The following is a 55,203-nucleotide window of genomic DNA, read 5'->3' on the forward strand; positions in this document are numbered from 1 at the left end:
ATCGGGCCCAACGGCGCCGGCAAGACGACGCTGCTGCAGGTGGCCTCCGCGCGGATGCACCCCACCACCGGGGTGGCCGGAATCCTCGGTGAGGTCCTGGGGACGGTCGACGTCTTCGAGCTGCGGCCCCGGATCGGCCTGTCCAGCGCGGCGCTGGCCGACCGGATCCCCGGTGAGGAGAAGGTGGCCGACGTGGTGCTGACGGCCTCCTACGCCGTGACCGGGCGCTGGCGCGAGGACTACGCCGACCTCGACCTGCAGCGGGCGGGGGACCTGCTGGAGGCGATGGGGGTCGCGCACCTGGCGTCGCGGCACTACGGCACGCTCAGCGAGGGGGAGCGCAAGCGGGTGCAGATCGCCCGGGCCCTGATGACCGACCCGGAACTCATGCTGCTGGACGAGCCCGCCGCCGGCCTGGACCTGCGGGGCAGGGAGGACCTGGTGGGGCGGCTGCAGGTGCTGGCCGAGGATGTCACCGCCCCGGCGATGGTCCTGGTCACCCACCACGTCGAGGAGATCCCGCCGGGATTCACCGACATCCTGATGCTGCGCGAGGGCCGGGTCGTGGCGGCCGGTCCGATCGAGGTGACCCTGACCGCGGAGAACCTTTCGGAGACCTTCGGCCTGCCCCTGGTGGTGGACCGGCACGGCCCGCGCTGGGCGGCGCGGGCCGGTTCCCCCTCGTGACCTGGGTCGAGGCGCTCACCATCGCCCTGGCCGGGATGGCGGCGGGCACGATCAACACCATCGTCGGGTCCGGGACCCTGATCACCTTCCCCACCCTGGTGTTCTTCGGCCACCCCCCGGTGTCCGCCAACATCTCCAACAGCCTGGGTCTGGTCGCCGGCGGGATGTCCGGGGCGTGGGGCTACCGCACCGAGCTCGGGAGATCCCGGCAGATGCTGACCCGGCTGGCCCCCGCCTCGTTCGCCGGGGCGATCATCGGCGCCCTGCTGCTCCTGGTGCTGCCGGAGTCGGCGTTCGAGACGATCGTTCCGGTCCTGATCGCCCTGGCGCTGTTGCTCGTGGTCGCCGGCCCCCGGCTGAACCGCTGGGCGGCCGGGCAGCACGCCCACACGATGACCCGGGGTCGCTGGATCGCGCTGCTGGTCGGGATCCTCGTCGCCGGGATGTACGGCGGGTACTTCGGCGCAGCCCAGGGGGTGTTGCTGATCGGGCTGATGAGCGTGCTGCTGCCGCTCGGGATCCAGGAGTTGAACGGCATCAAGAACGTGCTGGGCCTGATCGTCAACCTGGTGGCGGCCCTGACCTTCCTGGTGGTGCAGCCCGCGCAGATCGACTGGCGCATCGTCGGTCTCGTCGCCATCGGCTCGCTGGCCGGTGGGTTCATCGGCGCCCGGGTCGGCCGGGCCATGCCTCCCTGGTTGTTGCGCAGCGTCATCGTGGTGATCGGCACCGTCGCGATCGTGGTGCTCCTCACATGACGCGCCGCCCGACCGCGAGCCCGCGGCCCGAGGTCCTGCCCCCGGGTGTCACCTGGATCGAGGACCCCGCCGACCCGCGCGTCGCGGACTACTTCTCGCTCACCGATGTGGCGCTGCGCCGGGTGATCGAGCCGGAGCGGGGGCTCTACCTGGCCGAGTCCGAGAAGGTCATCCGCAGGGCGCTGGTCGCGGGGCACCGGCCCCGGTCGCTGCTCATGGCGCCCCGCTGGCTCACCGACCTCGGCGACCTCGTCGCGCGGGCGGCGGGTGACGGCATACCGGTGTATGCCGCGACCGCGCCGGTGATCGAGTCGATGACCGGGTTCCACCTGCACCGGGGGGCCCTGGCCGCGATGCAGCGTCCCGTCCTGCCGGAGCCGCGCGAGTTGCTCGCCGGCGCCCGACGCGTGGCCGTGCTCGAGGACATCGTGGACCACACCAACGTCGGGGCGGTGTTCCGGTCCGCGGCGGCGCTCGGGGTGGACGCGGTCCTGGTGACGCCGCGGTGCGCCGACCCGCTCTACCGGCGCTCGGTGCGCGTGTCGATGGGCACCGTCTTCCAGGTGCCCTGGACCAGGATCGACCCGTGGCCGTCCGGGATCGACGTGCTGCGTGCGGCCGGGTTCACCGTCGCGGCGTTCGCGCTGGGGCAGGACTCGGTGTCGTTGGACGACCTGGCCGCAGACCCACCGGAGCGGCTCGCGCTGGTCCTGGGGACGGAGGGGGACGGTCTGGGTGCCCGCACCATCGCCGGGGCGGACCTGACCGTGCGGATCCCGATGGCCGGCGAGGTGGACTCGCTGAATGTCGCCGCGGCGTCGGCCGTGGCCTTCTGGGCGCTGCGCTGACCGCCTGTGCCGGGCGCTGCGATGATGCTGGGGTGACTGACGGACGGCGACCGGGCGAGAGCCAGGGTCCGGACGCGCGGGAGCGGCTGGCCGGCAGCTTCACCGTCGGGGCCGACCGCTATGCCCGGCTCCGCCCGGGCTACCCCGAGGAGGCGGCCAGCTTCATGGTGGGGGAGCCGCCACGGGACGTCGTGGACGTCGGGGCCGGCTCGGGGAAGTTCACCGCCGTCCTGGCCGGGCTGGGACACCGGGTCACCGCCGTCGAGCCCTCGGAGGCCATGCGCGCCCAGTTGCGGGCGGCGCTGCCCGGGGTGCCGGTGCAGGACGGCACCGGCGAGGCGACCGGGCTGCCGGACGCCTGCGCCGACGTGATCACCTTCGCCCAGTCCTGGCACTGGGTGGACGTCGCCGCGGCCTCGGCCGAGGTGGCCCGGGTGCTGCGGCCGGGGGGCGCACTGGGGCTGGTCTGGAACGTCTTCGACGTCAGCGTGCCCTGGCTGGACCGCTTCGAGGAGGCGATGCACACCACCCCGATGGCGTGGCCGCGGGGCAGGGATGCCGAGGACCAGGCCAGCCTGGTGGGACCGGTCGGCGGGTTCGGCCCCGCCCGACGGCATACGGTCTCCTGGACCGACCGGATGCTGCTGGGTGACCTGGTCGACCTGGTGACGACCCGCTCCTACTACCTCGCCTCACCGGCGCACGAGCAGCGGGCCGTGGCCGCGCACGTGCGGCGCACCCTCGTGGAGGACCACCCGGGAGTGGGCGTCGAGGAGGCCGTTGACGTGGCATACCGGACGGTCTGCGTGCGCTACGACCTCGGGTAGCCCCCGGGTCGTCGGGTCCCCCAGCTCCCGGGTCAGCCGGCGAGCAACCGGACGGCCAGTACCACCATGACCACGGCCACGAGCCCGTCGACGACGCGCCACGTCGTGGGCGAGGAGAGGGGCCGCGGCGAGGCCCCTGCGCGCCCAGCCCCAGGGCGGGGAACCAGACCAGGCTCGCGGCCATGGCTCCCGCGGCGAACCACCAGCGGGCGTCGCCCTGGGCCGAGGCCAGGGTGCCCACCATGAGGACCGTGTCGAGGTAGACGTGCGGGTTGAGGAAGGTGAGGGCCAGCGCCGTGGCCAGCACCGAGTTCCGTGAGGTCGGGCGGTCGGGGGTCAGTGCGGTGGGCCGCATCGCGGACCGGGCCGAGCGGGCCGCGAACCACAGCAGGTAGGCCGCTCCCGCCCAGGTGACCACGGTGAGCACCCGCGGGTGGGAGGCCACCAGTGCCCCGACCCCGGCGGTCCCCAGGGCGATGAGCAGGAAGTCGGCCACCGCGCACACCGCGATGACGACGCCGACGTGCTCGCGGCGCAGCCCCTGGCGGAGGACGAAGGCGTTCTGGGCGCCGATGGCGACGATGAGGGACAGACCGGTGACGAAGCCGGTCGCGACCACGGGAATCACACCATCGACGCTAGGCCGGACGCGGGCTGAAGGGAAGCGAATGATTCTTGAGGTATGCGTAGCATTGCTTCATGCACCACGAACAGCTCCGGGCCCTCCTCGCCGTCGTCGAGGAGGGCACCTTCGAGGCCGCCGCCCGCCGGTTGCACGTGACGCCGTCGGCCGTGAGCCAGCGCATCCGGGCCCTGGAGTCCGCGACCGGGCGGGTGCTGGTCCAGCGGGGCACGCCCTGCCGGGCCACCGGCGACGGGACGGTCCTGCTGCGTGCCGCCCGCCAGGTGCAGCTGGTCGAGCAGGAGGTCGCCTCCGCCCTCGGGGGCCCGGACCAGGGGCGGGCCGTCCTGCCGGTCGCGGTCAACGCCGACTCCCTGGCCACCTGGTTCCGACCCGTGCTCGCCACGGTGGCCGGCTGGGACGACGCCGTCCTACGGCTGCGCGTGGAGGACCAGCAGCTCACGGACGCGCTCCTGGCCCAGGGTGAGGTGATGGCGGCCGATCACCTCGGACCCGCGGCCGGTCTCGGGGTGCGGCGTGCGCCGCCTCGGCGCGATGCGGTACCTCCCCGTGGCGGTGCCCGGGCTGGTCGAGCGGTACACCCGGGACGGCGCGGTGGACCTGGCGACCATGCCGGTCGTGGACTTCAACGCCAAGGACGCGCTGCAACAGGACCTGTTGACTGCGCGCGGCGGGCTGCAGCCGCCGGTGCACGAGGTGCCCTCGTCCGAGGCGTTCGTCGCGGCCGTGCTGGCGGGACTGGGGTGGGGCATGGTGCCCGAGCACCAGCTCGGCGGGGCGCTCGAGGACGGACGCCTGGTGCGCGTCGCCGACGGCCACCGGGACGTGCCGCTCTACTGGCAGCGCTGGCGCCTGGCCTCCGAGCACCTGGACCGGCTCAGCGAGACTGTGGCCGGAGCCGCGGCCGGGTTGCGGCCCGTCAGCGGCCCAGGCCGTCGATGACCTCGACGGTCGGCAGCGTCGCCACGAACGCGCCGGGCAGGCGCAGCTTGGACCGCCTCAGGCCCGACCCGATCACCACGTGCGGGGCCTGGACGACCCGGGCGTCCACGAGCACCGGCCAGTCCGCGGGCAGCCCGACGGGGGTGATCCCGCCGTACTCCATGCCCGACTCCTCGACCGCCCGCTCCATCGGCATGAAGCTGGCCTTGCGCACGTCCAGCGACTTGCGGACCGTGGTGTTGACATCCGCCCGGGTGTGCGCCAGCACCAGCGCCGCCGCCACCTTCTCGTTCTCCCCGCGGCGGCCGAGCACGACGATGCAGTTGGCCGACTCCTCCAGGGTGATGTCGGTGGCGTCCACGAGGGCCTGGGTGTCGGCGAGGTCCGGGTCGATCTCGGTGACCTCGATGTCGTCACGGACGGGCGAGGTCAGCAGTGCGGCGCGCACCGGCTCGGCGAGCAGGTCGGGGCGCTGCGTGATCGGGTGCCAGGTGAGGGCGAGCGGTGCAGTCATGTCACCAGGATGCGCACCAGGTGCTCGAGCGTCGCAGCCGGGTCCGTGGTGACCCCGCCGTGCACCGGCCCGGGTTGGATGATCGTGCTGCGCGGCGCGCTCAGCCAGCCGAACCGCGGGCCCAGCCGGTCCAGCCGCGGCGTGGAGGGGGAGTGCTCACCGGCAGCGACCCCGCACACGGCCCGGAGCGCGTCGCGGACCGCGGCGACGTCCAGGTCCGGCGCCAGCGCCCGCGCGCGGTCCTCGTCCAGGTGGAACCGCCCGGCCAGGTAGTCGGCCTGCTGGCTGTAGAGCACGACCCCGACGTTGACGAACTCCTCGCGCTCCACGCGGGGGACCAGCCGGAGCACGACGTACTGGTAGGGGTAGGCGGTCACGCGGCACCCCCGGGGAGCCAGGCCTGCGGGTTGCCGGCGCGGGCGAGCAGATGATCGATGTATGCCGTGCGCACGGCGGGTGCGTCCGGCAGTTGCTCGGTGGTCTCCAGCCATTCGTCCGGGACGAGCGCGAGGACTTCCGCGAGGAGGGCCGGGTCGATGCGGGTGGACATCTCCTCATGAACACCGGCGAGGTCGACACCATCAGCGACGGCACGCAGGACGTGATCCTGCGCCCCGAAGGGCTGATTGGCGAAGCGGTCGGCGTCGGGGGCCTTGCTCGGCCAGGAGTGGTGGAAGTACAGGGCGGCCCCGTGGTCGATGAGCCAGGTCTGTCGGTGCCAGGTGAGCAGGTTGGGGTTCGACCAAGTGCGGTCCACGTTCGCCGTATAGGCGTCGAGCCACAGGATGCGCGCGGCCAACTCCGGGTCCGGCGGCCGCGACCCGTCGTAGCCGAGCGACCCGGGGAGCAGGTCGATGCCCAGGTTGCTGCCCGGAGAGGCGTTGAGCAAATCCTGGACCTCCTCGTCGGCCTCGTAGCGGGCGATCGCCTCCGGCAGGCTCAGCGTCACCATCCGCGGCACGGGCAGACCCAGCCGGCGTGCCAGCTCGCCGACGATCACCTCGGCGACCAGCACCTTCAGGCCCTGTCCTGCGCCGCGGAACTTCACGACATACGTCCCGAGGTCCTCGCCCTCCACGACGCCCGGCATCGAGCCGCCCTCGCGCAGCGGGACGACGTAGCGGACGGCGGTCACATGATCGAGCACCCGCAGCACACTAGTCGGGTCTGCCACCGGGGTTCCCGGACGGGGCGGTCGGTGTGCTGTGGAACAGTGGCCGCATGCCCCGTGTCCGCCCCCAGGCCAGCATCCTGCACCTGGACCTGGACGCCTTCTTCGCGGCGGTGGAGCAGCGGGACAAGCCCTCGCTGCGCGGCAAGCCGGTTGTGGTCGGGGGCATCGGGGGCCGGGGCGTGGTGTCGACCGCCTCCTACGAGGCGCGGGCCTTCGGTGCCCGGTCGGCGATGCCCACGGCGGAGGCCCGGCGCCGGTGTCCGCCGGGCACGGCCTTCCTGGGGGGACGGTTCGAGGCCTACCGGCAGAGCTCGCGGGTCGTGATGGACCTGTTGCGGGAGGTCTCGCCGGTGCTGGAGCAGGTGTCGGTGGACGAGGCGTTCCTGGACCTGTCCGCCGCCGAGGGCGTGGACTTCTCGCAGGACGGGTTGACCGCCCTGGGTCGCGACCTGATGGCGCAGATCACCCGGGAGACCGGTGGGTTGACCGCCTCGGTCGGCATCGCCACCTCCAAGATGATGGCCAAGCTGGGCAGCGAGCTGCGCAAGCCGGCCGGTCTGACCGTGATCGCGCCGGGCACCGAGGAGGACGTGCTACACCCGCTGAGCGTGCGGTCGGTGCCGGGTGTGGGTCCGGCGACCGCAGCCCGGCTGCACGCGTTCGGGGTGGAGACGGTGGGTGATCTGGCGCGGGTCTCCCGGGCCGACCTCGTCGCGATCTTCGGCGAGGCACACGGCGGGGGGCTGCACGAGCTAGCCCGGGCCAGGGACGAGCGGGAGGTCACCGTGGACCGGGAGACCAAGAGCGTGTCGGTGGAGGAGACCTTCGAGCACGACATCGCCGACCGCGCCGGCCTGGACACCGAGCTGGAGGCCCTGGTGCGCCGGCTCACCGCGCGACTCGGGGCCGCCGCCTACTTCGGGCGCACCATCACCGTGAAGGCCCGGCAGCACGACTTCACCACGATGACGCGGTCGGGCACGCTGCCGCACGCCACCGGTGAGGCCGGGGTCATCCTGCGGGAGGCCCGCCGGCTGCTCGGCACGGTCGACATCAGCTCGGGCCTGCGGCTGCTGGGTGTTGGGGTCTCCGGGCTGACCACGCACGCCCAGGACGAACTGCTGGGCGCCGACCTGTTGGGTGCGCCTACGGGACCGGTCGTCGCCTACCCCGACAGCGGCGGACCCATGGTCACTCCGGAGGTGGACGATCAGGCCGGGGGACTGCAGCGGGTGGCGGTGTTTGACCAGCGCGGGTCGACCTGGGCGACGGGCCAGGACGTGGCCCACGAGGAGTTCGGCCCGGGATGGGTCTGGGGGGCGGGACGGGGCCGGGTCAGCGTGCGGTTCGAGGGTCCGCTGACCCCGCCGGGACGGGTGCGGACCTTCTCCGCCGACGACCCGGCACTGGGGCGCGGCGAGCCTCCCGACTGGCGCCCCTCGACTGCGAAGGACGGCTCGTAGCGTGCTAATCTTTCCCGTCGTTGCCCATCGAGCACAGCCCGGTGGCGCACACCCTCGTCCGGGTGGCGGAATGGCAGACGCGCTAGCTTGAGGTGCTAGTGCCCTTAACGGGCGTGGGGGTTCAAGTCCCCCTCCGGACACCGAGCAGTACCGCAGGTCAGACGGTATGGCGGCACCGAGTGATACCGGTCAGGTAGCACCAGATAGGCCGTCGAATCAGCTTCATCAGCACGAGAACGACGGCCGCTGGGACGTCCTATCGCATCCAGCGGCGGCACGGAGAGCGACAACATGTTCGCAGCTTCGGCTCTACCGAAGCGGGAGATTCCTGGCTGCAACGCCTGCAGTACCGGGGTCACGAAGAGGCCCTGACACTGCTCGATCAACCGCCATCGTGTCGGGGTACTCCCTGACATTCCTGCAGCGGACGCGGACCGGGGCGCGTACGCCTCGGTGGTGGAACTGGACTTGCGCCTCGCGCTCACTTCCTGACAACACGAGAGTGCCCCCGCCCTCGCGAAGGAGGACGGGGCGAGTGTCGGTGACGTCAAGTACCGTCCGGGACGTGATCCGTAAACTCCCCAAGGTGCTGAACCAGAAGTCGGCCATCCGGCTCTTGGAACAGCACGGTTGGGTTCAGACGTTGGGTGGTAAGCACAACGTGAAGATGACGAAGTCAGGTGAGCGACCCATCACGCTGCCCATGCACAAGGGACGCGACTACTCGCCCAGCCTGACAAGTGCCATACTCAAGCAGGCGGGCCTCTCCGGCCCCAGGACCAAGTGAGGTGTGACTGTGCAGCAACGCATGGAGTTCACCGTCCGCGTCCACTTCCAGGATGACGGCAGCCTGTGGGCTGAGGTGGACGAGCTGCCGGGGTGCTTCGCCTCCGGGGATACCGAAGATGAGCTGGTGGAGGCACTCACGGAGGCCGTGACGATGGTCTTGGTCTCCGATGACGAGCGCGGCCCGGTGCACGTGGAGTCCCTTACCCTCGTCACCGAAGAGCGACGACTCGTCGTCTGCTGAACAACGAACTATGGCCCCCACCTTCCGCGTGAGAGTGGGGGCCATAGTTGTGCGCCCGGTCTGAACGCGAGCCGGAGTCAGGTCCGTGGGTAGACGATCCAGCGTCGAACGCTCGCTCTCTCGCGTGGTGACGAACAGTCGTGACCTGAGACCCGGGGGGCTACTTTGATCCGGGGACGACGAGTTGCCCCTCGGCCAGCGACTCCTGAGCCACGTTCTCCTCGATGGTGGTGGCCAGCGGCTTCTCGTGCACCAGCAGGAGCACCAGGGCAGCCACGACGGCCAGTGGCACCATGAAGAGGAAGATCGGGATCAGGGCGTCGTGGTAGGACTCCACGACCACGGCCCGGAGCTCGTCCGGCAGGTGGTTGACCAGGTCGGGGGTGAGCGAGTGCGAGCCGTCCGCCGGGCCGGTGCCCATCGGGATCCGTCCGGTGATCAGGTCGGTGAGGCGCGCGGTGAACAGGCTGCCGACCACGGCCGTGCCCAGCGTGGCCCCGACCTGACGGAAGTAGTTGGTCGCCGCGGTGGCGGTGCCCACCAGGGCCGCCGGGAAGGTGTTCTGCACGATCAGGGTGAGGATCTGCATACTCGATCCGAGACCCAGGCCCATGACGGCCATGTAGGCGCAGACCACCCAGGTGGGGGAGTCGTACTGCAGCGTGGAGAGCAGGAACAACCCGACCCCGAGGACGATCGACCCCAGGATCGGCAGCGCCTTGTAGCGCCCGGTGGCCGTGACCATCCGACCCGTCACTACCGAGGTGAGCAGCAACGACCCCATCATCGGCACCATCAGCAGGCCGACCACGGTGGCGCTCAGGCCGGTGGTCATCTGCAGGTAGGTGGGCAGGTAGCTGATCGCCCCGAACATGGCGACCCCGGTGAGCAGCGCCGCGACCGTGGTGACCGTGAAGTTGCGCTGGGCGAACAGGAAGAGCGGGATGATCGGCTCGCTCGCGCGGGACTCCGCCCAGACGAACAGCGCCGTGGCGACGACGGCCGTGGCGCCGAGGCCCAGGATGACGGGGGAGCCCCAGGCGTACTCGCCGCCGCCCCAGGTCGTCACCAGCACGAGGGACGTGGTGGCCAGGGCCATCAGGGTCATGCCCAGGTAGTCCATCGGGGGCCGGGTGGGGAGCTTGCGGGGCGCGGGAAGGAACGCGACCGTCGCGACGGCCGCGAGTATGCCGAGGGGCAGGCTGATCCAGAACACCCACCGCCAGCCGGGGCCCTCGGTGAACCAGCCGCCCAGGAGCGGGCCGGCGACGGACGCGAAGGCGAAGACCCCGCCCATGATGCCCATGTACCTGCCGCGCTGGCGGGCCGGGATGACGTCGGCGATCGCCGCCTGGGAAAGGATCATCAGGCCTCCGCCACCCACGCCCTGGATGACCCGGGCCACGATGAGGTCGGTCATGTCCCCGGCGAGGGCGGCGGCCACGGATCCGGCGACGAAGATGATGATGGCGGCAAGCAGCACTGGCTTGCGGCCGAGCAGGTCGGACACCTTGCCGTAGATCGGCATCATGATGGTCGAGGCCAGGATGAAGCCGGTGATTACCCAGAGCATCTGGTCGACGCCGTGCAGCTCGCCGACGATCGTGGGCAGCGCGGTGGACAGCACCGTCTGGTTCAGCGAGGCGAGCAGCATGGTCACCATCAGCCCGGCGAAGAGCAGGGTGATGCTGCGGTCCAGCGGCTGGTCCGGCGCGCTGGGGGAGGAGGGGGATGTGGTGCGGGGGGTCATAGCGTGGACGCGACTACCTCTCGGAAGGTCTGGATGCCCTGGCGGACCGTGTCGGGATCGTCGCTCGAGACGCCCCCAGGGTCGTTGACGTGGATGAACCGCACGATCGCGCCGGCGAGGTAGAAGAGGGCGTGGACCTTCTCGGGTCGGCCGACCAGCTCGTGCAGGTCTGCGGGGACGTCCCTGTCGCCCACGGTGGACTCGGTGATGGCGTGGTGCACCATCCGTTCGGCATCGCCGATGCGGGTCATGATGCGGGCGCGCAGCTCGGGATGGGCCTGGACCAGTTGCTTGCGCCGCGGCTTGGAGGATCCTGGCGTGATCGTCGAGCGCAGGACCGCACCGAGCAGGAGCACCACCCGGGTCAGCACGTCACCGGCCGACTCGTCGTACAGGATCGCCCGGGTCTCCTCCGAGAGCTGCGGCTCCCGGACGCCCAGGACCGCGTCCTCCTTGCCGGCGAAGTAGTTGAAGAACGTGCGCTGGGAGATCCCGGCCCGTTCGGCGATCTGCTCGACGGTCACCTGCTGCAGCCCGTGGGCGAGCGTCAGGTCGGCGGCGGCGTCGTGGATCTCCCGGCTGGTGGCCAGACGCTTGCGCTCTCGGAGAGTGGGGGCTGGGGGTTGCACAAGTGCAGTCTATGCAGAACTGCAGGATTGCACAAATGCAATAATCAGCGGCGGGACGTCAGCCACGCGCCGAGGCCCGCGGCGACCACGCCGATGCCCTCGGCCACGGCGCTCACCGTCTTCTGCGGGTGCCACTGGGGGTCGTACATGGAGGGGATCGGGCCGAGCGCGGGCACGTTGACGAGGCTGTAGAGGATCACGGCCCCGAAGGCAGACAGGGCCACTACACCGGCCACCAGGTAGGCGGCGGTCGAGGGCCGGAGCACCAGGTAGAGGATCGCCAGGAGGGCCGCGATCGCCTGCAACCGGAACAGCCACCCGCCGCCGATGCCGCCGGGGGCGGCCAACTGCATGGTGGAGGCCAGCTTCAGGTGGACGACGGCGTCGACCGCCAGTGCCGCGGCGACGACACAGCGCAGGGCCGGCTCAAGCCTCACTCCACCACCAGGGTGTCGACCATGTTGGGGTGCGGGATGCAGAAGAAGGAGTACTCCCCGGCCTCCGCCGGAGCAGTGAACGACCCCTCCTCGCCCGGGCCGAGGTTCAGGTCGAACAGCCCCTCCTCGTCGGAGGTCACGGTGTGCCCCACCGAGTCCTCGTTCACAACGGTGACCTCCGAGCCCGGCTCGACGGGCCCCTCGACCTCGTAGCCGAAGTCCACGATCGTGATGACGGCCGCGGCGCCGTCCCCACCGCCGCCGGCTCCCTCCTCCTGTGGCTCGTCGTCCGCCCCCGCATCCGGTGAGCAGGGCGGCCGCCAGGGCCAGGGACGCGGTCAACCGGAAGGGCCTCATGGGAGTTCTACGGAGCAGGTGCCGATCCGGATTGCCGGAGGCCCCGATTGTCACCCTCGCCCCGCCCGGCGAGGATGACCCCATGAGCCAACTGCCGACATACGAGGACGTGCGCGAGGCGGCCCAGCACCTGGCCGGCGTGGCACACCGCACCCCCGTGCTGCGGTCGCGCCGGCTCGATGAGGCGGTCGGTGCGCAGGTCTACCTCAAGGCCGAGAACCTGCAACGGATGGGCGCCTTCAAGTTCCGCGGGGCGTTCCACGCGCTGAGCCGGTTGGACTCCGCACGTCGCGCCGCGGGCGTCATCGCCTTCTCCTCCGGCAACCACGCCCAGGCGGTCGCGCTGGCTGCCCGCGAGCTGGGGATCGACGCCACCATCGTGATGCCGCACGACGCCCCGGCCAGCAAGGTCGCCGCCACGCAGGGATACGGCGCCACGGTGGTGCGCTACGACCGGTATGCCGAGGACCGGGAGGAGATCGCCCGCGCGCTCGCGCGGGAGTCCGGTGGCACGGTGCTGCCGCCCTACGACCACCCGGACATCATCGCTGGGCAGGGCACCGCGGCGGCCGAGCTGCTCGAGGAGGTGCCGGACCTGGATGTGCTGGCGGTGCCCCTGGGCGGGGGCGGCCTGCTCTCCGGGACCCTGCTGGCGGCCGCCGAGCTCGCGCCCGGGTGCGCCGTGTACGGCGTCGAGCCCGCAGCCGGGGACGACGGGGCGAGGTCACTGCGGGAGGGCCGCATCGTGCACATCGAGACGCCGCGCACCATCGCCGACGGCGCCCAGACCCAGCACCTGGGCGAGCTCACCTTCCCGATCATCCGGCGCCACGTCGCCGGGATCGTCACCGCCACCGACGACCAGCTCGTGGACACCATGCGGCTCCTGGCCAGCACCCTCAAGACGGTGGTCGAGCCGACCGGCGCGCTGGGGCTCGCGGCGGTGCGGGCGGGCGCGGTCCCGGTGCGCGGTCGGATCGGGGTGGTCCTCAGCGGAGGAAACGTGGATCTGGAGCGGTATGCCGAGCTGTTGGGGGCCTGAGCGGGCGCGCCACCGTGGGGCTAACCTGCTGGTATGAGCGACGCCGACCCCACCCACGTGCCCTCCCCGCAGGACGAGGTCGTCCGGATCTGCCAGGAGCTGATCCGCATCGACAGCAGCAACTACGGCGACGGCACCGGGCCGGGGGAGCGGGCCGCGGCCGAGTACGTGATGGGGCTGCTGACCGAGGTGGGGTTGGACCCCCAGCTCACCGAGTCCGACCCGGGCCGGGCCAGCGTCGTGGTCCGCACCGAGGGGCGTGACCCCGGCCGCCCCGGCCTGGTGCTGCACGGTCACCTCGACGTGGTGCCGGCGCAGGCCGAGGACTGGTCCGTCGACCCGTTCGCCGCCGAGATCCGGGACGGGCTGATCTGGGGGCGCGGCGCGGTCGACATGAAGGACATGGACGCGATGCTCCTGGCCAACCTGCGGCACCTGGCGCGGACCGGCCAGAAGCCGCCCCGCGACATCGTGTGGGCCTTCTTCGCCGACGAGGAGGCCGGTGGCGTCAAGGGGGCCGGGCACGTCGTCGCCGAGCACCCGGAGTGGTTTGAGGGGTGCACCGAGGCGATCAGCGAGGTCGGCGGCTTCTCGATCACCCTGGAGGAGGAGGCCACCGGCGCGCCTACCCGGGCCTACCTGCTGCAGACCGCGGAGAAGGGCATCGCCTGGTTGCGCCTGCACGCCCACGGGCGGGCCGGCCACGGCTCGGTCCCCAACCCCGAGAACGCTGTGGTGCGGCTCGCCGAGGCGATCGCCCGGATCAACGCCCATGTGTGGCCGCGTTCCTACGTCGCCTCCGTCAGGGAACTGTTCGACGGCGTCGCCGGCATCACCGGTCGGTCCTGGGCGGAGGACGACGTCGCCCCCGTGCTGGAGTGCCTCGGCGGGGCCCGCCGGTTCGTCGAGGGCACCCTGCAGGACACCTCGAACTTCACCATGCTGACCTCGGGCTACAAGCACAACGTCATCCCGCAGACGGCGACGGCCGCGCTGGACTGCCGCTTCCTCCCCGGCCACGAGGACGAGCTGATGGACACCGTCCGTGAGCTGGCCGGCGAGCACGTCGAGGTCGAGATCGTGCACAAGGACGTCGCGCTGGAGGCGCCCAGCGAGGGCGAGCTGGTGGACTCAATGAAGCGGGCACTGCTCAAGGAGGACCCCGGTGCCCGGGTGCTGCCCTACTGCCTCTCCGGCGGCACCGACAACAAGCACCTGTCCCGACTGGGCATCACCGGCTACGGCTTCGCGCCACTGCAGCTGCCGCCGGACCTGGACTTCGTGGGCATGTTCCACGGGGTGGACGAACGGGTCCCGGTCGAGGCCGTCGAGTTCGGGGCCCGGGTGCTGCAGCGCCTCATCGAGGACTGCTGAGCACGCTCAGGCAGTGCGCCGGACCCGGATGATCTTGCGACGCAACCAGGCCTTGCGGACCCCGCCCCAGTAGAGGCGGACCCGGTGCAGCTCCCAGTTGCCGTACTCGGCCTTCTCGGCCAGCACCTGGCGCACCTCGGCGCGGGTCTGGTCGCGCCCGAAGGTGAGCTCCTGGAACTCGTACTCGATCATTGCCCTGATCTTGCGACGGCACCGGGCGGGTTGTCCACCAGCCGGGCCGTGGCACGGCCGAAATCCGTGTGCCCAGGCCCCATCTGACGCTACGGTCATGGCATGACATCCGACCCGCGCGCTGCGCTGTCTGCCCTCGTGGCGGCCCTGGAGACACATCTTGAGCTCTCGGCGGTGCGCCGCGGGGACGACGACCCAGCGGTGCAGGCGGCCTACCAGAAGGTCGCCGACGCGTTCGAGGCCTACGACGACGCGCTGCTGGACGCCTACGGGGAGGTCACCCCGCTCGACATCTACACCGACGACGACGAGGACGACGACGACCTCGTCGACGAGACCGAGTTCGACGACGTCCCCGACGATGATGATGACGACGAAGGCGACGAAGACGAAGACGACGGCTTCGACGACGACGAGGACGATGAGTTCGACGACGCGCCGACCTACGTCGGGCTGGACGACGACGAGTACGACGTCGACGAAGATGGCGACGACGCAGATGACGACGATGACGACGACAGCGATGACGACGACAGCGATGACGATGCTGACGACGACGACGAGCAGGAGCGTGGCTGAGACGTGGAACTGGGACTGAGCTGCGGCTATTGGGGCGTGGGCAACGACGCGGACAACCTGGCCCTGGCGCTGCGGGCCGACGAGCTCGGCTACTCGGTGGTGTGGGCCGCGGAGGCCTACGGCTACGACGCGCCGAGCGTGCTGTCCTGGGTCGGTGCCCGGACCTCGCGGATCGGCCTCGGCGCGGGGGTCATGCAGATCCCCGGTCGCACTCCGGCCGCCACAGCCATGACGGCCGCCACCCTCGACGGGCTCTCCGGCGGCAGGTTCCGCCTCGGCCTGGGCGTCAGCGGGCCCCAGGTCTCCGAGGGCTGGCACGGGGTGCGGTTCGCCAAACCCCTTGCACGCACCCGTGAGTACGTCGAGATCGTCCGCGCCGCCCTCGCCCGCGAGACCGTCGCGCACGACGGCGAGTTCTTCACACTGCCGCTGCCCGACGGCCCCGGCAAGGCCCTGAAGCTGGCCGCCAAACCCACCGGCACGCGGGTGCCCATCTACCTGGCGGCCGTCGGCCCCAAGAACCTCGAGCTGGCCGGTGAGATTGCCGACGGCTGGCTGGGTGTCTTCTTCTCCCCGGACTTCGCCGCCGAACAGTTGGCCGCGATCGAGCGCGGTCGGCAGCGTGCCGCCAATCCCGACAAGGCGTTCCAGGTCGACCCGACCGTGCCCGTGGTCGTCGGGGACGACGTCGCCCGGTGCGCCGACCAGGTCCGGCCCTACGCCGCGCTATATGTCGGAGGGATGGGGTCCCGCACGCAGAACTTCTACAACCAACTGGCGTCTCGGATGGGCTATGAGGACGCGGCTGCGTCCGTGCAGGAGCTCTACCTCTCCGGCCGGCTGCGGGAAGCGGCCGGCACGGTGCCGCAGGAGTTCATCGACGAAACGAGCCTGCTCGGCCCGCAGGAGCGCATCGCCGAGCGGATGACCCGCTTCGCCGACGCCGGGGTGACCACTCTGTCGGTCGCCCCCACCGGGCCGGACCTGCCGTCCCGGATCCATGCCCTCGAGGTCGCCGCACTGGCGGCGGAGCAGGCCGGTCTGCTCCGATGACGTTCGTGGTGCTGGTCCGGCACGGACGCACCCGGGCTAACGTCGAGGGCATCCTCGCCGGGTGGACCCCCGGCGTCGCGCTGGACGAGCGAGGCGCAGAACAGGCGGCACAGCTCGGTCGACGCCTGGCAGCGGCCCCCGTGGCCGCCGTGGTGTCCAGCCCCCTCCAGCGGTGCCGGGAGACCGCGGAGGCGATCCTGTCAGCCCGGGCCGATTCCGGTGACGGGGTGGCCAGCGGCGCGGCACTGCATACCGACGACCGCCTGGGCGAGGCTCACTATGGCGCGTGGACCGGCCGAGCCCTCAAGGATCTCGCCCGTGAGCCACTGTGGCGGGCCGTCCAGGACCGCCCCAGCACGGTGGTGTTCCCCGCGGACCCGACCCATCCGCACGAGTCGCTGCAGCAGATGCAGCAACGGGCTCGGGACGCCCTCGCCGCCTGGCAGGCCCGGGTGGCCACTGAGCACGGAGCGCACGCCGTGTGGGTCGCGGTCAGCCACGGCGACGTCATCAAGGCCCTGCTTGCCGACGCGCTGGGCACCCCCCTGGACCGCTTCCAGCGGATCGTGATCGATCCCGGCTCGCTCAGCATCGTGCAGCAGACCCGACGGCATCCCGTTGTGCTGCGGGTGAACGACACGGGCAGCGACCCGATCACCTTCCCACCCCGCCCGTCTGAGCCGGTGGGCGCGGACGGTGATGCCCCGGTCGGGGGCGGGGCGGGGAACGTCTAGGGTGCTGGCATGCCGGTGAACGAGTACGACCTGCCGGACCGGTTCATCGCCGACACGGTGGGACCGCCCGGCGAGCGAACCTTCTTCCTCCAGGTCTCCCAGGGGGCGCGGGTCACGTCGGTATCCCTGGAGAAACAACAGGTCAGCGTCCTGGGCGAGCGACTGGTCGAACTCCTGGAGCAGGTCGCCGACGAGCTCGACCCCGCCGCGACCGACGCGCTCCCGGACAACGCGCCGATGGACACCCCCATCGAGGACGACTTCCGGGTGCAGAGCCTGAGCCTGGCCTGGGACCCCGCCCGCAAGGTCGTGGTGATCGAGGCCCTGGAGCAGGCGGTCCCGGAGGAGCTGCAACAGTTGCAGGCGCTCGGCGAGGCCCTGGGGGAGGAGCTCCCCGAGGACCTGGCCGAGCAGTTGGAGGACACCGACGACGACGGTGACGGTCAGGTGCTGCGCGTGGTCCTGGCCCCCGCGCAGGCCCGCGGCTTCGCCGAGCGGTGTGCGCGCGCCGTCGAGGGTGGCCGGCCCAACTGTCCGTTCTGCGGCAACCCGTTGGACCCGTCCGGACACATCTGCCCGAGGGCCAACGGCTACAAGCGGTGAGCGACGGCCCGCAGCGGGAGGAACTCCTCCGGACGGCGCCCCTGGAGGTCGAGGGTGTGCTTCGCGACGCGTCCAATCTGACCCTGAAGGTGCGGCTCGGCACGTCCGGCGACCCTGACGCCCAGGTCGGGGCCGCGGTCTACAAGCCGGTCCGCGGAGAGCGCCCGCTGCACGACTTCCCCAGTGGCACGCTCGCGGGTCGGGAGGTGTCGGCATACCTCATCTCCGCCGCAGGCGGCTGGGACCTGGTGCCTCCCACCGTGCTGCGCGACGGGCCACTGGGATCCGGCTCCCTCCAGTGGTGGATCGACCAGCCCGCCGAGCTGCTCACCCGGCCCGGAGGCGGGCTTTTGGAGGTCGTCACCCCGGACGGCCTGGAGCCCGGGTGGTTGCCGGTGTTGCAGGCCGAGAGCCCTGAGGGCGAGCCGCTGCTGGTGGTGCACGCCGACGACCCCGGCCTGGCCTCGCTCGCCGTGCTGGACGTCGTCCTCAACAACGCCGACCGCAAGGGTGCCCACCTGCTCCGCGACGGTGACGGGCGACTGTGGGGCGTGGACCACGGGGTGAGCCTGCACGTGGAGGATAAACTGCGGACCGTGTTGTGGGGCTGGGCGGGCGACCCGCTGCCGGACCGCGACGTGGCCGCGTTGGGGCGGCTGCTCAACCGGCTCGATGACCCTGGGTGGCGGACCCGGCTGTGCACCGTGATCAGCGAGGCCGAGGTAGGGGCCGTCCGGGAGCGCGCCGCGGCGCTGCTCGAGACGGGGACCTTCCCCACCCCTCCCGTCGACCGATACCCGCTCCCGTGGCCCCTGTGGTGAGGTGGTTAGGCTCCGCCTGTGAAGTCCTGGACCTCCCCGACCCTGCCCCGTCTGCCCGGACACGGCGGCCCGCTGCGCGTCCACGACACGGCCAGCGCCGGGCGCGTCACCGTGCACCCCGACGACGGGGAGGCGCGGATCTATGTCTGCGGGATCACGCCGTATGACGCGACGCACCTCGGCCACGCCGCCACCTACGTGACGTTTGACCTGGTCAACCGGGTGTGGCGGGATGCCGGGCTGGCGGTGACCTACGTGCAGAACGTCACGGACGTCGACGAACCGCTGCTGGAGCGGGCTACTCGGGACGGCGTGGACTGGCAGGACCTGGCCGCCCAGGAGATCGACCTGTTCCGCGAGGACATGGAGGCGTTGCGGGTCCTGGCGCCACAGCAGTACGTGGGCGCGGTCGAGGGCATCCCCGACGACGTGTCCGCGGTGACCCAGCTGCTCGAGGCGGGAACGGCATACCGCGTCCCGGTGCCCGAGAGGGAGGGGACCGGCGCGGACGTTTACCTCGATCTGGCGACCCAGCCGACCTTCGGGTCCGTGTCGGGGTGGACCCGCGAGCAGATGCTGGAGGTGTTCGGCGAGCGGGGCGGGGATCCCGACCGGGAGGGCAAGCGGGACGCTCTTGACCCGCTGCTGTGGCGGGCGGCCCGGGAGGGGGAACCGAGCTGGCCCGGTGGGGAGCTGGGCGACGGGCGGCCCGGCTGGCACATCGAGTGCTCGACCATTGCGCTGCGCCACCTGGGGATGTCCTTCGACGTCCAGGGTGGTGGCACCGACCTGGTGTTCCCGCACCACGAGATGAGCGCCGTGCAGGCGACCGCGGTCACGGGTCGGCGGCCCTTCGCGACGACCTATGTGCACCAGGCGATGGTGGGCCTGGACGGCGAGAAGATGAGCAAGTCCAAGGGCAACCTGGTGCTGGTGTCGCGGCTGCGGGCCTCCGGAGAGGATCCGATGGCGATCCGGCTCGTGCTCCTGGCACAGCACTATCGGCAGGACTGGGAGTACGTCCCCGCGCTCTTGGACGCCGCCCGGGAGCGGTTGGGGCTGTGGCGGCGGGCGGTCGATGCTGGTGTCGTCGACGAGGGTGCGGTGGCCGAGGTTGTCGCCGCGGTGCGGGCCGCGCTGGCCGACGACCTGGATGCACCGCGGGCGTTGGCGGTTGTCGACGAGTGGGCTGCCGGGGTGATGGAGTCGTCCCCGGACGGTGCGGCGCCTGCTGGTGGAGAGGACGGTGCTGGGCATCCGGTGGCCCAGGCTGTCGACGCGCTCCTGGGCGTCGCGCTGTAGGTCGCGTGGCGCCGTGTGGCGCCCGGTGCGGGGTGCCGCGCACGCGCTGGTCGGCGCCGTCCACGGTGCGGGTCGGTGCCGTCGCGTCTCGTGTGGAGGATTTCGGGGCCTATAGGCCCCTTCAGGCTCCACGCGAGGTTTGCCGGGGTTCGGCTTACGGCGGCCGGCCTCGTCCTGGTGGGGCTGGCTCGGAAGTGTCCTCGTGAGGAGGACATCGCAGGTCGGTGGGGTCAAGGACGGTGCTGCTTGGTGCGTTGGAGGCGCGCGGGGTACTGATCGGCGCCGTCGTGTCTCGTGTGGAGGATTTCGGGGCCTATAGGCCCCTTCAGGCTCCACGCGAGGTTTGCCGGGGTTCGGCTTACGGCGGCCGGCCTCGTCCTGGTGGGGCTGGCTCGGAAGTGTCCTCGTATGGAGGACACCGCAGGTCAGCGGCCTAGTGAGCGGGCAGCGTCCAGCACTCCAGCCGGATACAGGGGTGGGTCGTCGCGGGCCAAGCCCTCGAGCGGGTACCACCCCACGGTCGACTCCGCATCGAGCACGGAGCGTCGCGCGCCCACAGGGATGCGCTCCAGCGCCCGGCATTCGATCGCGAAGATGTGGACCACCTCGTGCCCGGGGTCATCCAGGATCGTGAAGAGGTTCTCGCTCACCGCGAGGAGCCGGGTGCCTTCGAGCGCGACGCCGAGCTCTTCCTCAAACTCCCGGTGGAGTGCCTCCACGGCGCGCTCACCAAACTCGATACCCCCGCCGATTGCCCGGACGAACCGGTGGTAGCCCGGGATGACCGGGTACTCCTCGGCGAGGAGATGTCCCTCCCGGACCAGGATCCCCACGGCCAGATTGCGGATCCGGCCACCGTGAGTCACCCCGCCACCCTACGGGGAGGCAGCCGACCGAATCCGTTCCGGACCTCCAGATGGCGCGTCCGGTGAGGGTGTGGGGCCGCCAGGTCACGCGTCCGGTGGGGGGTGTGAGCCGCCAGGTCACGCGTCCGGTCGCTAGTGGGCGGGGCCTCCGCCGTCGCGATCACCGCGGCGGCGCAGGTAGCGCTCGAACTCGCGGGCGATCGCGTCGCCGCTGGCCTCGGGGAGGTCTGCGGTGTCCTGGGCCTGCTCGAGGGACTGGACGTACTCAGCGACCTCGTCGTCCGAGGCGGCCAGGTCGTCGACGCCGTGCTCCCAGGCACGGGCCGCCTCGACCAGTTCCTCGTCGTCGATCACGCACTCCAACAGCTCCTCGAGCCGGCTCACCAGAGCCAGCGCGGCCTTGGGGGAGGGCGGGCCCCCGGCGTAGTGGGGGACGGCCGCCCAGGCCGACAGGGCCGGGAGGTCCAGTTGGCGGGCCTGGTCGACGATGACGCCGATGATCCCGGTCGGGCCCTCGTAGGTGCTGCGCTCCAGGTCCCGGGAGCGGCGCAGCTCGGGATCCTCGGTGCTCACGCTGACCGGGATGGGGCGGCTGTGCGGCACGTCGGCCAGCAGTGCGCCGAGGGTGACCAAGAGCGTGGCGCCGTGGTGCAGCGCAAAGGCCAGGAGCTCGGAGCTGTAGGTGCGCCACCGGACGGAGGGCTCGATGCCGAGCACGAAGATCACGTCGCGGCCCATCGGCGTGTCCCGCGCCAGGAGGATGCGGGTGGTCGGCCACTGGATGCTGCGCTGCCCGTCGGTGGTGCTCACCTTGGGCCGGTTGACCTGGAAGTCGTAGAAGTCCTCGGGGTCCATCGCCGCCACCAGTTGGGCGTCCCAGGCCCGGACCAGGTGGGCTACCGCGCTGGTGGCGCCCTCGCCGGCGTCGTTCCAGCCCTCGAAGGCCGCGACGACGACAGGGTCGCGCAGCTCGGGGATCTCCTCGAGTTCGATCATGACCACCTCCGGTTTCGGTGCCAGCAGTCTCACCCTACGGTCCCGGCCCCCGATGGCCAGCACCTACGATCGTCCGGTGAGCCGTGAACCCCTCGCCCGCGCCCTCCCCGCCGCCGTCCTCTGGGATATGGACGGCACGTTGATCGACACCGAGCCATATTGGATGGCCGAGGAGCACGCCGTCGTGGGTGAGGCCGGTGGCACCTGGTCGGAGCGGGACGCCCTGGACCTGGTCGGCAACGAACTGCTCGTGTCCGCCCGGACCATCCTCGAGCGGACGCCGGTCACCGGGACCCCCGAGGAGGTCGTCGACCGGCTGCTGACCGGGGTGATTCGACGTACCCGGGAGCGACTGCCCTGGCGGCCGGGTGCCCGTGAGCTGCTGACCGAGCTCGGCGAGCTCGAGGTGCCGATGGCCCTGGTCACCATGAGCTATGCCGCGTTCGCGGACGTCCTGCTCGAGTCGCTGCCGGACGGGACGTTCAGCACCGTGGTGACGGGGGACCGCGTGCCGCGGGGCAAGCCGCACCCCGATCCGTACCTGTTGGCGGCCGAGGCCCTGGGACTCCGGCCGGAAGACTGCGTCGCCGTGGAGGACTCACCCACTGGGGCGCGGTCCTCGACCGCGGCCGGCGTGCCGACGATTGTCGTGCCGCACATGGTGTCGGTGCCGGAACTGCCCGGGACCGTCCAGTTGCCCAGCCTGGAAGGGCTGTCCGCCGGCGATCTCGCCGAAGCGGTGGCAGGGCTCACTCAGTCGCGTCCTGCGCAGGCGTAGCCTCGCCCGTCCGGCGCGGGTCGACCGCCCGCAATGCGGCGTCCTCCGGCAGCGGTGGCGGGGTGCCACCCCACTCCGGGCACAGCGACTGGTGGTGGCACCAGTCGCAGAGCCGGGACTTGCGTGGTCGCCAGTCGCCGGTCGTCGCGGCGCGCTCGATCGCCGCCCACAGGGCCCGGACCTTGCGCTCCGTGGCGAGCAGGTCGTCCTCGTCCGGGGTGAGCCGAAGCACCTGCCCGTCGCGCAGGTAGACCAGCTGCAACATGGTCGGGACGACCCCGCGGGTGCGCCACAGCACGAGAGCGTAGAACTTCATCTGGAACAGGGCCTTGCCCTCGAACAGCTCCGAGGGGGCGCGGCCGGTCTTGTAGTCGACCACCCGCAACCGGCCGTCCGGGGCCACGTCCAGCCGGTCCACATAGCCCCGCAGGACGAGCCCGTCCACCTCCGCCTCGACATACAATTCCCGCTCGGCCGGCTCGAGGAACCGCGGGTCCTCCAGGGTGAACCAGCGGTTGACCAGCTCGGCGGCCGCGGCGAACCAGGCGTCGGGATCGGGACCCTCCGCGTCGGCACCGTTGGACACCAGCGCCGCGAGGTCGGGCTCGGCGTCGACCAGGCGGGCCCACTCCGGCTGCAGCAGCGCCACCGCGGCCTCGGGGGTGCGCTCGGCGGCGGGCAGGTCGAAGAGACGCTCCAGTGCCGCGTGCACCAGGGTGCCGCGGGCCGCCGCGGCGCTGGGCGGCTCGGGCAACCGGTCGACCACCCGGAACCGGTAGAGCAGGGGGCACTGCATGAAGTCCGAGGCGCGGCTCGGGGACAGTGCTGGTGCCATGGGAGGCACCCTACGGACCGCCACCGACACCGGCGCGGGCGCGTCGCCTACGCTCATGCCATGACGGGTTCGACCAGCCGCCGGACCCCGGGCTGGCAGGTTGGTCGGCTCGCGGGGGTCCCCGTGTACCTGGGGGCGAGCTGGCTGCTGGTGGCTGCCGTCATCATCGCCCTGTTCGGTCCCGTGGTGCAGCGGCTGGTCCCCGACCTCGGGGCGGGCTCGTATGCCGTGGCCGGCGCCTTCGCCGTGTTGTTGCTGCTGTCGGTGCTCGTGCACGAGGCGGCCCATGCCCTGGTGGGCCAGGCCTGCGGCTACCGGGTGAACCGGATCGTGGCCGACTTCTGGGGCGGCCACACGGCCTACGATTCGGCGGACTCCACACCCGGGCGCAGCGCGACCGTGGCCATCGCCGGCCCCGCCGCCAACGCGGTGCTCGCCGCCATGGGGTGGCTCCTGGTGCAGACCCTGTCGCCGGGGGTCCCGTGGTTGTTGGCGGCCGGGTTCGCCTACGCCAACGCCTTCGTCGCGGCGTTCAACCTGCTCCCGGGGCTGCCCCTGGACGGGGGGTTCCTGGTGGACGCCCTGGTCTGGCGGCTCACCGGCAGCCGTGGGCTGGGCACCCTGGTGGCCGGGTGGTGCGGCCGTCTGGTGGTGCTCGGCGTGCTGTGGTGGGCGATCGGCATCCCGGTCGTGTCGGGGCAGCAGGTGACCATGACCCGTGTGCTGTGGCTCGTGCTCATCGGCGGGTTCCTGTGGTTCGGCGCGAGCGAGGCGATCCGGGTGGGCAAGGCCCGCCGCAACCTGGAGGGCACCGTCGTGCGTGACGTGGTGCTCCCGGTCGGTGTGGTCGGGATCGACACGCCGACGGCGCAGTTGCCGCCCCTGGCGCCCACGTCGATCACCGTGGCGGTGGACGGCTCGGGACGACCGGTGGGGATCCTCGACCTCACCGCGTTGCAGGGGGTGCCCGCGTCACTGCGGGGCCAGACGACCGTCGGCGCCGTGGTCCAGCACCAGCCCCGCGGCTGGGTAGTCACGGCCGGGCTGGACGACCCGATCACCGAGGTGGTGATCGCGATGCAGACCCTGGGGACGCCACTCGTGGCCGTGCAGGACCCCGCCGGCCGCCTCCTCGGCATCGTGCACGGCCGCGGCGACTGACCGCAGGGGCTCGGCCCGGCCCTAGACTGTCCCCCCGTGAGTGACCCCCTGAACCCCTCCCTGCCCGACGAGAGCACCGACTCCCCGACGGGGGCGGACCTGCGCCGGGGCCCGTTCCGCGTGGGGGACCGGGTGCAACTGACCGACCCACGGGGGCGGATGCACACCATCAGCCTCGAGGCCGGCAAGCAGTTCCACACGCACCGTGGACACATCCGGCACGACGACCTGATCGGGGCCTCGGACGGGACGGTGGTCACGCACAGCTCCGGCGCCTCCTACTTGGCGCTGCGTCCCCTCCTGTCCGACTACGTCCTGTCCATGCCACGCGGTGCCCAGGTGGTCTACCCCAAGGACGCCGGGCAGATCGTGACGATGGCCGACATCTTCCCCGGTGCCCGGGTGGTCGAGGCGGGTGTCGGCTCCGGGGCCCTGAGCCTGTCGCTCCTGCGGGCCGTGGGGGACGGGGGCAGGCTCTACTCCTTCGAGCGCCGGGACGACTTCGCCGCGATTGCCCGGGCGAACGGCAAGGTCTTCTTCGGGACCGACCACCCCGCGTGGCAGATCACCGTCGGCGAGCTGGTCGAGGCGCTGCCCGACACCGTCGAGGACGGGAGCATCGACCGGGTCGTCCTGGACATGCTGGCCCCCTGGGACTGCCTCGAGGTGGTCCACCGGGCGCTCACGCCGGGCGGCGTGCTCATCTGCTACGTCGCCACGGCGACCCAGCTCTCGCGCGTGGCGGAGGCCGCGCGGGACCACGGCGGGTTCACCGAGCCGCAGGCGTGGGAGTCGATGGTGCGTGGCTGGCACCTGGAGGGCCTGGCCGTGCGTCCCGAGCACCGGATGCACGGGCACACCGGCTTCCTCCTCACCGTCCGCAGTCTCGCGCCGGGCACGACCGCCCCGCTGCGCAAGCGGCGTCCGGCGGCGGGGGCGTACGGCTCGGACTACACCCCGGCCCAGGAGGAGTGGACCCCCGAGGACCTCGGGGAACGGACCCGGTCGGACAAGCGGATCCGGCGGGTGCGCCGCGACGTCGACCGCCAGGCCGGCACGACCCCGCCGGAGCAGGAGGGGTCGTAGGTCGGGGTGCCCGGTGGGTCCGGTAGGGCCGGTCCACCTCCGCGGGTTAGCGTAGGGGAGCACCGGAAGGAGGCGTCGTGACCCAGACACCGAACGAGCCGGACCGGGACGAGGGCCCGCCCCGCTCCGCGACGAGCGGCGCCCGGACGCGCCAGCTGGAGCAGCAGGTCATGCACCTGAACCAGCGGCTGGGCCGGATGCAGCAGCAGAACGAGCAGTTGACCCGCACCCTGAAGGACGCCAAGGCGCAGATCCTGAACCTGCGCCAGGACCTGGACGCGATGGGCAACCCGCCGCTGAGCCATGCCCTGGTCCTGGAGCGGCACCGCGACGGGTTGGTGGACATCTCCCTGGGCGGCCGCAAGCTGCGCACGACCGCCCTCTCGGACGTGCCGCAGGCGGCCCTGGAGCCGGGACGCGAGGTGTTGCTCAACGACGCCCAGACCATCGTGGCGGCCGCGGCCTACGAGACCGTCGGCGAGGTGGTCACGGTCAAGGAGCTGATGGAGGACGGGCGCGTCCTGGTCCTGGTCCGCGGGGACGAGGAGCGGGTATGCCGGGTGGCGGGCTCGCTCGAGGCGGGCACCTTCCGCGTGGGTGACGGATTGCTGATGGACGGCCGCGCCGGATTCGTCTACGAACGGATCGCCAAGCCCGAGGTCAGCGAGCTGGTGCTGGAGGAGGTGCCCGACATCTCCTACGAGGACATCGGCGGCCTGACCAGCCAGATCGAGCAGATCAAGGACGCTGTCGAGCTGCCGTTCCTGCACACCGAGCTCTACGCCGAGCACGAGCTGCGCCCGCCCAAGGGCGTGCTGCTCTACGGCCCGCCCGGCTGCGGCAAGACCCTCATCGCCAAGGCGGTCGCGGCCTCCCTGGCACGCAAGAGTGCGGAGAAGAACGGACGCACCGACGCCACGAGTTACTTCCTCAACATCAAGGGCCCCGAGTTGCTCAACAAGTACGTCGGGGAGACCGAGCGGCACATCCGGATGATCTTCCAGCGGGCGCGGGAGAAGTCGAGCGACGGCACGCCCGTGGTGGTCTTCTTCGACGAGATGGAGTCGTTGTTCCGCACCCGCGGGTCCGGGGTCTCCTCCGACGTGGAGACCACGATCGTGCCGCAGTTGCTGGCCGAGATCGACGGCGTCGAGCGGCTGGACAACGTCATCGTGATCGGGGCCTCCAACCGGGAGGACATGATCGACCCGGCCATCCTGCGCCCCGGCCGGCTCGATGTGAAGATCAAGATCGAGCGGCCCGACGCCGAGAGCGCCCGCGACATCTTCAGCAAGTACCTCACCGACTCGGTCCCGCTGCACGCCGACGACCTCGCGGCCCACGACGGTGACCGGGCCGAGACCCTCGGTGCCATGATCGCCGCCGCCGTCGAGCGGATGTATGCCCAGATCGAGGAGAACAAGTTCCTCGAGGTCACCTACGCGGGTGGCGACAAGGAGATCCTGTACTTCAAGGACTTCAACTCCGGGGCGATGATCAACAACATCGTGGACCGGGCCAAGAAGATGGCCATCAAGGACCTGCTGACCGTGGGCGCGCACGGACTTCGCCTGGACCACCTGTTACAGGCCTGCGTCGATGAGTTCAAGGAGAACGAGGACCTGCCCAACACCACCAACCCGGACGACTGGGCCCGGATCTCGGGCAAGAAGGGGGAGCGGATCGTCTACATCCGCACCCTGGTGTCCGGCAAGGACGGGGCGAGCCCCGGGCGGTCCCTGGAGCGGGGCAACACCGGTCAGTACCTCTGAGGCAGTCCCCGGTCCGCCAGCAGCATGGCCCGCACCAGGGTGGAGACGCGCGCGCCGCGTCCCCGGCGCCGCACCGAGCCCACGCGGTCGGTGAGCTGGTCCAGCTCACCGTCGCGCACGGCATACACGGCTTCTAGCACCGCCCACTGGTGGGTGTCCAGGGCGTCGTGGCCGGTGTCGGCCAGGGGCACCAGGAGCGGGTCCACGAGTAGTCCCGCGGCCTCCCGGGCCATGGGGGGTGGCGTGCGCAGGTCCCGGTCTCCGGAGAGCACCACCGTGGGCCAGTCGAACGTCGGCAGGAGGGTGCGGAGGTCCAGCGGCTCGGCCATCGCCGACGGCCCACCTGGGGATGTGGGCGTCCCCGCCCGGTCGGCCTCCCAGACATAGGGGATGCTGGGCCTCCCGGGGCCCGACAGGCGGGTGAGCCAGCGCCAGCTCCGGCCTGCCCGCCCCGCCAGGTGCCGCGACAAGAGCCGCTCGAGCAGGGGGAGCCCGCCGGCCTCGTATGCCGTGCGGGCAACGGAGAGTGCCTCGTCCTCGGGGACACCGCGGGCCACCACCTCGCGCAGCAACGCGGCGGCGCGGGCGGTCGCCAGCCCTGCGCCGTCCCAGAGCAGGGAGCGGGCGTGGGACTGCGCGGCGGACTGGGCGTGCCCGTCGAGTGCCAGGGAGTCCAGCACCATGCCGGCCACCCGGTCCGGGTGCCGCGCCGCGAGCGCCACGGCGAGGTGGCTACCGTAGGCGGAGCCGTGGACGACCGCCCGGTCGATGTCCTCGCGGTCCAGGACGGCCACGAGGTCCTCGACGACGGCCTCCAGCGCCAGTCCCGCAGGGGGCAACTCGGCGCCGGTCAGGTCAAGCCGGGACAGCCCGATGCCCCGGTGCTCGACCATGAGGACATCGAGGCCGTCACGGGCGGCGCGGGCGCGCAGCCCTCGATAGGGCAGCACCGAGGCGACCCGCGGGTCACCGGGGAGGAGTAGCGCCGGGGTGTTGACCCGGGGGCCCTGCCGGACGTACCCGAGGGGGAACGCGGGCGCGGTGCTGGTGGCGGGCCGGAGCAGGTGGCGGACGCCGGCGGTGCGCTGGGCACGCCGGCCCCGGTGATGGCCGCTGTGGATCCCGGCGATCTCCGCGTGGGAGACGCTCGCCGGGACGGTGCGGGACCGGTATGTCGTGTCGCTGGTGCGGGTGTGCATCGTGGGTCCTCCTGCCGGTGCGAGAGCACCAGCCCACCACGGGTGTGGGGACGGGCACATCGGCCGCAAGTCTGGTCCTGCGTGGCCGAAAGTCGGTCCGCGGTGCGCCGGAGGGAGGACCCCGGTGGGCGCGGTCGGCGAGGTGTGGCGGGGGAGGTGCGGTGGGTCAGGCGCTGCGGAGCTGGTACAGCTGACGGGCTGCCACCAGGCAGAGCACGCCCGAGGCGAGGGTCAGCACCAGCCCGGGACCGGGCATCCAGCCCTCCATGCCGACCTGGCTGAAGACCCGCCAGAACTGCCACAGCGGTAGGACGATGGCAGGAATCGCGCAGACGGCCGCCTGCCACATCGCCAGGGTCCGGATCGGGACCAGCGCCCCGGCGAGGGCGATCATGGCGAAGGTGGCGGTCCACATGCCCGGGCCACGCATCCCCGAGATCTGTCCCACGGGGGTGTAGAGCCAGGGCAGGAAGGCGCCGATCAGCATCATCGCGGCGGCCGCGAGCAGCCGCAGCTGGCCGGGCATCTTGCGCCGGCGGGCACGGGCTGGGGCAGCGGTCGGGGTGGCCATCGGTGTCAGCCTAACGTCGGTGCCGCCGGAGTGGGCGGCGAGAGCGGTGCGGGTGTGCGGTGGGTGTGCGGTGGGGTTTGCGGTGGTGGTGCCGGTGGTGCGCAGCACATCTCAGGTCCGTGCTGCGCACCACCGGCGTGGTCGTGCGCGGTCAGTCCCGACCCGGGGATCCGTCCGCGTCGTCCGAGTGGTCGCCGTGCAGCAACTCCTCGTCGATCGACCCGCTGGCGTGCGCCGCGACAAGCTCGCTGCGCCCGGGGTAGCGGATGTCCTCGACCAGTTTCTGCATCGTCTCGGTCGGCTTGGCCGTGAACTGCGACACCACGATGGTGACGGCGAAGTTGATCAGCATGCCGACCGCGCCGAAGCTCGTCTCGGTGATGCCGAACAGGCCGTCGCTGCCGCCGTAGATGTCGATCGTCCAGATCTGGTAGGCCAGGGTGGTCCCCAGGCCCGCGACCATGCCGGCCGTGGCACCGGCCGCCGTGCACTTCTTCCAGAAGATCCCGAGCACCAGGATCGGGAAGAAGCTGGCGGCCCCGAGTCCGAAGGCCAGTGCCACCACCTGTGCCACGAACCCCGGGGGGTTGATGCCGAGGTAGCCGGCGACGACGATCGCCACGCCCATGGCGATCCGGCCGACCATCAGCTGGCGGGCCTCGGTGGCCTGCGGGTTGATCTTCTTGTAGTAGACGTCGTTGGCGACGGAGGAGGAGATGACCAGGAGCAGACCGGATGCCGTGGACAGCGCCGCGGCCAGGCCGCCCGCTGCCACCAGGCCGATGATCGGTGCCGGCAGCCCGGCGATCTCCGGCGTGGCGAGCACCACGATGTCGTTGTTGATCGCCAGCTCGAAGGCGTCGCCGATGCCGCCGTCGACGTCGATGATCCCGTTGCCGTTGAGGTCGTTGACCGTGATCAGGCCGACCTCCTGCCAGGAGGTGAACCACTGCGGCACGTCATCGACCGCGGTGCCCGGGATCTGGTCCAGCACGTTGAACTTGCTGAACGCGCCGATGGCCGGTGCGGTGGTGTACAGCAGCGAGATGAAGAACAGCGCCCACAGTGCCGAGAACCGTGCCGCACGCACACTGCGGGCGGTGTAGAACCGGACGATGACGTGCGGCAGCCCGGCGGTGCCGAACATCAGCGTCGCGGTCATCAGGATCATGTTCAGCATGTTCATCTGGGTGAACGCGGAGGTGTACTCACCCAGGCCGAGGTCGTTCTGCAGGCCGTTGAGCTCGTCCATGATCTGCCCGAACCCGACCTGCGGGACCGGGATGCCGGTGAGCTTCTGGGAGATGGCGACGGCCGGGATGAGGTAGGCCACGATGAGGACCGAGTACTGCGCCACCTGGGTCCAGGTGATCCCCTTCATCCCGCCGAGCACGGCATACATGAAGACGATGACCATGCCGATGATGACGCCGACGGTGGTGTCCACACCGAGGAACCGCTGGAACACCACGCCGACACCGGACATCTGGCCGGCCACGTAGACGAACGAGACCACGATGGCGCAGACCACCGCGACCAGGCGGGCGGCCTCGGAGTACCGGTCACCGACGAAGTCGGGCACCGTGTACTTGCCGAACTTGCGCAGGTAGGGCGCCAGCAGCAGGGCGAGGAGCACGTAGCCACCGGTCCACCCCATGAGGTAGACCGAGCCGCTGTAGCCGTTGCTGCTGAAGGCGATGATGCCGGCCATCGAAATGAACGATGCGGCGCTCATCCAGTCGGCCGCGATGGCGGCGCCGTTGGCCGGTGCGGGGATGCCGCCGCCGGCCACGTAGAAGCCGGAGGTGGTGCTGACCCGGCTGGCGTAGGCGATGTAGATGTAGAGGGAGAAGGAGAGCACGACGAAGATCAGGGTCCACAGCTGCACGTCGCTCACGAGTGGTGCACCTCCTCCTCGTACTCAGTGATGCCGAACTCGGCATCGAGCTTGTCCATCCGCCACACGTAGACGGCGATCAGGATCAGGAAGGTGATGATCGAGCCCTGCTGGGCGAACCAGAAGCCCAACGGCACACCCACGAAGGTGATGTTGTTGAGCGGTTCGACGAAGATGATGCCGGCGCCGAAGGAGACCAGCGCCCAGATGGTCAGCAGCCCGGCCATGAGCCGCAGGTTGCGCTTCCAGTACCGCTCACGTTCTTGGGTATCCATCAGCTCACCTCTGGGGAGGGCGGATCGGAGACGTACACAGGGAACTCCTCTGCTGGGTCGGGTCCGCCGGGTCACGGCGGCGTGACCCGAGTCACGTTAGGGCGGCGTCATGCGGGCGGGGGAGGGTGCCGCGCGGGTCACGCGGTCAGCGGCAGCGAGGCGTCGGTATGCGGACGCGAGGGTTGCGACGAACGGTCGCCCCGGGCGGACGAACGGTTGCGGCGTCAGCTGGCGCGGGAGCGCCAGCGGTCCTCGGGGTCCCAGTCGCCCCGGTCGAGGTCGACGCTCTCGGGGGTGTGCAGCCGCACCATGGTCCGGCCCACCCCGGAGGCGATGCGCTGCGGGGTGAGGAGCGAGACCACCACCATCGTCAGGAACGCCAGGGGCATCGTCCAGGCCGCGGGTTGGGCGAGGAGCGCCGCCCACAGCCCGGTGTCCGGCGCCCAGAGGATGGTGGCCGCGACCGCCAGGGTCGACAGGCCTCCGCCGGTGACCAGGCCGGCGACGGCTCCCGCGTCGGTGAGGCGGCGCCACCAGATTCCGAGCAGCAGGAGGGGGCAGAACGAGGAGGCAGCGACTGCGAAGGCGAGGCCGACCACGTCGGCGATGCCGAGGGAGGGACTGAGGAGCGCCAGCACGACCGGGATGAGCAGGGCCAGTGACGCGCCCAGCCGGAAGGCGGTGACCGGGTTGCGGACGCGACGGCCGATGATGTCCTGGGACAGGACGCCCGCCACGGAGATGGTCAGCCCGGACGAGGTCGACAGGAAGGCCGCGAAGGCACCGGCGGTGACGAGCGCGGAGAGCGCCTCCCCAGCGACCCCGTCGATGAGTCGACCCGGGAGGAGGAGCACGACGGCATCGGTGCGCCCGGTGAGGAGCAGGTCGGGGGTGTAGAGACGACCCAGCGCGCCGTACACCGTGGGCAGCAGGTAGAAGATCCCGAGCAGACCCAGCACCACCAGGGTGGTCCGGCGTGCGGCTCGGCCATCCGGGTTGGTGTAGAAGCGGACGAGGACGTGGGGGAGTCCCATGGTCCCGAAGAACAGCGCCAGGATCAGCGAATAGGTGGCGTACAACGGGTACTCGGAGTTCGAGCGCAGTGGCAACACCCAGTCCTCGCCGGCCAGCGGTTGGAGGGCGTCGGCGTGCGGGATGGCCGACCCGGCGGGGAACGTCAACTCGCTGCCAGCCGCGACATCGTGGCTTCCCGTGTCCAGCAGCACCGGACCGTCCCGGGGTGTCCCGTCGACGGTCCCGTCCACCTCGACCAGGACCGGGTCGGTGACCGCGATGGAGACCCCGGTGGCGATCTCGACGGTGGTGACCTCTGCGAACGTCGGTGGCCCCTCGTGGTTGACCTCGGGGAGCCCGTCGGCGCGCCACACCAGCAGCACGAAGACGGCCGGGACGGCAAGCGCGGTGAGCTTCAGCCAGTACTGGAAGGCCTGCACGAACGTGATGCTGCGCATCCCCCCGGCCACGACCCCGAGGAGCACCACCACCGCCACCAGGACCGGGCCGACCCAGCGCGGGGCCCCCGTGACGGTGCGGACGGTGAGACCTGCGGCCTGGAACTGGGGGAGCAGGTAGAGCCACCCGATGGTGACCACCAGCACGCTGGCAGCGCGTCGGGCGGGGAGGGACTCCAGACGTGCCTCGGCGAAGTCGGGCAGGGTGTAGGCCCCGGAGCGGCGCAGCGGCGCGGCGACGAGGACCAGCAGCACGAGGTATCCGGCGGTATAACCGACCGGGAACCACAGCATGTCCGCGCCGTAGGCCAGGACCAGGCCCGCGACGCCCAGGAACGAGGCGGCGGAGAGGTACTCGCCACCGATCGCGGAGGCGTTCCACCACGGCGTGACCGACCGCGAGGCGACGTAGAAGTCGCTGGTGGTGCGGGAGGCGCGGACGCCGATGGCGCCGACGAGGATGGTCAGGACGGCGGTCGCCAGGATGGCGACCAGGCCAAGCGTCGGACTCATCGGCGGTGGACGAGGTCCACGAAGTCACGCTCGACCCGCTCGGCGTTGCGCACGTAGAACCACGCGGCTGCGACGAGCGCGGGGTAGACCACGAAGCCCAGCAGCACCCACGGCAGGGTGATCCCGAACACGTGCACCTGGGTGGCGGCGGGGAAGACCCGGAACACCAGCGGCAGCAGGGCGAGCACCCCGAGGGAGACGGCGAGCACGGCGGCGCCCAGCCGCAGCTGGGAGCGGATCAGGGAGGTGATGTAGACCTCGCCCAGCCCGGTCTGCTCGTCGATCTCGGAGACCACGGTGGCCGGGCGCATCCGGGGTCGGCTGCGCCGCGGGTGGGTGACGGTGACGCGCTCGTTCATCCGCCGGCCCTGTTCACCAGGAGGTCGCGCAGTTGACGGGTATGCCGCCGGCTCACGGCGAGCTGCTCGTCACCGACGAGGACGGTGTAGCGACCTCCCTCGACCCGGATCTCCTGCACGTGGGTCAACGAGACCAGGTGGCTGCGGTGGATGCGGACGAAGCCGGCGTCGCCCCACCGTTGCTCCAACGTGGTCAGCGGGACGCGCAGCAGGTGGCTGCCCTCGGTGGTGTGCAACCTGGCGTAGTCACCCTGGGCGGTGACGTAGCGGATGTCGCGACGGCGCACGAACCGGGTGATCCCACCGAGCTCGACAGGGATGGTCTCTTCGTCGCCGGCCCGGCTGCCCTCCTCCGGCCCCTCCACGTGCTGTAGCGCCCGGTCGAGTGCTGCGGTCAGCCGGTCCGGACGGTAGGGCTTCATGACGTAGTCGACGGCCTGCAGCTCGAAGGCGTCGACAGCGTGGTCGTCGTAGGCCGTGACGAAGACGACGGCGGGCGGCTGCCTGAAGCGCGCCAGCACGCGGGCGAGGTCCAGTCCGGAGAGGCCGGGCATGCGGATGTCGAGGAAGACGATCTGCACGTCCTCCTGCTCCAGGACGCGCAGGGCACCGGCACCGTCCTCGGCGGTGAGGACGCGGTCGAAACGCCCATCGGCCCGCAGCAGGTGCGCGAGTTCACGCAGGGCAGGCGGTTCGTCGTCGACGGCGAGGACGCACGGCATACCGGAAGGGTAGCCGCCCGTCACTCAGCTGGCGTGGACGCCCGGGGCGTACTTCGGGACCCGCATGCTGACCTTGGTGCCGGCCCCGGGTGCCGTCTCCACGACCAGCCCGTACTCGTCGCCGAAGACGCTCCGCAGCCGCTCGTCGACGTTGCCCAGGCCGACGTGGTCGCCGCTCTCCCCGACCAGGGTGGCGAGCACCCGCTCCGGGTCCATCCCCACCCCGTCGTCCTCGATGCTGATGCTGGCCTCGTTGCCGGCGTCCTCCGCCACGATCGCGATGCGGCCGCTGCCCCGCTTGCCCTCCAGCCCGTGGCGCAGGGCGTTCTCGACCAGGGGTTGCAGGCACAGGAACGGCACCGCGACGGGCAGCACCTCGGGGGCCACCCGCAGCGTGACCTGTAACCGCTCGCCGAAGCGGGCGCGTTCCAGCATCAGGTAGCGCTCGATCGAGCGCAGCTCCTCGGCCAGGGTGGTGAACTCGCCGTGGCGGCGGAAGGAGTAGCGGGTGAAGTCGGCGAACTCCAGCAGCAGATCGCGGGCGTGCTCGGGGTCGGTGCGCACGTAGGAGGCGATGGCCCCGAGGGAGTTGTAGACGAAGTGCGGGGAGATCTGTGCCCGCAGGGCCCGGATCTCCGCCTCGGCCAGCTTGGCCCGGGACTGGTCGAGCTCGGCGAGCTCGAGCTGGCCGGAGACGAACGCGGCGACCTCCTCCACCGCGCGGACCAGGCGCGCCGAGGGACGGTTGGAGGTGTATGCCGTGAGGGCGCCCACGACGTGGTCCTCGGTGGTCAGGGCCGCGGTCACGGCGTACTTGACCGGGCAGTCCGGGTCCGTGCAGGACACCGCATCCGGCCCCAGCACCGCGGTGGACCCGTCCAGCACGGCGTCGGCGGCGTGGCCAGGGGCGTCGACGGCGTGCAGGTCACCGCCCGCACCGTCCCAGGCGAGCGGGTCCTCGCCGTCGGTGAGGGCCAGCGCCTCGGTGCCCAGGAGGGACCTCAGGTGCCGGGCCGCGCGCCCGGCTCCGGCGTGCAGCCCTGCCCGCAGCTCGGGGGTTGCCAGGCTGGTGATGTGGAGCACCCGGTAGGTGGCCTGGTCCTCAGGACTGCCCAGCACGAGCCGGGAGCGCACCAGCCACCCCAGCAGGACCGCGCCGGCGACGACGACGAGGACACCGATGGTGACGGCGATCGCGGTGCCCATGACGGTGCACCCTATCGGCGGGGATCGCGCCCCACGGTCAGCGGTGCGAGACCGTGCTGAACCGGACCTCCTGGCCGGGACGTAGCTGCCCGCACCGGTCGACGTCGTCATCGTCGACGTAGCCGATCACCGGGTAACCCCCGGTGACCGGGTGGTCGGCGAGGAACAGCACGGGCAGGCCAGACGGGGGGACCTGGAGGGCGCCGCGCAGCATCCCCTCGCTGGAGAGCTCGCCCTCCGTGAGCCGCTGCAGCGGCTCACCGTCCAACCGCACACCGACCCGGTTGGACTGGCTGGTGGCGGTGTAGACCTGGCTGGTCAGGTGGTCCCAGCCCGCGTCGCCGAACCAGTCGTCGCGGGGGCCGGGGGTGACGTGCACGGTGAGCCGCCCTCCGTCCGGCTCGGGCACGGCCGCCACGTCGACACCCGGCACGGGGCGGGGCGTGTGCCCGACCGGGAGCTCGTCGCCGGGGGAGGGCGTGGCTGGTCCGAGACCCGCCAGCAGGTCCGTCGCCCGGGACCCGAGGACCGGGTCGACGGCGATTCCGCCGCGCACGGCGAGGTAGGTGCGCAGTCCTGCCGCAGGTGTGCCGAGGCGCAGCGTCTCGCCGGGGCGCAGCGTGAAGGGGGACAGGTGCGGTGCGCCGGGGCAGCGTGCCCCTGCGGTGGCCACGACGAGCGGCTGGTCGCTCTCCACCACGAGGCCGCCGAAGGTGACCTCCAGGGTCGCCAGCGTGGGGTGGTTGCCGACCAGGGCATTGGCCAGCCGGTGGCTGCCGCGGTCGCAGGCGCCCGAGCGCCCGACACCCAGGGAGGCCTGCCCGGGGCGGCCGAAGTCCTGGACGGTCGTCAGTGGGCCGGTCTCCAGGATCCGGAGCGTGCGCTGCCGATCGCCGGTGCTCACGATGCCTCCACGAACCGGACGCGGGCACCGGGCACCAGCAGCGCGGGGGTCTCCCGGTGCAGGTCGAACACCTCGACCTCCGCGTGGCCGATCAGTTGCCAGCCACCGGGGGACTCCCGGGGGTAGACCCCAGTGAACTCGCCGGCCAGCGCCACGGACCCGGCCGGCACCTTGGTGCGGGGACTGCTGCGGCGGGGGATGTCCCAGTCGTGGGTGGCTCCGGTCAGGTACCCGAAGCCCGGGGCGAACCCGCAGAAGGCCACGGTCCACTCCTCCTCCCGGTGCCGTTGCACGAGTTCGGGGACGGAGATGCTGAGGAGTTCGGCGACGTCGGCCAGGTCCTCGCCGTCGTAGCGGACCGGGACCTCGACCGGGGCGGACTCGGACCGTTCGTGCTCGCCGGGGCGCAGCCCGCGCAGTCGCGTGGCCAGACCGCCGAGGTCGGTGTCACGGTCGGCGACGACCAGGACGGTGCGCCCCGCGGGGACCACGTCGAGGACTCCGGGCAGGGACTCTTCCTGGATCCGGGCGTAGTGGGCCAGGACCTCATCGAGGTTCTCGAACTCCAGGAGGAGTCCGCGGGAGCCGCTGGGCAGGACCTTCATCGGTCGCGGGTGAACGGAGCGAGCACGAGCCCGGCGTCCTCGAGCGCCGACCGGACCGTGCGGGCGATCTGGACCGCGCCCGGGGTGTCTCCGTGCACGCAGATCGAGTCGGGGCGCAACGTCAGCGGGTCACCGTTGACGTCGGCGATGGGCTCCCCGGTGGCCATGGCGATACAGCGCCGCGCGATCTCCTCGGGGTCGTGCAACACCGCTCCGGCCTCCTTGCGGGACACCAGGTGGCCCTCCGGGGTGTAGGCCCGGTCGGCGAACGCCTCGTGCGCGGTGGCCAACCCGGCCTCCTCCGCGAGCCGGAGCACCACGGACCCCGGCAGCCCCATCAGCGTCAGGGACGCGTCGTAGTCCTTGACGGCGCCGACCACGGCAGACGCGTGCGCCTCGTGGGTGACGATGGTGTTGTAGAGCCCGCCGTGGGGCTTGACGTAGCGGACCGAGCCGCCGGTGAGGCCGGCGATCCCGGTCAGGGCCGCGATCTGGTAGGTGACCTCGTCGCGCAGGGTGTCGGCGTCGACGTCGACGAACCTGCGACCGAAGCCGGTCAGGTCGCGGTAGGCGACGTGGGCCCCGATCGCCACGCCGGTCCGGGTGGCGTGCTCGGTGACCCGGCGCATGATGCTGGGGTCCCCGGCGTGGAAGCCGCACGCGACGTTGGCACTGGTGACGATGTCGAGGAGGGCGTCGTCGTCACCCATGGTCCAGCTGCCCAGGCCCTCGCCGAGGTCGGAGTTCAGGTCGACGGTGTCCATGTCGGCTCCTTCGGTCGATTCGTCTGTCGGGTTGGTCGCTCAGCCGGTGATCAGTTCGATGGCGGGGCGGATCGAGTTCACCGCGAGGTAGATCGTCAGCACCCATGCTGCCGTGCCGAGCGCCGCCAGCCACACCGGGTACTCATAGCCGTTGAGCAGGTCCCGGCGGCGCCAGGCCACCCACATGATGACCCCGATGCCGACGGGCAACAGGATCCCGTTGAAGGCGCCAGCGAAGACCAGCAGCTGGGCCGGTGCCGCACCAATGGACAGGAAGAGGATGGTGGACAGCGCGATGAACCCGATGACCAGCAGGTTGGTGGTCTGTCGCGACGTCTTCACCCGGGAGGTCAGGAAGGTGACGGTGGTGTAGGAGCAGCCGATGACACTGGTGAGCGCGGCGGCCGCGAAGATGATGCCGAACATCCGGTAGCCGACCTCGCCGGCCGCCGCCATGAAGGCCGAGGCGGCCTGGCTCTCGGGGTCCAGGTCGGCCCCGCTGCGCACCACGCCGAGGATCGCCAGGAAGAGGATGACCCGCATCACACCGGTGACCAGGATGCCGACGATGGCACTGCGGGTGAGCTCGCGGACCCGCTCGGGACCCGTCACCCCGGCGTCGACCAGCCGGTGCGCCCCGGCGTAGATGATGTAGCCGCCGATGGTCCCGCCGATCAGGGTGGTGATGGCCAGGAAGCTGATCTCCTCCGGGAGCACGCTGTTCTTCAGTGCGTCGCCGACCGGAGGGGAGGAGGTGACCGCGACGTAGGCGGTGAGGCCGATCATCAGGGCACCGAGCACCACGACGACGCGGTCCATGGCCACACCGGCCCGCTTGGAGAGGAAGACGGCGACGGCCGCGACGGCCAGCACCGTGCCGCCGATCTTGGCGTCCACGCCGACCATGATGTTGGCGCCCAGCCCCGCGCCGCTGACGTTGCCGATGTTGAAGACCAGGCCGCCCACCAGCAGGAGTGCGGCCATGAAGTAGCCCAGACCCGGGACGACGGCGTTGCCCAGCTCCTGGGCGCGGCGGCCCGAGACGCCGATGACCCGCCAGACGTTGGTCTGGATCGCGATGTCGACCAGGATCGAGATCAGGATCGCGAAGGCGAAGGCCGCGCCGAGCTGGACGGTGAAGTTGGTCGTCTGGGTGATGAACCCCGGGCCGATCGCCGAGGTGGCCATCAGGAAGATGGCTCCCAGCAGCGTGCCCTTCCCGGTGGGGGTGGGGACCTTCGCGGTGTCGGTCGTGGACGTGTGCTGCTCGGCCATGGGCGACTCTTCCTCGAGTTCTTCCTGGTGCGTCGACCCGGGATGGGCCGTTGCGCGACGACGGTAGCGATTGTTGAACAATCTGTCGAGGGTTGTTCAACAAAAAGTTTCCGGGCATGATGAATGAGTGACGTCAACGACTGCCGGATCCAGCCAGGCCGCCCGGGCCGCGGCCGAGCTCAGCGAGTGGATCACCGAGGGGCGGCTGCAGCCAGGGGTCCGGCTGTCCGAGGAGCGCCTGGTCGGCCAGCTGGGGGTCTCGCGCAACACCCTGCGCGAGGCCTTCCGGGTGCTGGCGCACGATGGGCTGCTCGTGCACGCGCTTCAACCGGGGCACCTTCGTCAGCGAGTTGACCAGCGCCGACGTGCGCGATGTCTACCGGATCCGACGGTTCCTGGAGCCGACGGTGGTGCGCTCCCTCGTGCCGGCCGACGTGGACCGGCTGGCGCCTCTCGCCGAGGCCCTGGCCGAGGCGGACGCGGCGGTCGCGGACGCAGCGCTGGGTCGATGTCGGCACCGCGAACATGCACTTCCACCGCTGCCCTGGTGGCCCTCGCGGGCAGCCCTCGGCGTGAACTCGACGATGCGGCGGCTGTCGGCCGAGCTGCGGCTGGTGTTCGCGGTGATCGACGACCCGCGCCGCCTCTACGAGCCGTTCGTCGAGCGCAACCGGACGGCCTACGAGCTGCTGCGGGCCGGCCGCTTCGCCGAGGCGGGGGACTACCTGGAGGAGTACCTCGGCGCTGTCCGAGCAGTCCATCCTCGCAGGCCTTCGAGGCGGGGTTGCGGTCATGACGGCGCCCGATCTCAGCACGCCACGCCGGGGCCCGCACGGCATACCGCTCCGGCCATGGTCGCCCCCAGCAGCGGGCACGCGCCGGGCTTCACCCAGGCCAACCTGGTCGTGCTGCCGCGGGACTGGGCCTGGGACATGCTCCTGTTTGGGCAGCGCAACCCCCAGCCGGTGCCGCTCCTGGACGTCACGGACGCCGGCTCCCCACGCACCGAGCTCGCCCCCGAGGCCGATCTGCGCACCGACCTGCCGCTCTACCGGGTGTGGCGCGACGGCGAGCTCGTCGAGGAGGTGCCCGACATCACGGCGCTGTGGCGCGAGGACCTGGTCGCGTTCCTGGTCGGCTGCTCGTTCAGCTTCGAGCAGGCCCTGCTCGACGCCGGGGTCCCGGTCCGCAACATCGAGCAGGGCCGCAACGTGGCGATGTATCGGACCCACCGCGAGTGCCGCCCGGCGGGTCGACTGTCCGGCCCGCTCGTGGTCTCGATGCGCCCGGTGCCGGCCGCCCTCGTGCCGACGGCGGTGCAGGTCACCGCCCGCATGCCGCAGGTGCACGGGGCGCCGGTCCACGTCGGCGCGCCCGAGCAGCTCGGGATAGCCGACCTCGACGCCCCGGACTTCGGCGAGCCGATCGAGTTCCACGACGGGGACGTCCCGGTCTTCTGGGCCTGCGGCGTGACCCCGCAGGCCGCGCTGATGGCCTCGCAACCGCCCTTCGCGATCACCCACGCGCCGGGGCACATGTTCGTCACGGACGTCCCGGACTCGGCCTACCGCACGTCCTGATCGCCGGCGTGATATCTTGACATCAAGATAAATGCCGGAGTGAGGGAGTCGAAGCTGTGCCCACCTGGGACCCCGAGCAGTACGTCCGATTCGCCGACCACCGCGATCGGCCGTTCCACGACCTGGTGGCCCGGGTGGGGGCCGGAGCCAGCGAGGTGACCGCTGTCGCCGACCTCGGCTGCGGGCCGGGGACGCTGACCGCCTCGCTGCTCCCGCGGTGGCCCGACGCCCAGGTCCTGGGCGTCGACTCCTCGGCCGAGATGATCGAGCGTGCCGCCGCCGTCGCGCGCGACCAGGGCGACGGTCGGCTCTCCTTCCTGACAGCAGGACCTGCGTGACTGGATCAGCGGAGACGGACGCCTCGGCATACGACGTCATCGTGAGCAACGCCACGCTGCAGTGGGTGCCGGACCACCTGTCCCTGCTGCCCGGGCTCGTCGACCGGCTGCGCCCCGGCGGGTGGCTCGCGGTGCAGATCCCCGGCAACCACGACGCGCCGCTGCACGCGATCCTGCGGGAGATGGCCCGGACCGAGCCGTATGCCGAGCACGCCGCCTCCGCGTCGGACCGGTTCTCCCTGCCGGGTCCCGTGGACTATCTCGAGGCGCTGACGGACGCCGGGTGCCGGGTGGACGCCTGGGAGACCACGTACCTGCAGGTCCTCCAGGGGCCCGACCCCGTCTTCGAGTGGATCAGCGGGACGGGTGCCCGCCCGGTGCTGCAGGCACTGCCGGAGGGGCTGCAGGAGGAGTTCGTGGCGGCGTACAAGGACCGGTTGCGACAGGCCTACCCCGAGGGTCCGCACGGCACGGTGCTGCCGTTCCGGCGGGTCTTCGCCGTCGCCCAACGCCGGTAGCACGGGCTGGAGTCCGGCTGGGTAGACTGCGGGGTGAACGCTCGTTCACCCCGCTAGGAGGATCGTGCCCCGGAGCTCCCCGTCCCACGACGCAGCGGCGCCGTCCGCTGCCCCGGCCCGGAGGGTTCCCTCCACCCCGCTGATCATCACGGTCCTGGCCCTGTGCGGGACGCTGGTCTCGCTGCAGCAGACCCTGGTACTGCCCCTGCTGCCGGACTTCCCGGAGATCTTGGGCACCAGCAGCGACAACGCCAGCTGGCTGGTGACCGTCACCCTGCTCACCGCTGCCGTGGGCACCCCGATCGTCTCCCGGCTCGCCGACATGTTCGGCAAGCGCCTGATGATGGTGGTCTGCCTCGTCACGGTCATCGTCGGCTCCCTCGTCGCCGCGTTGAGCCCGTCGCTGCCGCTGGTGCTCACGGGTCGCGCCCTGACCGGCTTCGGGGCCTGTCTGGTGCCCGTCGGCATTAGCATCATGCGCGACCATCTGCCCGCGGACCGGGTCGGGTCCGGCGTGGCCCTGATGAGCGCGACGCTGGGCATCGGCGGTGCGGTGGGGATGCCCCTGGCGGGTGTCATCTACGAGAGCCTGGACTGGCACGCCCTGTTCTGGGTGTCCGGCGGATTCGCGGTGGTGATGCTGGCGCTGGTGGTGTGGGTGGTCCCCGAGTCCACCGTGCGCACGCGAGGCCGCTTCGACTACGCCGGCGCCCTGCTCCTGTCGGCCGCGCTGACCTGCCTGCTCATCGCCATCTCCAAGGCGGGCACCTGGGGCTGGACCTCCGAGCGGACCATCGTGCTGCTCATCCTGGCCGTCCTGATCCTGGCTGCCTGGGTGCCGTGGGAACTGCGCTCGGGCCAGCCCCTGGTCGACATCCGGACCTCGACGCGGCGCACCGTGCTGCTGACCAATGCGGCGTCGGTGCTCATCGGCTTCGCGATGTTCACCAACTTCCTGACCAGCGCCCAGCAGGTCCAGATGCCGGTCGCCACGGGTTACGGCTTCGGCCTGTCCGTCGTCGAGACCGGGCTGGCGATGCTGCCCTCGGGCATCCTGATGGTGGCGATGTCACCGGCTGCGGCGTGGTTGATCCGCCGGTTCGGCGCCCGGGAGATGCTGCTCACCGGTGGCCTGGTGATGGCCGTGGGCTTCGTGCTCCGGGTGTTCCTGCACGCCAACCTGCTGGAGGTCCTGCTCGCCTCCGCGATCGGCTCGGTCGGCACCGCGCTGGCCTTCGCGGCCATGCCGATCCTGATCATGCGCTCGGTCCCGATCACCGAGACCGCCTCCGCCAACGGGCTGAACACCCTGCTGCGATCCATCGGGACCTCCACCGCGAGCGCCACGGTGGCCGCGGTGTTCGCCGCGATGGTGATGGACGTCGACGGGGCGTCGGTGCCGAGCCTGGAGGGCTACCAGCTGGTCTTCTGGCTGGGCACCGCCGCGGCGCTGGGCGGGGCCACCATCGCAGCCTTCATCCGGCGGCCTGCCCCGGTCGCCCCGCGCGAGGCCCGGCCCGATGACGAGCACGTCACCGTCGAGCGGGACGAGGTCAAGGCGGAGGGCACCGAGCAGGAGTTGATCATCCGCGGACTGGTCACCGGCCGCTCAGACAAGCCGGTCAAGCAGGCCGTCGTCACCGTGCTGCACGCGGACGGGCGGCACATCGACTGGGGCCGGACCGACAACACCGGCTCGTTCGCCCTCGCCCTCCCCGGAGCAGCCCGCTACCTGGTGGTGGTCTCGGCCGACGGATGGGCGCCCCAGTCTGGTCTGGTCGACCTGGGCGAGGAGGAGATCGACACCATCCAGCTGGTGCGACGCCTCACCCTCACCGGCCTGGTCACCGACGAGGGGGAGCCGATGCCCGGGGCCATGCTCTCCCTGATCCGCCACTCCGGGGAGTACGCCGCCACCGCCCACGCCGACGACGAGGGACGCTACGAGATCGGGCTGCCGCCCCCCGGACGCTATGTGCTCACCGTCGTCGAGCCGGACTCCTGCCGCACCCGGTCGCGGGCCGTCCAGGTCGGCTCCACCTCCACCACGTTGGATATCGACATCGTCACCGGCGTGCCGCAGCACCCCGAGCGGGCCGCGCTGTGAGCGACACGGCTGAGCCGGGCACCCGCGAGCAGGTCCTGCAGGTCGCCAGGCGACTCTTCGGCGAGCGTGGCTACGGCGCCGTCACGATCCGGGAGATCGCGGCCGAGGCCGGGGTCTCCGCGGCGCTGGTGATGAAGGTCGGCGGCTCCAAGGAACAGTTGCATGCCGACGCGACACCACTCGAGCCGGCCCCGTTGGAGCCGGACGTTCCACTGGAGGGACTGGGGGAGCGGCTGGTCCGGCGCATGCTGACCCGCCGCGACGAGGACGTCGCAGAGCCGTGGCTGCGGGCGCTCTACCTGGTGGCCGACGCCCCGGACCCCGAAGCGGCCAGGGCAGAGTTCCGCGACCGGTTCCTGGCCCGGTTCGACCAGCTCGTCGCGGACGACCCCGCCGTGGCGCACCGGGCGGACCTGCTGGCCTGTCTGATGCTGGGCCTGGCGGCCGGCACCCGGACCTTCCGCCTGTTGCCGCCCGGGGTCACCGACCTGGACCGGGCGGCCCGCGAGTACGGCCGGTTCGCCCAGGACCTGATCGACGGGATCGGCGGGCCGGACGCCTAGGCTAGGGACATGACGGCACGCCGGGTGATGGGTCTGGAGACCGAGTTCGGGATCACCGCGCAGGGTGACCCGGGCGCCAACCCGATCCTGCTCTCCGGGCAGGCGGTGCGCTCGTATGTCGTGTCCGCCGGTCCGGGGCGGGCCCTGCCCACGGGCTCGGGCTGGGACTACGCGGACGAGACGCCGTTGCGCGACGCCCGGGGTTATGAGATGGCCCGCGCCCTGGCCGACGTCAGCCAGCTGACCGACGAGGACGATCCCGCGACGGCGAACTCGGTGCTGTCCAACGGCGCCCGCCTCTACGTGGACCATGCGCACCCGGAGTACTCCTCACCGGAGGTCCTGACGCCGCGCGACGCCGTGACCTGGGACCGCGCCGGGGAGTCGGTCATGCGGCAGGCCTGCGACGCCCTCGCCGGCCAGGGCCGGGCGCTGCGGATCTACAAGAACAACGTCGACGGCAAGGGCGCCTCCTACGGCACCCACGAGAACTACCTGATGCCCCGCGAGGTGCCGTTCCTGCGCATCGCCCGGGCCCTGATCCCCTTCTTCGTCGCCCGCCAGGTGGTGTGTGGCGCGGGGCGCGTCGGCATCGGTGTCAGCTCCCAGGAGCCCGGCTTCCAGATCGCGCAGCGGGCCGACTACGTGGAGACCGACATCGGGCTGGAGACCACGCTGAAGCGCCCCATCGTCAACACCAGGGACGAGCCGCACGCTTCGGCCGAGAAGTACCGGCGGCTCCACGTCATCGTCGGCGACGCCAACATCGCCGACACGGCCAACCTGCTCAAGGTCGGCATGACCAGCCTCGTGCTGCGTCTCATCGAGCACGACCGGGCCCCGGATCTCGAACTGGCCGACCCGGTCGCGGCGATCCGGATCTTCTCGCGCGACCCGAGCCTGCGCGCCACCGTCCCGACCACGGACGGACGGGCGGTGCGCGCCCTCGACATCCTCACGGCATACCGGGAGGCGGTGGCCGGGCTGGCCGCGGACGAGGTGCCGGGGTGGGAGCCGGACCCGGACACCACCGAGGTCCTCGACCTGTGGGACGACATCACCGGACGACTCGCCCACGACCCGATGAGCTGCGCTGCCGAGTTGGACTGGGTGGCCAAGTTGGGGCTGCTCGAGGCCTACCGGGACCGGGGCGGCCTGGAGTGGGGCGACCCGAAGCTGGCAGCGATCGACATCCAGTACTCCGACCTCGACGCCACCCGGGGGCTGGGAGTACGGATGCGCGACAGCGGCCGGTTGCGGGCCCTGGTCGACCCGGCCGCCGTCGAGACGGCGGTGCACACCCCGCCGGAGGACACCCGTGCCTTCTTCCGGGGCAGCTGCGTCAGCCGGTACCCCGAGGAGATCCGGGCCGCCTCCTGGGACTCGGTGGTCTTCGGGGTCGGGGCCCGGGGGCTGCGCCGGGTGAGCCTGCCCGAGCCCCTGTTGGGCACCCGCAAGGACACCGGTGAGCTGCTCGAGGCAAGTCAGGACGCCGCCGCCTTCCTGGAGGCGCTGGCCGCGCGTTAGGGTCGACCCCACCGGGTGCCGACGCCCGGGACAGCACGGAGAGGACGACGTCATGGCCGGTCAGGAGCAGGAGCGCAGGCCCGAGCGCCGCGAGGACGCCGACACCCCACCCGAGCCGCCGGCGGCCGCGCCGCAGGCGGCCGACCAGAAGCGGGACGCCGAGGTCGACGACCTGCTGGCCGAGATCGACGGGGTGCTGGAGTCCAACGCCGAGGAGTTCGTGCACGGCTTCGTGCAGAAGGGTGGCCAGTGAGCGGGAGACCCGAGTCCCAGTTGCCGGCCAGCTACCGCAGCACGGGGAGCAGCTCGTTCACCGAGTTCCTGGGCAGCCACGCCCCACACCTGTTGCCCGGCGGGGGCGCCAGGGTGGGTGAGGGTGCCGTCGAGGCCCCACACGGCACCACGATCGTCGCGCTGACCTTCGCCGACGGCGTGGTCGTCGCCGGGGACCGCCGGGCCACGATGGGCAGCTTCATCGCCAACCGGGACATGCAGAAGGTGTTCACCGCCGACGAGTACTCCGTCGTCGGGATCGCCGGCACGGCCGGGGTGGCCATCGAGATCGTCAAGCTGTTCCAGGTAGAGCTCGAGCACTACGAGAAGATCGAGGGCACCCTGCTCTCGCTGGAGGGCAAGGCGAACCGCCTCGCAGCGATGATCCGGGGCAACCTCGGCAACGCGATGCAGGGCCTGTCCGTGCTCCCGATGTTCGCCGGCTACGACCTGGCCCGCGGGGACGGGCGCATCTTCTCCTACGACATGACCGGCGGGTGTTATGAGGAGGAACGGCACCACAGCATCGGCTCAGGCTCGCTCTTCGCCCGCGGCTCGCTGAAGAAGCTGTGGCACCCGGGGATGGATGAGGCGCGCTCCGTCTCCGTCGCCGTCGAGGCGCTCTACGACGCAGCCGACGACGACTCGGCCACCGGCGGGCCCGACCCCGCCCGGCAGATCTACCCCACCTGCGCCGTGGTCACCGCAGCCGGCGTGCGCTACCTGCCTGACGACATACTCGAGGCGATGGTCGGTGACCTGGTCCAGCGACGGCGCGGCAACCCCGGAGGTGCCCGATGACCTTCCCGATGTACGTCTCGCCCGAGCAGTTGATGAAGGATCGGGCCGACTTCGCCCGCAAGGGGATCGCGCGGGGTCGGTCGGTGCTGGTCCTGGGCTATGCCAACGGCATCGCGTTCGTGGCCGAGAACCCCTCCAGCACCCTGCACAAGGTCTCCGAGATCTACGACCGGATCGCCTTCGCCGCCGTGGGCAAGTACAACGAGTTCGAGAACCTGCGGGTCGCCGGTATCCGGTATGCCGACCTGCGCGGCTACTCCTACGACCGCAGCGACGTGTCCGCCCGGGGCCTGGCCAACGCCTACGCCCAGACGCTCGGCACGGTCTTCACCCAGGAGTCCAAGCCCTACGAGGTGGAGATCGCGGTGGCCCAGGTGGGGGTGGAGCCCGCCGGTGACCAGCTGTACCGGTTGACCTACGACGGGTCGGTCACCGAGGAACGCGGCTTCGTCGCGATGGGTGGGGCCAGCGAGGCGCTGACCACGGGGCTGCGCGACCGGTGGGAGCCGGACCAGTCCCTTGACGTCGTGCTGCGGCTGGCGGTCGACCTGCTCGCGGTGGACCAGGAGGGCGAGCCCCGCGAGCTCGGCCCCGAGCACCTGGAGGTGGCCGTCCTGGACCGGCGTCGCCCGCGGCGCACCTTCCGGCGGATCGGGGGCCCGTTGCTGGACGCGCTGCTCGACGGCGACGCCCCGACCACCGACATCCCGACCCAGGACGACGCCCGCCCCGGCCCGCACGACACGCTCACCGGCGAGAACGCCCCGTCGGCGCCACCACCGGCGGGGGACGGCGTGCCGACCACCAACCCGCAGACCCAGCAGGACGACGAGGAGTCCTGACCCGTGGCGGTCCCCGGCCACCGCTTAGGGTGAGGTCATGGAACGCCGGATCTTCGGGATCGAGACCGAGTTCGGTGTCAACTGTGCCTTCACCGGGGACCGCCGGCTCGCACCGGACGAGGTCGCCCGCTACCTGTTCCGCAAGGTCGTCTCCTGGGGCCGCTCCAGCAACGTCTTCCTCGGCAACGGCTCGCGCCTCTACCTGGACGTCGGGTCCCACCCCGAGTACGCCACCGCCGAGTGCGACGACCTTGACGAGCTCGTCGCGCACGACAAGGCGGGGGAGTCGATCCTGCACGACCTGGCGCTGGACGCCGAGCACCGGATGGCCGAGGAGGGCATCGACTCCCGGGTCTACGTGCTCAAGAACAACGTGGACTCGCGAGGCAACTCCTATGGCTGCCACGAGAACTACCTGATCCGGCGCCAGGGCGAGCTGAGTCGGGTCACCGACACCCTGATCCCGTTCCTGATCACCCGGCAGCTGATCGCCGGGGCGGGCAGACTGCACGTCACCGGCGACCATGCCGTCTACCTGATCAGCCAGCGCGCCGACCACATCTGGGACGGCCTGAGCTCGGCCACCACCCGGTCCCGGCCCATCATCAACACCCGGGACGAGCCGCACGCCGACGCCGAGCGGTTCCGCAGGCTGCACGTCATCGTGGGCGACTCCACGATGAGCGAGACCACCACCCGGCTCAAGGTCGCCAGCACCGACCTGGTGCTGAAGATGATCGAGTCCGGCACCCCCCTGGGCGACTTCACCCTGGACAACCCGATCCGCGCGATCCGGGACATCTCCCGCGATCTGGAGGGTCGGCATACGCTCACCCTGTCCAACGGGCGCACCATGACCGCCGTCGACCTGCAGACCGAGTTCCTCAGCCGGGTCAGCCGGTATGCCGAGGCGTCCGGGTTGGCCGAGCGCGAGCCCTACCGCTCCGTGCTGGACCTGTGGGAACGCACCCTGCGGGCGGTGCAGACGCAGGACTTCTCGCTGGTGGACACCGAGGTCGAGTGGGTGATGAAGCTGCGCACACTGCGGGAGTATGCCGAGGCGCACGACCTGCCGCTGACGCACCCGCGGGTGCAACAACTGGACCTGGCCTGGCACGACATCCACCCCACCCGGGGGTTGTTCAGCATCCTGACTCGTCGCGGACGTGCGGCCACGGTCGTGACGCCCGAGCAGATCGAGACCGCCACGCACACCCCGCCGCAGACCACCCGCGCCAAGCTGCGCGGCGACTTCGTGCGCGCCGCGCAGGAGCACCGCCGCGACTTCAGCGTCGACTGGGTGCACCTGAAGCTCAACGACGCCGCCCAGCGCACCGTGCTGTGCAAGGACCCGTTCATCAGCGAGGACCACCGGATCACCGACCTGATCGAGTCGATCCGCTCCGGCGTGCGGCCCGGCACGCACCGGCTGGTCTGAGCACCCAGCAACCTCCCAGGCGGCGCGGGTTAGGCTGGGGTGTTCCCAACGACCTGCGACAGACAGGATGGCGCGTGCGCTCTCCACGATTCCGGCTGCTCGGTGCAGCCCTCACCACGGCGCTGCTGCTCGGCGCCTGCGGCTCCGACGACGGCGACAACGGCAGCACCGAGACCGACCAGGCGACCGCCTCGGCCGGTGACGACGCCGCCGCCACCTCAGTCGCCCCCCGCGGGGACCTCGCGGACGTGGCGGTGGAGGACGTCGACGGTGCCCCGGCCCTGACCCTGGGCGGGGAGCTCTTCGCCGAGGGTGACGTGCCGTTCGCCGTCGCGGAGTCCGAGACCACGGAGGTCACGCCGGGTGACGGTGAGGAGATCACCGCCGAGCACCACGTGCGGGCGCGCTACATCATGGTGAACGGCACGACGGGGGAGGAGATCGTCAACTCGGTCGCCGACGACCAGGAGGTCACCTTCGACCTGACGCTGCAGGACCTGCTCCCGGGGCTGACCAACGCCCTGGTCGGCACCGCCCCCGGCGCCGAGGTGATCGCCGCCATGTCCCCCGAGGACGGCTTCGGCCCCGACGGCTACCCCGACCTCGGCATCGGCGGCGGCGACACGCTCGTCGTCTACCTTGAGGTGGTCTCGGCCCACGTGCCGCTGAGCCAGGCCGAGGGGACCGAGGTCGAGCCGGAGGAGGGCCTGCCCACGGTCGAGGCCGACGGCACCTCGCCGGCCCAGGTCACCATCCCCGACGGGGAGGATCCCCCCGCCGAGCTGGTCGTCCAGCCGCTCATCGAGGGTGAGGGCGACGAGGTGCAGTCCGGCCAGCAGGTCACCGTCCACTACACCGGCGTGAAGTGGAGCGACGGGGAGCAGTTCGACTCCTCCCTGGAGCGTGGTGAGCCGTTCGGCTTCCAGGTCGGTGCTGGCCAGGTCATCACCGGCTGGGACGAGGGCCTCGTCGGGCAGCCGATCGGCAGCAGGGTGCTCCTGGTCATCCCGCCGGACCAGGCCTACGGCGACGACCACCCGGAGCTGGGCGGCGAGACACTCGTCTTCGTCGTCGACATCCTCGACGCCGACTGACGTCCACCCGCTGACACCCCACCCACGTGGCGACGGCGCACCGAGACACGCGTCGGCATACGGCACGACACCGCACACACCGAAGGAGTCCGCAGCATGAGCGAGAAGACCAAGCCGGAGATCGAGTTCCCCGGTGACACCCCGCCCAGCGAGCTGGTGATCGAGGATCTCAAGGTCGGTGACGGCGCCGAAGCCACGGCTGGCTCGACCGTCCTCGCGCACTACGTCGGGGTGGCCTGGTCCACCGGCGAGGAGTTCGACGCCTCCTGGAACCGTGGCGAGCCGCTGGCCTTCCGCGCCGGGATCGGCCAGGTCATCGAGGGCTGGGACCAGGGCATCCTGGGGATGAAGGTCGGGGGCCGGCGCAAGCTGGTCATCCCGCCGCACCTGGGCTACGGCGACCGGGGCGCCGGCGGCGCGATCAAGGGTGGCGAGACGTTGATCTTCGTGGTCGACTTGGAGGACGTCCGCTAGCGGGAGTGCTGGTCACTGGTCCCGGTCGATCCGGGCCACCACGGCCGCAGCGTGGCGTCCAGCCGCGGCCGCGGCCAGGAACGCCGCCGGATCATCGTCCAGGCCACGTCCCATCGTGGACAGGGGGACCGGGCACTCGCGCAGCGCGGGGAGCAGCCCGTCAAGGGCGATGTCGTGCCGACGCAGGTTCGGGGCGTCACCGACCAGCTCGGTGGCCTGCACGATCACCGTCTCCGCCAGGCTGTCCGGCACGTCCGGCTGGCCCAGCAGATCCGGGACCGGAAGGTCGGCCAGGCGGGCCAGGACCCTGCCGTATGCCGTGAGGCTGTGGTGGGAGATGCCGCGGTGCCGCTCCCGCGGGTCGGCCCCCGAGACCCGGAGTGCGGCGATGCCGTGGCCCCCGACGACGGCGGCAGCGTTCAGCGCTTCCCCGGCGGCCACCCCGGAGAACCCCCACCGGGTGCCGGTGCCCAGGTTGCCCGGCCCCTGGGTGACGATGGCGACGTCCGCGTCCGCGACGAGTCGTGCCGTGAGCAGGCCGGTGTGCACCGTCACCGCCTCGTAGTCTCCGCCGTAGCTCTGCCCGGTGGTCACCACGGCGTCCAGCCAGCCGGTCTCGCGCAGGGCGGCGGCGGTGCGGGAGAACGCCGCAGGCAGCGCCCCGCCGTCGGTCATCACGTAGACGGCCCGCGCCCCCGGTCGGTCCGCCCGCAGCCCGGCCAGGATCGCCGGCAGGCTGGAGTGCAGGTCGGCGGTCACCACGGGCATCCCGTCGATGTTGTCGGCCTCCTCCAGCACCGCGTGGTGGGGGCTCTGCTGCTCGTCCGCCCCGAGCACCACCGCCTGGAGCGGGGTGTACCGGGCCTTGACCAGGTGGCCGACCTCCGTGGGTGCGACGGACGGGAGGCGGCCGAGCACCGCGACGACCAGCGCCAAGCCCCCGGTGCCCAGCTCCTTGTCGAGGGCGTTGCAGTTGAGCAGCACCCGGTCCCCGGGACCCACGTCGCCCAGCAGATCGGCATACGCGAGAGCACGGACGGGAGCATCCTGCTCGCCGGGCAGCGCGACACGGACCTCGGCGGCCGCGCCCCAGCGCGGGCCGGCGGCGACGACTTCTCCCTCACGCCACTGGATCACACGCCGACGATAGACGACGCGGCGGCAGGTCCGAGCCCCGGCGGTGGCCGTCGGGTAGCGTCGCGTGCATGGCCCGCAGCACCCCCGCCTCCACCAAGACCGAGCGACTGCTCAACCTGGTGATCGCGCTGCTCTACACCCGGCAACCGATGAGCAAGGCCCGGATCCGCCGGGCGGTGCCGCAGTATGCCGACAGCACCGAGGAAGCCTTCGACCGGATGTTTGAGCGGGACAAGGACGAGCTGCGGGACCTGGGGATCCCGTTGCGCACCGAGACTGTGGACCCGTTGTTCGACGACGAGCCCGGCTACCGGATCGACCGGCGCGAGTACGCCCTCCCGGAGATCGAGTTCGCGACTGACGAGCTGGCCGTGATCGGGCTGGCCAGCCGCGCCTGGTCGCAGGCCAGCCTCGCGGGGGCCGCGGCGCAGGCGCTGCGCAAGCTGGAGAGCGACGGGCTGACCAGGGATGACGCGTCGGTCGCCGGGTTCGAGCCGCTGCTGCACACCAACGCCCCGGCCTTTGAGCCGGTGCGCAACGCGGTGTTGAACCGGCAGGCGATCGCCTTCGACTACCGGGGCAGTGGGGGAGCGGGTGTCACGAGTCGGCAGGTGCAGCCGTGGGTGCTGACGGCCTGGCACGGGCACTGGTACCTCACCGGTCACGACCTGGGGCGCGAGGCCCCACGCGTCTTCCGGGTCGATCGGATCGTCGGTGCCGTCCGCAGCCAGGGCCGGCCGGGTGGCTACGCGGCGCCGGAGGACCATGACCCGCGAGCGATGATCACGGCCAGCACCGCCGAGGCACCGGTGTCGGGGAGGATCGCCGTGCGCACCGGGTCGGGCCACACGCTGCGTCGGCTCGCCGCAGACGTCCTGCCGGGCGAGGAGGGCTGGGACATCCTCACGGTCGAGGCGCAGGCCGGGTGGCGCCTGGCGGAGGAGGTCGCGTCGCTGGGGCCGGATGCGCGCCTGCTGGAGCCGCCGGAGCTGGTCGATCGCGTCCGGGAGATGCTGGCCGCGGTGGCCGGGGCGCACGATGCGAGCGCGGGGGAGCCTGGCTACACTCCGGAACCTGGCGCTTCCGACCGGGAAGGTTCGCTACGACGCGCAGGATTATCGGGTGACCCGAGAATCCGACAGGAGGGGGCGCCGTGAGCCGGACGTTCGAGACGGCGAGTGATCGGCTCGGGAGGCTGCTGACGATGGTGCCGTGGCTGCTGACGCGACAGGGCATCGACATCGGCGAGGCCGCGGGGCAATTCGGGGTGAGCGAGCAGCAGATCGTGGACGACCTGGAGCTGCTCTTCGTCTGTGGCACGCCGGGGCACATGCCCGATGACCTGATCGAGGCATCCTGGGAGGACGGGCGGGTCCACCTGGGCAACGCCGACACCATCGCCCGGCCGCTGCGGCTGGGGCGCGACGAGGCGCTGGCGCTGATCGTGGCGCTGCGCGCTCTGGCCGAGGTGCCGGGCATCGACGAGCACGCGGCGATCGACCGGGCGCTGGCCAAGCTGGAGCACGCCGCCGGCGAGGCGGCGCAGGCGTCGGCGCAGGTCCGGATCGACATCGACACCGACGAGCAGGAGCGCCAGGTGCTGGGGCTGGTGCGGGACGCCCTGGAGCGGCGCCGTCGGCTGCACCTGCGCTACCTGGTCGCCTCCCGCGACGAGAGCACCGAGCGCGACGTGGACCCGATGCGGGTGCTGTCCATCGACGGCCGCTGGTACCTCGAGGCCTGGTGCCACCGGGCCGAGGGGGTGCGCCTGTTCCGCCTGGACCGGGTGGAACAGGCGACCGTGCTGGAGGAGGACGGGACACCCCCGGAGGAGGCCACGCCGCGCCAGGTCACCACCGGGGTCTTCCAACCCTCCCCGGACGACCTGGTGGTGCACCTGCGGCTGGCCCCCGGGGCGGCGTGGGTGGCGGAGAACTTCCCCGTCGAGTCGGCGCAGCGCCACGAGGACGGCACGGTCACGGTGGCGCTGCGCACCTCCGACCCCGCCTGGGTGGCCCGATTGGTGTGGCGTCTGGGCGGTGCGGCGACCGTGCTCTCCCCGGCGTCCGTGGCGGAGCAGGTCCGGGACGGCGCCCGGGCCGCCCTCGAGCACTACGGCGACGGCGCGCCCCCCGCACCGGGGCCGGAGGCATAGACTCGGGGCGGCGGGGCATCCCGCCGCAGCGCACCACCCACCACTGACCGCACGCAGGACCCTCCGACGAAAGGCAGAACGTGTTCGCCAGACTCTTCGACAGTCCCTGGTCGATCGTCGTCATCGTGCTGGTGATCGTGCTCCTCTTCGGCTGGAAGCGCCTGCCCGACGCCGCACGCAGCCTGGGCCGTTCGATGCGCATCTTCAAGTCGGAGGTGCAGCAGATGGGCGACAAGGACGACAACCCCAGCGCCGCCAGCCAGGACACCGTCCGGGGTGAGGCCGCCCGCGAGGACCACGCCGCCGACAACGGCACGGCCAACGGTCAGTCCCCTCCGGGCGACGACCCGCACCGGTCCTGAGCCCCGACAGATCCCTGCACCACCCGATCACCCGTGCCGTCGTTGCGTCGTCCCCGCCACCCCGAGGGGCGGATGTCGCTGGGGGACCACTTCCGGGAGCTGCGCAACCGCGCCCTGATCGCGGCCCTGGCCGTCCTGGTCGCCTCGGTGGTCGGGTGGATCCTCTACGACGAGCTGATCGACTTCATCCTGGAGCCGCTGCGGGAGCACGCCCGCAACCGCGGTGACAACCTGATCAACATCAACTTCGGCGGCGGTCTGACGCAGCCGTTCTCGGTGCAGCTCACCGTTGCCCTGTTCGTGGGGGTGGTGCTGGCCAGCCCGGTCTGGATCTGGCAGATCTGGGCCTTCCTGCTGCCCGGCCTGAGGCCGCGGGAGAAGCGGTTGGCGCTGGCCTACTTCCTGGTGTCGGTGCCGCTGTTCTTCGCCGGCTGCGCGCTGGCCGCGTGGGCGTTGCCGCAGACCGTCGTGGTGCTGCTCGGCTTCACGCCCGAGAACGCGGCCAACCTGACCGACGCCATGACCTACCTGCACTTCATCCTGTACTTCATCGTCGCCTTCGGCCTGGCCTTCCTGCTGCCGGTGATCATGGTCGGGCTGAACTCGCTGCGCGTGCTGCCGGTGCGGGTGATGATCAAGGGCTGGCGGATCGCCCTCGTCGGGATCCTGATCTTCGCCGCCCTCGTCACCCCCGACCCCAGCGCCTGGACGATGATCGCCCTGTCGATCCCGATGTTCGCGCTCTACTGGTGCGCCGTCGGCTTCTCGGCAATCCTGGAACGCCGCCGCCGCAAACGGGACCCGGAGTGGTTGGACACCCCGGACGACCAGGCGAGCTCGTTGTGACCCGGTATGCCGTGCTGCGCGGCCCGCGGTCCGGGCGCGGCCGGGCGGGGGAGCGGGGCGTCCGGGTTGTCCGGGCTCTGCGCGAGGCCGGTCAGCAGGTGCACGAGCTGGAGACGGCCAGCGTCGAGGAGGC

The 55,203-nt window shown here is 71.5% G+C and carries 61 protein-coding genes, 1 tRNA gene and 3 pseudogenes (2 of these 65 cut by a window edge); 40 read left to right on the forward strand and 25 right to left on the reverse strand.

The annotated features are described in order from the left end of the window. The 4 genes in view from AC1QRC_RS12280 to AC1QRC_RS12295 are tightly spaced (at most 32 nt apart) and all read left to right on the forward strand, a layout consistent with a single transcriptional unit that may run on beyond the window. A protein-coding gene (locus tag AC1QRC_RS12280) for an ABC transporter ATP-binding protein (RefSeq protein WP_484203584.1) crosses the window boundary here: on the forward strand, positions 1-687 show its 3' portion. 105 nt of this gene lie to the left of the window's left edge; only the last 687 of its 792 coding nucleotides appear in the window; its start codon lies beyond the left edge, outside the window; its stop codon occupies positions 685-687. Beyond that, complete coding sequence (locus AC1QRC_RS12285) at positions 684-1,445, forward strand: sulfite exporter TauE/SafE family protein (protein WP_484203585.1); 762 nt, start codon at positions 684-686, stop codon at positions 1,443-1,445. Before AC1QRC_RS12280 ends, AC1QRC_RS12285 begins: the two co-directional genes overlap by 4 nt. Next, positions 1,442-2,293: a TrmH family RNA methyltransferase gene (locus AC1QRC_RS12290; protein ID WP_484203586.1), complete on the forward strand. Its 852-nt coding sequence runs from the start codon at positions 1,442-1,444 to the stop codon at positions 2,291-2,293. The genes AC1QRC_RS12285 and AC1QRC_RS12290 overlap by 4 nt, the downstream gene beginning before the upstream one ends. Positions 2,294-2,325: 32 nt before the next feature. Continuing rightward, complete coding sequence (locus AC1QRC_RS12295) at positions 2,326-3,120, forward strand: class I SAM-dependent methyltransferase (protein ID WP_484203587.1); 795 nt, start codon at positions 2,326-2,328, stop codon at positions 3,118-3,120. Between the two features lie 32 nt (positions 3,121-3,152). Here the strand turns inward: AC1QRC_RS12295 and AC1QRC_RS12300 are convergent. Beyond that, positions 3,153-3,748: pseudogene (locus tag AC1QRC_RS12300) on the reverse strand (LysE/ArgO family amino acid transporter). Positions 3,749-3,819: 71 nt separating this feature from the next. On the opposite strand from AC1QRC_RS12300, the pseudogene AC1QRC_RS12305 reads away from it, so the two are divergent. Further along, positions 3,820-3,939 (forward strand): annotated as a pseudogene (locus tag AC1QRC_RS12305) (LysR family transcriptional regulator); the annotation flags it as partial. A 358-nt stretch (positions 3,940-4,297) separates the two neighbouring features. Beyond that, complete coding sequence (locus AC1QRC_RS12310) at positions 4,298-4,705, forward strand: LysR substrate-binding domain-containing protein (protein WP_484203588.1); 408 nt, start codon at positions 4,298-4,300, stop codon at positions 4,703-4,705. Here AC1QRC_RS12310 and AC1QRC_RS12315 read toward each other — a convergent pair. The 3 genes from AC1QRC_RS12315 to AC1QRC_RS12325 are packed head-to-tail and all read right to left on the reverse strand — an operon-like array spanning position 4,683 to position 6,366. Next, a complete protein-coding gene (locus tag AC1QRC_RS12315; RefSeq protein WP_484203589.1) occupies positions 4,683-5,219 on the reverse strand; it encodes a YbaK/EbsC family protein in 537 nt (178 codons plus the stop codon). The genes AC1QRC_RS12310 and AC1QRC_RS12315 overlap by 23 nt on opposite strands. Continuing rightward, positions 5,216-5,596 (reverse strand): DUF3037 domain-containing protein, encoded by a 381-nt coding sequence (locus tag AC1QRC_RS12320; protein ID WP_484203590.1) that lies wholly within the window; start codon positions 5,594-5,596, stop codon positions 5,216-5,218. Before AC1QRC_RS12320 ends, AC1QRC_RS12315 begins: the two co-directional genes overlap by 4 nt. Continuing rightward, on the reverse strand, positions 5,593-6,366 hold the full coding sequence (locus tag AC1QRC_RS12325; RefSeq protein WP_484203591.1) for a HipA family kinase: 774 nt from the start codon (positions 6,364-6,366) through the stop codon (positions 5,593-5,595). The genes AC1QRC_RS12320 and AC1QRC_RS12325 overlap by 4 nt, the downstream gene beginning before the upstream one ends. A gap of 74 nt (positions 6,367-6,440) precedes the next feature. Between AC1QRC_RS12325 and AC1QRC_RS12330 the strand changes: the two genes are divergently transcribed. From AC1QRC_RS12330 to AC1QRC_RS12345, 4 genes are all read left to right on the forward strand, one after another. Next, positions 6,441-7,856 carry a DNA polymerase IV gene (locus tag AC1QRC_RS12330; protein ID WP_484203592.1) on the forward strand — a complete coding sequence of 472 codons (1,416 nt, stop codon included), beginning with the start codon at positions 6,441-6,443 and terminating at the stop codon, positions 7,854-7,856. Between the two features lie 56 nt (positions 7,857-7,912). Beyond that, positions 7,913-7,996: transfer RNA gene (locus AC1QRC_RS12335), tRNA-Leu, on the forward strand. A gap of 446 nt (positions 7,997-8,442) precedes the next feature. After that, on the forward strand, positions 8,443-8,643 hold the full coding sequence (locus AC1QRC_RS12340) for a type II toxin-antitoxin system HicA family toxin (protein WP_484203593.1): 201 nt from the start codon (positions 8,443-8,445) through the stop codon (positions 8,641-8,643). Positions 8,644-8,652: 9 nt separating this feature from the next. Beyond that, positions 8,653-8,886 (forward strand): type II toxin-antitoxin system HicB family antitoxin, encoded by a 234-nt coding sequence (locus AC1QRC_RS12345; protein WP_484203594.1) that lies wholly within the window; start codon positions 8,653-8,655, stop codon positions 8,884-8,886. Between the two features lie 160 nt (positions 8,887-9,046). Here AC1QRC_RS12345 and AC1QRC_RS12350 read toward each other — a convergent pair whose 3' ends face one another. The 4 genes from AC1QRC_RS12350 to AC1QRC_RS12365 are packed head-to-tail and all read right to left on the reverse strand — an operon-like array spanning position 9,047 to position 11,926. Beyond that, a complete protein-coding gene (locus AC1QRC_RS12350; RefSeq protein WP_484203595.1) occupies positions 9,047-10,636 on the reverse strand; it encodes an MDR family MFS transporter in 1,590 nt (529 codons plus the stop codon). Next, on the reverse strand, positions 10,633-11,265 hold the full coding sequence (locus AC1QRC_RS12355) for a TetR/AcrR family transcriptional regulator (RefSeq protein WP_484203596.1): 633 nt from the start codon (positions 11,263-11,265) through the stop codon (positions 10,633-10,635). The genes AC1QRC_RS12350 and AC1QRC_RS12355 overlap by 4 nt, the downstream gene beginning before the upstream one ends. Positions 11,266-11,309: 44 nt before the next feature. Then, complete coding sequence (locus AC1QRC_RS12360) at positions 11,310-11,702, reverse strand: hypothetical protein (RefSeq protein WP_484203597.1); 393 nt, start codon at positions 11,700-11,702, stop codon at positions 11,310-11,312. Next, positions 11,699-11,926 (reverse strand): plastocyanin/azurin family copper-binding protein, encoded by a 228-nt coding sequence (locus tag AC1QRC_RS12365; RefSeq protein WP_484203598.1) that lies wholly within the window; start codon positions 11,924-11,926, stop codon positions 11,699-11,701. The genes AC1QRC_RS12360 and AC1QRC_RS12365 overlap by 4 nt, the downstream gene beginning before the upstream one ends. Positions 11,927-12,141: 215 nt before the next feature. Here AC1QRC_RS12365 and AC1QRC_RS12370 point away from each other — a divergent pair, with 215 nt between their 5' ends. Continuing rightward, positions 12,142-13,101, forward strand: coding sequence for a threo-3-hydroxy-L-aspartate ammonia-lyase (locus AC1QRC_RS12370; RefSeq protein ID WP_484203599.1), 960 nt, complete (start codon positions 12,142-12,144; stop codon positions 13,099-13,101). A gap of 33 nt (positions 13,102-13,134) precedes the next feature. After that, positions 13,135-14,475: a M20/M25/M40 family metallo-hydrolase gene (locus tag AC1QRC_RS12375; RefSeq protein ID WP_484203600.1), complete on the forward strand. Its 1,341-nt coding sequence runs from the start codon at positions 13,135-13,137 to the stop codon at positions 14,473-14,475. A 6-nt stretch (positions 14,476-14,481) separates the two neighbouring features. Here AC1QRC_RS12375 and AC1QRC_RS12380 read toward each other — a convergent pair whose 3' ends face one another. Beyond that, positions 14,482-14,667 carry a DUF5703 family protein gene (locus AC1QRC_RS12380; RefSeq protein WP_484203601.1) on the reverse strand — a complete coding sequence of 62 codons (186 nt, stop codon included), beginning with the start codon at positions 14,665-14,667 and terminating at the stop codon, positions 14,482-14,484. 138 nt (positions 14,668-14,805) lie between these two features. On the opposite strand from AC1QRC_RS12380, the gene AC1QRC_RS12385 reads away from it, so the two are divergent. From AC1QRC_RS12385 to mshC, 6 genes are read left to right on the forward strand one after another with little or no spacing between them, the layout of a single operon-like run. Then, positions 14,806-15,246 carry a hypothetical protein gene (locus tag AC1QRC_RS12385; protein WP_484203602.1) on the forward strand — a complete coding sequence of 147 codons (441 nt, stop codon included), beginning with the start codon at positions 14,806-14,808 and terminating at the stop codon, positions 15,244-15,246. A 3-nt stretch (positions 15,247-15,249) separates the two neighbouring features. Further along, on the forward strand, positions 15,250-16,299 hold the full coding sequence (locus AC1QRC_RS12390; RefSeq protein WP_484203603.1) for an LLM class F420-dependent oxidoreductase: 1,050 nt from the start codon (positions 15,250-15,252) through the stop codon (positions 16,297-16,299). Further along, entirely contained in the window at positions 16,296-17,033 is a 738-nt protein-coding gene (locus AC1QRC_RS12395) for an MSMEG_4193 family putative phosphomutase (RefSeq protein ID WP_484203604.1), read from the forward strand. The genes AC1QRC_RS12390 and AC1QRC_RS12395 overlap by 4 nt, the downstream gene beginning before the upstream one ends. Positions 17,034-17,042: 9 nt before the next feature. Further along, complete coding sequence (locus AC1QRC_RS12400) at positions 17,043-17,636, forward strand: DUF3090 domain-containing protein (RefSeq protein ID WP_484203605.1); 594 nt, start codon at positions 17,043-17,045, stop codon at positions 17,634-17,636. Next, positions 17,633-18,457, forward strand: a complete 825-nt coding sequence (locus AC1QRC_RS12405; protein WP_484203606.1) for an SCO1664 family protein — start codon at positions 17,633-17,635, stop codon at positions 18,455-18,457. Before AC1QRC_RS12400 ends, AC1QRC_RS12405 begins: the two co-directional genes overlap by 4 nt. An 18-nt stretch (positions 18,458-18,475) precedes the next feature. After that, the gene (gene mshC, locus AC1QRC_RS12410) at positions 18,476-19,759 is read left to right on the forward strand and encodes a cysteine--1-D-myo-inosityl 2-amino-2-deoxy-alpha-D-glucopyranoside ligase (protein ID WP_484203607.1); all 1,284 of its coding nucleotides are present in this window, start codon (positions 18,476-18,478) and stop codon (positions 19,757-19,759) included. Positions 19,760-20,184: 425 nt separating this feature from the next. Here mshC and AC1QRC_RS12415 read toward each other — a convergent pair whose 3' ends face one another. After that, positions 20,185-20,625: an NUDIX domain-containing protein gene (locus AC1QRC_RS12415; protein WP_484203608.1), complete on the reverse strand. Its 441-nt coding sequence runs from the start codon at positions 20,623-20,625 to the stop codon at positions 20,185-20,187. A 132-nt stretch (positions 20,626-20,757) separates the two neighbouring features. Further along, entirely contained in the window at positions 20,758-21,621 is an 864-nt protein-coding gene (locus tag AC1QRC_RS12420) for a PAC2 family protein (protein ID WP_484203609.1), read from the reverse strand. Positions 21,622-21,697: 76 nt separating this feature from the next. On the opposite strand from AC1QRC_RS12420, the gene AC1QRC_RS12425 reads away from it, so the two are divergent. Next, on the forward strand, positions 21,698-22,399 hold the full coding sequence (locus AC1QRC_RS12425) for an HAD family hydrolase (RefSeq protein WP_484203610.1): 702 nt from the start codon (positions 21,698-21,700) through the stop codon (positions 22,397-22,399). Here the strand turns inward: AC1QRC_RS12425 and AC1QRC_RS12430 are convergent. Then, positions 22,371-23,234 carry a RecB family exonuclease gene (locus AC1QRC_RS12430; protein WP_484203611.1) on the reverse strand — a complete coding sequence of 288 codons (864 nt, stop codon included), beginning with the start codon at positions 23,232-23,234 and terminating at the stop codon, positions 22,371-22,373. The two genes, AC1QRC_RS12425 and AC1QRC_RS12430, sit on opposite strands and share 29 nt — an antisense overlap. Positions 23,235-23,294: 60 nt before the next feature. Between AC1QRC_RS12430 and AC1QRC_RS12435 the strand changes: the two genes are divergently transcribed. The 3 genes from AC1QRC_RS12435 to arc all read left to right on the forward strand — a co-directional run bounded on the left by AC1QRC_RS12435 (position 23,295) and on the right by arc (position 27,253). Further along, complete coding sequence (locus AC1QRC_RS12435; protein WP_484203612.1) at positions 23,295-24,395, forward strand: site-2 protease family protein; 1,101 nt, start codon at positions 23,295-23,297, stop codon at positions 24,393-24,395. Between the two features lie 36 nt (positions 24,396-24,431). Further along, positions 24,432-25,481 carry a tRNA (adenine-N1)-methyltransferase gene (locus tag AC1QRC_RS12440; RefSeq protein WP_484203613.1) on the forward strand — a complete coding sequence of 350 codons (1,050 nt, stop codon included), beginning with the start codon at positions 24,432-24,434 and terminating at the stop codon, positions 25,479-25,481. A gap of 170 nt (positions 25,482-25,651) precedes the next feature. Further along, positions 25,652-27,253 carry a proteasome ATPase gene (gene arc / locus AC1QRC_RS12445; protein ID WP_484206634.1) on the forward strand — a complete coding sequence of 534 codons (1,602 nt, stop codon included), beginning with the start codon at positions 25,652-25,654 and terminating at the stop codon, positions 27,251-27,253. Here arc and AC1QRC_RS12450 read toward each other — a convergent pair. The 12 genes from AC1QRC_RS12450 to AC1QRC_RS12505 form a co-directional block, all read right to left on the reverse strand. Continuing rightward, entirely contained in the window at positions 27,241-28,452 is a 1,212-nt protein-coding gene (locus AC1QRC_RS12450; protein WP_484203614.1) for an alpha/beta hydrolase, read from the reverse strand. The genes arc and AC1QRC_RS12450 overlap by 13 nt on opposite strands. Before the next feature lie 166 nt (positions 28,453-28,618). After that, entirely contained in the window at positions 28,619-29,023 is a 405-nt protein-coding gene (locus AC1QRC_RS12455) for a hypothetical protein (protein ID WP_484203615.1), read from the reverse strand. A gap of 151 nt (positions 29,024-29,174) precedes the next feature. Then, positions 29,175-30,920 carry a sodium:solute symporter family protein gene (locus AC1QRC_RS12460; RefSeq protein WP_484203616.1) on the reverse strand — a complete coding sequence of 582 codons (1,746 nt, stop codon included), beginning with the start codon at positions 30,918-30,920 and terminating at the stop codon, positions 29,175-29,177. Further along, the gene (locus AC1QRC_RS12465; protein ID WP_484203617.1) at positions 30,917-31,195 is read right to left on the reverse strand and encodes a DUF4212 domain-containing protein; all 279 of its coding nucleotides are present in this window, start codon (positions 31,193-31,195) and stop codon (positions 30,917-30,919) included. The genes AC1QRC_RS12460 and AC1QRC_RS12465 overlap by 4 nt, the downstream gene beginning before the upstream one ends. Positions 31,196-31,419: 224 nt before the next feature. After that, positions 31,420-33,180: a sodium/solute symporter gene (locus AC1QRC_RS12470; RefSeq protein WP_484203618.1), complete on the reverse strand. Its 1,761-nt coding sequence runs from the start codon at positions 33,178-33,180 to the stop codon at positions 31,420-31,422. Further along, positions 33,177-33,539 (reverse strand): DUF485 domain-containing protein, encoded by a 363-nt coding sequence (locus tag AC1QRC_RS12475; protein ID WP_484203619.1) that lies wholly within the window; start codon positions 33,537-33,539, stop codon positions 33,177-33,179. Before AC1QRC_RS12475 ends, AC1QRC_RS12470 begins: the two co-directional genes overlap by 4 nt. After that, positions 33,536-34,261 carry a LytR/AlgR family response regulator transcription factor gene (locus AC1QRC_RS12480; protein ID WP_484203620.1) on the reverse strand — a complete coding sequence of 242 codons (726 nt, stop codon included), beginning with the start codon at positions 34,259-34,261 and terminating at the stop codon, positions 33,536-33,538. Before AC1QRC_RS12480 ends, AC1QRC_RS12475 begins: the two co-directional genes overlap by 4 nt. Before the next feature lie 24 nt (positions 34,262-34,285). Beyond that, positions 34,286-35,467: a sensor histidine kinase gene (locus tag AC1QRC_RS12485; RefSeq protein ID WP_484203621.1), complete on the reverse strand. Its 1,182-nt coding sequence runs from the start codon at positions 35,465-35,467 to the stop codon at positions 34,286-34,288. A gap of 37 nt (positions 35,468-35,504) precedes the next feature. Further along, complete coding sequence (locus AC1QRC_RS12490; RefSeq protein WP_484203622.1) at positions 35,505-36,371, reverse strand: 5-oxoprolinase subunit C family protein; 867 nt, start codon at positions 36,369-36,371, stop codon at positions 35,505-35,507. Next, the gene (locus AC1QRC_RS12495) at positions 36,368-36,976 is read right to left on the reverse strand and encodes a 5-oxoprolinase subunit B family protein (RefSeq protein WP_484203623.1); all 609 of its coding nucleotides are present in this window, start codon (positions 36,974-36,976) and stop codon (positions 36,368-36,370) included. The genes AC1QRC_RS12490 and AC1QRC_RS12495 overlap by 4 nt, the downstream gene beginning before the upstream one ends. After that, a complete protein-coding gene (locus AC1QRC_RS12500) occupies positions 36,973-37,740 on the reverse strand; it encodes a LamB/YcsF family protein (protein WP_484203624.1) in 768 nt (255 codons plus the stop codon). The genes AC1QRC_RS12495 and AC1QRC_RS12500 overlap by 4 nt, the downstream gene beginning before the upstream one ends. 39 nt (positions 37,741-37,779) lie before the next feature. Next, positions 37,780-39,015, reverse strand: coding sequence for an NRAMP family divalent metal transporter (locus AC1QRC_RS12505; protein ID WP_484203625.1), 1,236 nt, complete (start codon positions 39,013-39,015; stop codon positions 37,780-37,782). Between the two features lie 127 nt (positions 39,016-39,142). Between AC1QRC_RS12505 and AC1QRC_RS12510 the strand changes: the two are divergent. The 13 genes and pseudogenes from AC1QRC_RS12510 to AC1QRC_RS12570 all read left to right on the forward strand — a co-directional run. Then, positions 39,143-39,271 (forward strand): annotated as a pseudogene (locus tag AC1QRC_RS12510) (hypothetical protein); the annotation flags it as partial. Between the two features lie 46 nt (positions 39,272-39,317). Next, entirely contained in the window at positions 39,318-40,595 is a 1,278-nt protein-coding gene (locus AC1QRC_RS12515) for a putative hydro-lyase (protein ID WP_484203626.1), read from the forward strand. A gap of 56 nt (positions 40,596-40,651) precedes the next feature. Continuing rightward, positions 40,652-40,933 carry a methyltransferase domain-containing protein gene (locus tag AC1QRC_RS12520; protein ID WP_484203627.1) on the forward strand — a complete coding sequence of 94 codons (282 nt, stop codon included), beginning with the start codon at positions 40,652-40,654 and terminating at the stop codon, positions 40,931-40,933. Further along, positions 40,930-41,451 (forward strand): methyltransferase domain-containing protein, encoded by a 522-nt coding sequence (locus tag AC1QRC_RS12525; protein ID WP_484203628.1) that lies wholly within the window; start codon positions 40,930-40,932, stop codon positions 41,449-41,451. The genes AC1QRC_RS12520 and AC1QRC_RS12525 overlap by 4 nt, the downstream gene beginning before the upstream one ends. Before the next feature lie 64 nt (positions 41,452-41,515). Next, positions 41,516-43,558 (forward strand): MFS transporter, encoded by a 2,043-nt coding sequence (locus AC1QRC_RS12530; RefSeq protein ID WP_484203629.1) that lies wholly within the window; start codon positions 41,516-41,518, stop codon positions 43,556-43,558. After that, entirely contained in the window at positions 43,555-44,121 is a 567-nt protein-coding gene (locus AC1QRC_RS12535) for a TetR/AcrR family transcriptional regulator (protein ID WP_484203630.1), read from the forward strand. The genes AC1QRC_RS12530 and AC1QRC_RS12535 overlap by 4 nt, the downstream gene beginning before the upstream one ends. A gap of 9 nt (positions 44,122-44,130) precedes the next feature. Further along, a complete protein-coding gene (dop, locus tag AC1QRC_RS12540) occupies positions 44,131-45,648 on the forward strand; it encodes a depupylase/deamidase Dop (protein WP_484203631.1) in 1,518 nt (505 codons plus the stop codon). A 52-nt stretch (positions 45,649-45,700) separates the two neighbouring features. Further along, positions 45,701-45,901: a ubiquitin-like protein Pup gene (locus AC1QRC_RS12545; RefSeq protein WP_484203632.1), complete on the forward strand. Its 201-nt coding sequence runs from the start codon at positions 45,701-45,703 to the stop codon at positions 45,899-45,901. Further along, on the forward strand, positions 45,898-46,722 hold the full coding sequence (gene prcB / locus AC1QRC_RS12550; protein ID WP_484203633.1) for a proteasome subunit beta: 825 nt from the start codon (positions 45,898-45,900) through the stop codon (positions 46,720-46,722). Before AC1QRC_RS12545 ends, prcB begins: the two co-directional genes overlap by 4 nt. Further along, the gene (gene prcA, locus AC1QRC_RS12555; RefSeq protein WP_484203634.1) at positions 46,719-47,564 is read left to right on the forward strand and encodes a proteasome subunit alpha; all 846 of its coding nucleotides are present in this window, start codon (positions 46,719-46,721) and stop codon (positions 47,562-47,564) included. The genes prcB and prcA overlap by 4 nt, the downstream gene beginning before the upstream one ends. A 37-nt stretch (positions 47,565-47,601) precedes the next feature. Beyond that, positions 47,602-49,002 carry a Pup--protein ligase gene (gene pafA / locus AC1QRC_RS12560; protein WP_484203635.1) on the forward strand — a complete coding sequence of 467 codons (1,401 nt, stop codon included), beginning with the start codon at positions 47,602-47,604 and terminating at the stop codon, positions 49,000-49,002. Between the two features lie 74 nt (positions 49,003-49,076). Then, positions 49,077-50,096 carry an FKBP-type peptidyl-prolyl cis-trans isomerase gene (locus tag AC1QRC_RS12565; protein WP_484203636.1) on the forward strand — a complete coding sequence of 340 codons (1,020 nt, stop codon included), beginning with the start codon at positions 49,077-49,079 and terminating at the stop codon, positions 50,094-50,096. A gap of 96 nt (positions 50,097-50,192) precedes the next feature. Next, a complete protein-coding gene (locus tag AC1QRC_RS12570; RefSeq protein WP_484203637.1) occupies positions 50,193-50,570 on the forward strand; it encodes an FKBP-type peptidyl-prolyl cis-trans isomerase in 378 nt (125 codons plus the stop codon). Positions 50,571-50,582: 12 nt separating this feature from the next. On the opposite strand, the gene AC1QRC_RS12575 is transcribed toward AC1QRC_RS12570, so the two are convergent. Beyond that, a complete protein-coding gene (locus tag AC1QRC_RS12575) occupies positions 50,583-51,707 on the reverse strand; it encodes a DUF3866 family protein (RefSeq protein WP_484203638.1) in 1,125 nt (374 codons plus the stop codon). A gap of 68 nt (positions 51,708-51,775) precedes the next feature. Here AC1QRC_RS12575 and AC1QRC_RS12580 point away from each other — a divergent pair, with 68 nt between their 5' ends. The 5 genes from AC1QRC_RS12580 to AC1QRC_RS12600 form a co-directional block, all read left to right on the forward strand. Next, positions 51,776-52,864, forward strand: a complete 1,089-nt coding sequence (locus tag AC1QRC_RS12580; protein ID WP_484203639.1) for a helix-turn-helix transcriptional regulator — start codon at positions 51,776-51,778, stop codon at positions 52,862-52,864. Continuing rightward, a complete protein-coding gene (locus AC1QRC_RS12585; RefSeq protein ID WP_484203640.1) occupies positions 52,861-53,862 on the forward strand; it encodes a helix-turn-helix transcriptional regulator in 1,002 nt (333 codons plus the stop codon). Before AC1QRC_RS12580 ends, AC1QRC_RS12585 begins: the two co-directional genes overlap by 4 nt. 80 nt (positions 53,863-53,942) lie before the next feature. Further along, the gene (gene tatA, locus AC1QRC_RS12590) at positions 53,943-54,224 is read left to right on the forward strand and encodes a Sec-independent protein translocase subunit TatA (RefSeq protein WP_484203641.1); all 282 of its coding nucleotides are present in this window, start codon (positions 53,943-53,945) and stop codon (positions 54,222-54,224) included. A gap of 33 nt (positions 54,225-54,257) precedes the next feature. Continuing rightward, on the forward strand, positions 54,258-55,070 hold the full coding sequence (gene tatC, locus AC1QRC_RS12595; protein ID WP_484203642.1) for a twin-arginine translocase subunit TatC: 813 nt from the start codon (positions 54,258-54,260) through the stop codon (positions 55,068-55,070). Next, positions 55,067-55,203: the 5' portion of a diacylglycerol/lipid kinase family protein gene (locus AC1QRC_RS12600; RefSeq protein WP_484203643.1), read on the forward strand. It continues 754 nt past the right edge of the window; 137 of the gene's 891 nt are visible here — the first part of the coding sequence; it begins with the start codon at positions 55,067-55,069; the stop codon falls past the right edge of the window. Before tatC ends, AC1QRC_RS12600 begins: the two co-directional genes overlap by 4 nt.

It is taken from the genome of Ornithinicoccus sp., assembly GCF_057176825.1.

Excerpts from the sequence above, each read along its gene's own strand:
- AC1QRC_RS12315 (WP_484203589.1), bottom strand. The coding sequence starts at position 5,219 with ATGACTGCACCGCTCGCCCTCACCTGGCACCCGATCACGCAGCGCCCC.
- AC1QRC_RS12375 (WP_484203600.1), top strand. The coding sequence starts at position 13,135 with ATGAGCGACGCCGACCCCACCCACGTGCCCTCCCCGCAGGACGAGGTC.
- AC1QRC_RS12430 (WP_484203611.1), bottom strand. The coding sequence starts at position 23,234 with ATGGCACCAGCACTGTCCCCGAGCCGCGCCTCGGACTTCATGCAGTGC.
- AC1QRC_RS12495 (WP_484203623.1), bottom strand. The coding sequence starts at position 36,976 with ATGAAGGTCCTGCCCAGCGGCTCCCGCGGACTCCTCCTGGAGTTCGAG.
- pafA (WP_484203635.1), top strand. The coding sequence starts at position 47,602 with ATGGAACGCCGGATCTTCGGGATCGAGACCGAGTTCGGTGTCAACTGT.
- AC1QRC_RS12370 (WP_484203599.1), top strand. The coding sequence starts at position 12,142 with ATGAGCCAACTGCCGACATACGAGGACGTGCGCGAGGCGGCCCAGCAC.
- AC1QRC_RS12380 (WP_484203601.1), bottom strand. The coding sequence starts at position 14,667 with ATGATCGAGTACGAGTTCCAGGAGCTCACCTTCGGGCGCGACCAGACC.
- AC1QRC_RS12545 (WP_484203632.1), top strand. The coding sequence starts at position 45,701 with ATGGCCGGTCAGGAGCAGGAGCGCAGGCCCGAGCGCCGCGAGGACGCC.
- AC1QRC_RS12515 (WP_484203626.1), top strand. The coding sequence starts at position 39,318 with ATGGGCTGCTCGTGCACGCGCTTCAACCGGGGCACCTTCGTCAGCGAG.
- prcA (WP_484203634.1), top strand. The coding sequence starts at position 46,719 with ATGACCTTCCCGATGTACGTCTCGCCCGAGCAGTTGATGAAGGATCGG.
- AC1QRC_RS12505 (WP_484203625.1), bottom strand. The coding sequence starts at position 39,015 with ATGGCCGAGCAGCACACGTCCACGACCGACACCGCGAAGGTCCCCACC.
- AC1QRC_RS12420 (WP_484203609.1), bottom strand. The coding sequence starts at position 21,621 with ATGATCGAACTCGAGGAGATCCCCGAGCTGCGCGACCCTGTCGTCGTC.
- AC1QRC_RS12400 (WP_484203605.1), top strand. The coding sequence starts at position 17,043 with ATGCCGGTGAACGAGTACGACCTGCCGGACCGGTTCATCGCCGACACG.
- AC1QRC_RS12330 (WP_484203592.1), top strand. The coding sequence starts at position 6,441 with ATGCCCCGTGTCCGCCCCCAGGCCAGCATCCTGCACCTGGACCTGGAC.
- AC1QRC_RS12480 (WP_484203620.1), bottom strand. The coding sequence starts at position 34,261 with ATGCCGTGCGTCCTCGCCGTCGACGACGAACCGCCTGCCCTGCGTGAA.
- AC1QRC_RS12580 (WP_484203639.1), top strand. The coding sequence starts at position 51,776 with ATGGCCCGCAGCACCCCCGCCTCCACCAAGACCGAGCGACTGCTCAAC.
- AC1QRC_RS12470 (WP_484203618.1), bottom strand. The coding sequence starts at position 33,180 with ATGAGTCCGACGCTTGGCCTGGTCGCCATCCTGGCGACCGCCGTCCTG.
- AC1QRC_RS12435 (WP_484203612.1), top strand. The coding sequence starts at position 23,295 with ATGACGGGTTCGACCAGCCGCCGGACCCCGGGCTGGCAGGTTGGTCGG.
- AC1QRC_RS12310 (WP_484203588.1), top strand. The coding sequence starts at position 4,298 with ATGCGGTACCTCCCCGTGGCGGTGCCCGGGCTGGTCGAGCGGTACACC.
- arc (WP_484206634.1), top strand. The coding sequence starts at position 25,652 with ATGCACCTGAACCAGCGGCTGGGCCGGATGCAGCAGCAGAACGAGCAG.
- AC1QRC_RS12570 (WP_484203637.1), top strand. The coding sequence starts at position 50,193 with ATGAGCGAGAAGACCAAGCCGGAGATCGAGTTCCCCGGTGACACCCCG.
- AC1QRC_RS12395 (WP_484203604.1), top strand. The coding sequence starts at position 16,296 with ATGACGTTCGTGGTGCTGGTCCGGCACGGACGCACCCGGGCTAACGTC.
- AC1QRC_RS12450 (WP_484203614.1), bottom strand. The coding sequence starts at position 28,452 with ATGCACACCCGCACCAGCGACACGACATACCGGTCCCGCACCGTCCCG.
- AC1QRC_RS12290 (WP_484203586.1), top strand. The coding sequence starts at position 1,442 with ATGACGCGCCGCCCGACCGCGAGCCCGCGGCCCGAGGTCCTGCCCCCG.
- AC1QRC_RS12500 (WP_484203624.1), bottom strand. The coding sequence starts at position 37,740 with ATGGACACCGTCGACCTGAACTCCGACCTCGGCGAGGGCCTGGGCAGC.
- AC1QRC_RS12475 (WP_484203619.1), bottom strand. The coding sequence starts at position 33,539 with ATGAACGAGCGCGTCACCGTCACCCACCCGCGGCGCAGCCGACCCCGG.
- dop (WP_484203631.1), top strand. The coding sequence starts at position 44,131 with ATGACGGCACGCCGGGTGATGGGTCTGGAGACCGAGTTCGGGATCACC.
- AC1QRC_RS12350 (WP_484203595.1), bottom strand. The coding sequence starts at position 10,636 with ATGACCCCCCGCACCACATCCCCCTCCTCCCCCAGCGCGCCGGACCAG.
- AC1QRC_RS12455 (WP_484203615.1), bottom strand. The coding sequence starts at position 29,023 with ATGGCCACCCCGACCGCTGCCCCAGCCCGTGCCCGCCGGCGCAAGATG.
- AC1QRC_RS12465 (WP_484203617.1), bottom strand. The coding sequence starts at position 31,195 with ATGGATACCCAAGAACGTGAGCGGTACTGGAAGCGCAACCTGCGGCTC.
- AC1QRC_RS12485 (WP_484203621.1), bottom strand. The coding sequence starts at position 35,467 with ATGGGCACCGCGATCGCCGTCACCATCGGTGTCCTCGTCGTCGTCGCC.